Here is a 50,639-nt window from a genome sequence, read left to right on the forward strand (position 1 = left end):
GAACGGACGGGTGGGGGGGGGGGGGGGGGGCCGCGCGGCCCCCCCCCCCCCGCCCCCGCCCGCCCCCCCCCCCCCCCCCCCCCCCCCCCCCCCCCCCCCCCCCCCCCCCCCCCCCCCCCCCCACCCGTCCGTCCGTCCATCCGGAGTGGCACCACCCTCCTTGTCCGCAGAACGCGAGACAGCAGTCCGGGCTGCGCGACGCGCCCGCTGCACCGACACGAGGAGGGAGGCTGGTTCGATGGACGACACGACGAACGAGGGACTCCGCTCCCTGGTGTCGGTGTCCGGCAGTGACACCGACGGCGCGATCGCCGACCTCGCCGGGATGTACGCCGGCAAGGCCTGGCACTCGGCGCACGTCGACGACGACTACTGGTACCGCTACGTCGCCGTCGGCGACGAGCGCATGAGCATCCGCCGGTCGCAGATGCACGGCTCACTGCGCGGCGACGTCGCCGTCGAGGGCGAGGTCGTCGTCCAGTGGCTCGACTCCGGCACCGCGACCGTCGACACCGGCCGGAACGCCGTCCGCATGCAGCCGGGCGTCCCCGTGCTCTTCCCGATCGAGCAGCGCTTCGAGATGGAGTACCGCGACTGGGACCAGCGACTGGTGCACCTCGACCGCGACCTCGTGCTCGACGTGGCCTCGGAGCGCCACCTCGTCGACGGCACGCTCGCCTTCGACCGGTTCACGCCACCCACGACGGCGGCCGTCGAGCGGTGGCGTGCGTCGGTCGCATCGGCGGTGCGGGCGCTGCGCGACGGAGGCGCGGGATCGCTCGCGTGGCACGAGTCCCAGCGCGAGGTCGTCCGCTCCCTGCTCGACCTCTACCGGTTCCACGGGGAGCCCGCTCCCGTCGGCTGGGGTGAGCACCGCAACGCCCGCGTCCGCTCCGCCGTCGAGACCGTCCACGCACGGGCCCACGAGCCGCTGACGGTGTCCGACATCGCCATCGCTGCCGGTCTGAGCGTGCGCGGACTGCAGGAGTCCTTCCAGCGGACCCTCGACCGCACGCCGATGCAGTACCTCCGCGAGGTGCGGCTGCGCCGGGCGCACGACGACCTGCTCCGTGCCGAGCCCGGCTCCGTCGCCGTCGCCGCGATCGCGGCCCGCTGGGGCTTCACCCACATGGGACGGTTCTCGGGCGAGTACCTGCGGCGGTTCGGGGAGTACCCGAAGCAGACGCTGCGGCGCTGACCCCGGGCCGCTGCTCGTCGCTCGTCGCCGGTCAGCCGACCTCGTCGCCGGACGGCAGCGCGCCGCACCAGTCGACCGAGGACGCCTGCACGCTCGCCTCGAGGGCACCGGAGGAGGCGTCGACGACGCTCACCAGGTCCCCCGACGCGGACCGCGTGGTGACCGCGAGGAACTGACTGTTCGGGGACGGGCAGACCGCGGTGACGCTCGCGTCCTCCGGCACCGTCACGGGCAGCCGGGAGGCACGGCTGCCGTCCACGCGCACGATCCGCTGGGCGAGGGTGCCGTCGGCCCGCACCTCGCCCACCACGCGCACGTACGTGTCGTCCGTGAGCGGGGCGATCCGACCGAGGTACGGCGCATCGGTGCTGCCCTGCGGTGCCGGCAGGTCCTGGCGCTGCCCGTCGGTCAGGTCGAGCCGCACGATCCCCGTGCCGGTCTCGACGACCGCCGTGGTGCCGCTGCCGACGTAGCCGTGCAGGTACGTCGCGCTGCCGAGCCGGACCGGGTCGTTCCGCCCGCTCATGTCGACGAGCACCAGGTCGTCGGAGCCGGTCCGCACCAGGGCGCTCTCGGTGCGGGGCACGTACGCCCACTGCCCGACGGTCATCGGTTCGGCACCGGCGGTCGGCTTCCCGTCGGCCGCGATCGCCGTCGGCAGGTGCGTGCCGGTCATGTCGACCACGTACAGCCCGACGTCCCGCGACTGGCCGGTCGACGTGTCGGCGTACTCGAACCCGAAGGACGCCCCGTCGTCGGCGACGTGCAGCGCGGTCACCCGGCCCGCCGCGGTCGGGAGCGTCAGCCGCTCCACGGGGGTGCTGTCGTCCTGCACGCCGCCGGCCAGGGGCACGATCTCGACCGACGAGCGACCGTCGGCACCGCGGACGACCACGAGCGAGCGGCCGAGGCGCGCGTACTCGGTGATGCCCGCGGCCTCGAAGACCGTGGTGGCGCCGCCGGCGTCGAGGGAGCGCCGGACGATCCGGTCCTTCCCGCCGGACGGAGCGGGCACGAGGGCGAGCACGTCGGTGCTGCCCGTCGTGATCGTCGTGCGGAGCTCGGACGCGGCGGGCTGCCCCGGGGCGCGGACGTCACGCACGGCGATCTCGTACGTGCGGTCGTAGGCGAGCGGCCCGGCGAACTCGACCGCGATCGTGTTGCCGCTCGAGGTGACGGTGTGCGGGGCCGACGGGGTCACGGTGACGGCGTCGGCCGGCACCTGCTGCAGGGCCTGGTTCGCGGTGAGGATGACGCGCTGCGCCGGCCGGGACACGAGACCGGTGGCGTCGTAGGTGACGTCACGGAGCCGGGGGCCCTGCTGCGAGCCGACGACCGCGGCGACGGCGCCGACGAGCACGAAGACCGTGATCGACGCCACCAGTCGGCGACGGAACCGGTCGCGCGGGCGGCGGCGGAGCGGTGCGGTGTCGTCGGTGTCGGTGCTCGTGCGCATCAGTACTCGTAGGGGTCCGTCGGCTGGTCGATGGCGCGGACCTCGGCGGCACGGATGACGATCCGTGCGTCGGCGGACTGGTCCGGGTTCGCCGCGAGCTTGCCCGTGACGCGCACCCACTGGTCGGCGTCGGGCACGGGGCCGTCGACGACCACACCGAGGCCGACCGGTTGGGCGTCGACGGCGCAGCAGCTGATCACGAAGCGCGTCAGCGTGAAGGACCCGTCCGCGCCCGGGACGACGAAGCCGGAGAGCTCGACCGGCTTGCCGACCAGCGCGCTCGTGTCCGTGGTCTGACGGATGAGCGCCGCCCAGTCCTTCACGCCGTACTCCGAGGTGTCGACGCCCTCGCTGCCCAGCAGGGCGACGTCCTGCGTGCCGGTGGCGTTCGACAGGGTCGTGGTGTCGACGCTCCGCTGCTGGGCGGTGCGGGCGGACAGGGTGGTCGGCGGGAGCACGAGCATGGCGACCGTGACCCCGACGGTGGCAGCGGCCGCGATGCCGCCGAGGACACCGCGGGTGACCCGTGCGGCTCCGGGGGCGCGGCGGCGGACCGCCCGGGCGGCGTCGGAGCCGTGCTCGTAGGCGGTCCCGTCGTCGGGAGTGCGCGCGTGGCCGCCACCGTGCGCGTGGCCGCCCCCGTCGGCGTGGGCGGCGTGGGCGGCGTGCGCGTGGTCGTGCTCGTCGGCGTGGGCGTGCCCGTGCCCGCGCGCCACGGCGACGAGCCCCGCCACCGAGGCCGGTACGGCGACCGCGGCGAGGATGATCGTGAACAGGTCGTACCGCGGGTTGATGTACAGGTCGAGGTGTCCGACCAGGGCGAGCCACAGCGTGCACAGCGCCACCGCGAGCACCGACCCGAGCCCGAGGTACGCGGGAGCCTTCTCAGACGAGGACATTCATCACCAACCCGACCGCCGCGGTGAACAGGACGCAGACGACGGCGAGCAGCACCAGGAAGCGCGCGCGGAACGTCGTCCGGAGCAGGGCGATCATCTTGACGTCGATGATCGGCCCGATGAGCAGGAACGCCGTGATCGACCCCGGCAGGAACGTCGAGGCGAACGACAGCGCGAAGAACGCGTCGACGTTCGAGCAGAGCGAGATCGTCATCGCCAGGAGCATCATCGCGGCGACCGACAGCACCGGGTTCGCGCCCACCGCGACGAGCGTCGACCGGGGTACCGCGACCTGGATCGCGGCCGCGAGCCCGGCACCGACGAAGAGCGCGGGCATCATCGTCGCGGTCTCGCCGCCGAACTGCGACGCGCTCTCGCGCCAGCGGTTGCGGGAGCGCGGCGCCCCGACGGCGGCACGGCACCGGGCCTCGAACGCGGGCAGGAGCAGCTCGGCCGGGCGACGGTGCGCGGCGACGATCCACCCGACCAGGTTCGCCAGCACGAACCCCCCGACGATGCGGACGACGAGGATCCACCCGGACCACCCGAACGCCTGCGCCGTGCTGATGATCACGAGCGGGTTGAGGATCGGAGCGGCGACCAGGAACGTGACGGCCTCGGCGGGGGTGAACCCGCGCATCATGAGCCCCCGGGCGAGCGGCACGTTCCCGCACTCGCACACCGGGAAGAGCATCCCGATGAGCGAGATGACCGCCCGTCGGGGCAGCGGCCGCTCGGGCAGGATCCGCTCGAGCACGCCCGCCGGCACCCAGACCTCGACGACGATCGAGAGCACGATGCCGAGCACGACGAACGGCAGCGACTCGACGACGACGCTGATGGCGAGTGTCAGGAAGTCCTGCACGACGTCGGGCAGCCCGGCCGTGCCCACGCTCGGCGATACCACGCGCACGCCGAGCAGCACCACGACGGCGCCGAGCACCAGGCCGGGGCCGGTGAGCGTGCGGGTGGGGGCGGGGCGAGTGGGAGCGCTCGTCACCGGGACAGGATAGGCGAGGAGCGCGCCGGCTCCCTCCGAGCCGCGCGGGGACGGGTGTCAGTCGGAGGGCAGGCCGGCCAGGTGTCGGTCGAGCAGGTCGACCGCCCACTCGGCGGACTCCCCCGGGGCGAGGCGTGTGACGTGCACCGCGAGACCGTCGACGAGCGCGTGGAGTCGGCACGCCTCGTCGGCCCGCTGGTCCTCCGGCACCCCGACGAGTGCGACGATCCGGTCGCACCACGTGCGCATCTCGGCGACCACCCGGTCCAGGGCCGGTCGGAGCGCAGCGTCGGTGAGCGCGGCGTTGCCGAGCGCCAGGTACACGTCGAGCTCGACCACCCGCTCGTCGTCCAGCGGCAGCAGCTCGAGCAGGATCCGGCGTGCGGTCTCGCGGTCGGGCAGCCCCTCGGGGATCGCGTCGATCCGTTCACGGGTCCGGTCGAACACGAGCGTGATGGTGTGCTCGCGCATCGCCGCCTGCGTCGGGAACACGTAGCGCACGGTGCTCGGCGGCAGCCCGGCCTCGGCGGCGACGCCGCGGACGCTCAGGGCGCCCAGTCCGTCACGGGCGAGGACGCGGCACGCGGCGTCGGACACGTCGAGACGGCGCTGTTCGAGGTCCTCGCGGGTGGTCACCAGCACATCGTCGCACGCTCGTACGACTCGTGCTAGCGTCGGTCCGGCGTGAGTCGCACAGTCGTGCGACTCGCGACGAGGAAGGGAGACCGCCATGGCATGGGTCGTGCTCGTCCTGTCCGGTGTGCTCGAAGCGGTGTGGGCCACCGCGCTGAGCGCGTCGAACGGGTTCAAGAAGGTGGTGCCGACGGTCGTGTTCGTGGCCGGCATGGTGCTCAGCATGGTGGGCCTCGCGTTCGCCATGAAGGCGATCCCGGTCGGCACGGCCTACGCCGTGTGGGTCGGCATCGGGGCGTCGCTGACGGTCGTGGTCGCGATCCTCCGCCGCCAGGAGGCCGCTTCCGTCGCCCGTGTCGCCCTCGTCCTCGGCCTGGTCGCCTGCGTGGTCGGCCTCAAGGTGGTGAGCTGACGTGGCATGGCTCGTCCTGTTCGTCAGCGCGGCGCTCGAGACCGTCTGGGCCACGGCCCTCGGCGCCAGCGACGGCTTCACCGTCCCCGGCCCGACCGCCCTCTTCGCGGTCACGATCGTCGTGAGCCTGGTCGCGTTCGGGTACGTGCTGCAGCACATCCCGATCAGCACCGCCTACGCGGTGTGGACGGGCACCGGCGCGGCCCTCACCGTCCTGTGGGGCATGGCGACCGGCGCCGAGCCCGTCACGTTCCTGCGCCTGCTCTTCATCGCCGGCATCGTCGGGTGCGTCGTCGGCCTCAAGCTGGTGCCGGCCCGCCCGGTGGCGCCGGCCCCGGAGCCCGGGGCCAGCACCGCTCCGCAGCAGTCGCCCCGCGCGTAGGAGAGAGTGCGATGGGTCGGAACGCGCGTGGCGACGGACGGGAGGCGCGGTGCCAGCCGGCACCGCGCCGCCCGTCCGTCAGGGGGTCACGTGATCAGACGGACGCACCCGTCCACTCGTCCTCGGCCGCGACGTGGTCGCTCGCCGCGGTCCCCGCGGCGAGCGCGGCGGCCACACGGTCGGCGTGCGAGGGCGGGTCGGACGGCACGTGCGCCGGACGGTCCGCCTCGTTGATCCTCCGGAGCTCGGGGACGATGTCCTCGGCCAGGATGTCGATCTGCTCGAGCACCGTCTTGAGCGGCAGCCCGGCGTGGTCGATGAGGAACATCTGGCGCTGGTAGTGCCCGACGTGGTCCTTCATCGTGGCGTAGCGGTCGATGACCTGCTGCGGCGAGCCGACGGTGAGCGGGGTCTGGGCGGTGAAGTCCTCCATCGACGGGCCGTGGCCGTACACCGGGGCGTTGTCGAAGTAGGGGCGGAACTCGTCCCAGGCGTCCTGCGAGTTCTTCCGGGCGAAGAACTGCCCGCCGAGGCCGACGATCGCCTGGTCGGCCGTGCCGTGCCCGTAGTGCTCGAAGCGCTGGCGGTACAGACCGACCATCTGCTCGGTGTGCTGGATCGGCCAGAAGATGTTGTTGTGCAGGAAGCCGTCGCCGTAGTACGCGGCCTGCTCGGCGATCTCCGGCGTGCGGATCGAGCCGTGCCACACGAAGGGCGCGACCCCGTCGAGCGGACGCGGGGTCGAGGTGAAGCCCTGCAGCGGGGTGCGGAACTTCCCCTGCCAGTTCACGACGTCGTTCTCCCACAGCTGGCGGATGAGCGCGTAGTTCTCGATGGCCAGGTTCACGCCCTGACGGATGTCCTGCCCGAACCACGGGTAGACCGGACCGGTGTTGCCGCGGCCCATCATGAGGTCCATGCGGCCGTCGCTGATGACCTGGAGCATCGCGTACTCCTCGGCGATGCGGACCGGGTCGTTCGTGGTGACGAGGGTCGTGCTCGTGGACAGGGTGATGTGTTCCGTCCGACCGGCCAGGTAGCCGAGCATCGTCGTCGGGCTCGACGCCACGAACGGCGGGTTGTGGTGCTCGCCGGTGGCGAAGACGTCGAGGCCGGCCTGGTCCGCGTGCTCGGCGATCGTCAGGATGTCCCGGACGCGCTGGGTGTCGTCCGGCGTGGTGCCGGTCGTGGGGTCCGTCGTGACGTCGCTGACGGTGAAGATCCCGAACTGCATGGTGCCCGCCTCCTGGTGCTGGCTGCTGGTGCTGCTGGTTCGATGCGTTTGCATCGACTTGCCGGTTACAACGTACCGCAGCGTCGGGCATTCCCGCCAGCGCCGGGTGCGTCCGGAGGCGCACAGCGCAAGGTGTACCCGGAGGCGTTCAGCGCCGGGTGTGCCCGGAGGCGTTCAGCGCCGGGTGTGCCCGGAGGTGTTCAGCGGCGACGCCTCCCGGTCGTCGAGGCGTCCGCTCGTTCGGGGGGGGGGCAGTCCGCCTGGACTGCAGCTCAGCGGCGGGGCGGCAGGGCGCGTTCGTCCGTCTGCGCGGCGTGGTGGAGCCCGTCAGCGAGCCACACGACCGTGACGACCGCCAGCACGCTCACGCTCGACGCCATGCGGCCCGCGACCAGGACCGCATCGTGCAGGTCGGCGATCCCGGCCAGGCCCGCGACCACGGCGACCACCCCGACGAGCAGACCGACGCCCGTCGCGACCAGGAGCAACGCGGTCACCAGGCGACGGGGTCCCCGACGCCCGTCCCGGTCACCGCGCTCCCCGCGGTCGACCCGCGGTCCGACGGCACGGACGAGCCCGAGCCAGAACAGGGCGATCGCGCAGGCCCCGACGATGTCACTCACCCGGTGCCAGCCGTACACGACCGTCTGGTTCGCCACGAACACGGCGTAGGCAGCCCCCACGATCGTCACCACCGGTCGCCAGCGCCGGGGCGTCACGAGGAGCACGGCGAACAGTGCCGCGAGCGCGATCGTCGCGTGTCCGGAAGGGTACGAGTTGGGCGTCTCCGACTGGGCGATCTCCGGGCGCTCGGCGATACGCTTCACGAGAGTCGAGGTGGCTGCCGACGCGAGCACCACGACGCCCGCTCCGAGTCCGACCGCGAGCCGGCGCCGGGCGAACGCGACGGCGGCGATCACGACCACCAGCAACAGGATGACCGGCACCGAGATGACGTTCAGTGCAGTGTCCGACCCGAACAGGTCGGACTCCCGGACCCCGCCGAGCGCGGCGTCCTCGACCCGCTGCCCGACCGGCGTCAGCACGGCGACGGCGTAGACGAGAGGCACGATCACGAACCCCAGAGCCGCCAGCAGCCCCCACCGCAAGCGCCGCGAGACCAACGGTCCGCGCGACTCGGGCGCGGTGCGTTCGGGCGTGCGGGTCACCGGCGTGGTCCTCCTCGGTGTGGCGATCATCGGTCTCCTCGTCCGGCTGGTGCCGCGCGTGCGATTCGGACGGTCGGGGTCCGACACGATACCGTTGGTCCGCCGGTCCGCGCCTGTGAACCAGGGGTCAGCCACCTCAGGATCCGACGGCCGCACCACCCGTGCACCGCGGGCAGGTGCTCCGGCTCCCGCCGCCGGTCCGTCCGGTGCGACCACCCTGTACCAGGAGGAGACCGAAGTGGCCATCAAGGAACCCAGCATCACGGCGTCGCCGAACCGGGGCCTCGCCCTGACGGTGGGATCGCTCCTGGCGCTCTGGGGCTTCCTCGGCTTCTTCTTCGCCGCCGACGGCGACCCGGGCTTCTTCAGCCGCGAGGGCGGGATGCTCTGGAACGCGTTCGGCGTCAACCCGGCGATGTGCCTGCTCTGGATCCTGCTCGCCGTCGTGCTGCTCATCACGAGCCTCGGCACCACCATCGGTGCGCGGAACGGCAACCGTCTGGTCGGCGTCGTGCTCGTCGTCATGGCGGTGTACGGCTTCGCGCTCGGTGGCACCTCGGCGAACGTCTTCGCGCTGACCTTCGCGGACAACCTGTTCCACGCGATCATCGGCGTCGTCCTGCTCCTCACCGCCTTCGGTGCGGACCGCGAGAACGTCCGTGCGATCCGGGCGGCCCAGCGCGCCTGACGCGCCCGTCGTACGTCCTCGACGCCCCGTCCACCGGCTGGTGGGCGGGGCGTCGTCGTCGTCGGGGCTCGGCCGGGCTCGCCGAGCGGGCAGGACCCACCACGGGTACTCCACCGAGCGGGCTCGGTCCACCACGGGTGCTCCACCGAGCGGGCAGGACACGCCAGGGTCGTCCGCCGAGCGGGCAGGACTCGTCGACGACTCTCGCCGACAGTGACGGATCCGGCCCGATCGGCGGGTGACGACCGTGACGGATCTGGCCCGATCGGCGGGCGTCCGACACCGGGGGGGCGGAGGGGCCGGTGCGTCAGTCGCCGTCGGGGTCGGGCGCTGCCTCGAGCTCGGTCGCCACGACCCGCGGCGCCTCCGACATGAAGCGTCGGACGTCGAGGTCCACGATGATGTCCTGCGGCCGCAGCGGACGGGTCAGGTAGAGCCCCTCGAGCGACGTCAGCCGCGACAGCGCCACGTACGTCTGCCCGGCGCTGAAGACCCGGTTGCCGAGGTCGACGACTGCGCGGTCGTACGTCGAGCCCTGGGACTTGTGGATCGTCACGGCCCAGGCCAGGCGCAGGGGGAACTGCTGGAACTCCCCCACGGTGTCCTTCTTCAGTTCCTTCTTGTCCGGGTCGTAGGAGTACTTGAACTTCTCCCACACGGACGGCTGGACCTCGAAGGACTCCCCGTCGACGTCGACCCACACGGTGTCCCGGATGGTGGTCACGACGCCGAGCGTGCCGTTCACCCAGCGCTGGTCGGGGTCGTTGCGGAGGAACATGACGTGCGCGCCGGGCTTCAGCTCGAGCGCCTCGTCCGCCGGGAAGTTCCGCCCGCCGAAGTCGCCGTTGACGTCGGCCCTGGCGGTCTTCACCGTGCCCGGCAGCCGGTCGAGGGCCGCCTTGTTGATCCGCGCGACCGTGTCGTTCCGGGTCGCCAGGGTGATGGCGTCGTCGGGCGCCGGCCGGGCTCCGGCCGTGTTGAGCTGTCCGGCGATGTCGGCCGTGACCCGACCGTGCCGCACCGCGGTGAGCATCGCCGCGAAGGCGTCGTCACGCTGCCGGTGCACGGTCGCGAGCTCGACGATGTGCAGCTCGGCCTCGAGCCAGACCTTCGCGTCGAAGAACCACATCGACCGGTAGTGGTCCGTGAAGTACGCCCGCTCGTCGCCGTCGCCCGGGACCGGCGGCAGCTGGTACGGGTCGCCGAACATGACGACCTGCACGCCGCCGAACGCCTCGAACTGCCGTCCGCGGGCCTTGCGGAGCGACCGGTCCATCGCGTCGAGCAGGTCGGCGTTCACCATCGAGACCTCGTCGATGACGAGGGTGTCGATCGTGTTGAGGAGCTTCCGGGTCTCCGGCCCCTGACGGAGCTCGGCGTCGGCGATGAGCCCGATCGGCAGCCGGAACAGCGAGTGGATCGTCTGCCCGCCGACGTTGAGCGCGGCGACGCCGGTCGGAGCACAGATGACGACCTGCTTCTCGGTGTTCCACGACAGGTGGTTGAGGAGCGTCGACTTGCCCGTGCCCGCGCGTCCGGTGATGAAGACGTGGTCGCGGGTGTGCTCGATGTACTCGAACACCGCCCGCTGTTCGGCGCTGAGCTCGACGCTCACCGCTCGGCCGTCCCGGACGCCGGTGCCGGGTCCGGTGCCGCGCTCGCCGACCCGGTGGCGGGCGCACGGTCGGGCGCGGGTCGGTCGCCGCGCAGTCGGAGCACCGTGACGACGGCGACCGTCACGAGCAGCGCGATCCCCGCGACGACGAGCACGACTCCGGCCCGGGCCTGGTCGTCGATCGGGGTCGGGCCCCACTCGCGGCCCATCGCGCCGAACCACGACGCCTGGAGCAGGCCGAGCGGCCCCTGCATCGCGATGCCGAGCGAGACGGTGCCTGCCGCCACGACGACCGCGCCCGCGATCCGCACGAGCGCCGCGCCGGTGCTCGCCGCCCGGGCACCAACGGCCACCGGGGTGAGGAGCGTGGGCACGGCGAACAGCCCGACGAGCAGCAGCCCGACGTCGACCAGGGTGCGGCCGGACGGGTCGCTCACCGACCAGCGCAGGACCTGGGTGGCGTAGAGCCCCCACCAGACCGCGGCGAGGAGCACGAAGGACGGGAACGGCTGCGCCAGGTACCGCACCACGCCGTTGTCGACGAGCAGGCCCGTCCACTCGCGGACGCCCGTCGAGCCGTCGTCGCGCGGGTGCACGGCGGACCGGATGAGCTGCACGGGCGCGGCCGCCCAGAGGAGTGCGGGGACGACCAGGCCGAGCAGCACGTGCGCGCCGACGTTGGCGGACACCAGGAAGCGGTCGTAGGTGTGCAGCGATCCCGACGTCGCCAGGACCAGCGTGACGACCGCGATCGCGGCGGCGACGGAGCGGCGCACCGGCCAGGAGACACCACGACGCCGCAGTCGGACCACGCCGGCGGTGTACGCGGCAGCGGCGAGCACGGCGGCCAGCAGCCAGAACAGGTCGATGTTCCAGGCGGTGAGCCAACCCCACGACCCCGGCGCCGCGGGGAGCGGGTCGTCGGTCAGCAGCTCGGCCGGGGTCGGGTTCGTCGTCTTGCTGAGGGCGACCTCGCCGGCCGGCGTCGCGGTCCGTCCGAGCGCTGCGGCGAACCCGCTCGCGATGCCCATCACGGCGAGTTCGACGAGCACGAGGGTCCAGAACGCACCGCGGCGCTCCGGGGCGTCGGTGAGCGACCGGATCGCACGACGACGTTGCACCGCGCCGAGCACGCCGATGCCGACGAGCGCGGCGGTCTTCACGAGCACGAGCACGCCGTACGGGCTGGCCAGGTTCGCCGGGGCGCCGATGCGGATGATCGCCGACGCCGTGCCGGACACGGCGACGAGCACGAAGCAGCCGAGCGCGATGCTCGAGTACCGCGCGACGACGAGCGGCAACCGATCACCGGGCAGCACGTTCCGCAGGAGCACGACGAGCAGCAGGCCACCGACCCACAGGGCTGCGCCGACCAGGTGCAGCCCGAGCGCGGTCACCGCCGAGTCGTGGCTCGCGGTGCCCGCGGCGTGCCCCTGCTGCGCGAGCGGCACGAGCCCGACCATCGCGACGCCGGCGGTGAGCGCGACCATGCCCCGCCCGCGGACGGCGAAGCAGAGCACCGTCACGGCGGCGGCGATGAGCACGGAGACCAGCCACGCGGTGCCGAGGTCGGTGCCGGTGAGGAAGACCCCCATCGACTGGCCGAACTGCTCGTCGAGGCTGAGGGCCGACCCGGCGACGGACAGGAACGTGAAGAAGGTCGTGGCGGCGGCGGCGACGGTCCAGACCCCGGCGGCACCGGCGGCGACGTCGATCGCGCGGTTCCACTCGGGGCGGGTGCGGGAGAGTCCGACGACGGTGAGCGCGAGCCCGCCGATGGTCGCTGCCGCGGACAGGTCGACGACGAGCCGAGCGATCGGCAGCCCGAAGCGCACGACCGCGCCCGGGTCGGCGATGAGTGCGCGATCCGCCCCGCCGCCGATCACGAGGGCGACGAGGAGGGAGACGAACCCGACGAGCAGCAGCACGGCGGGGCCGGCGATGCGTGCGATCCGGTCCACCCGACAAGCCTAGGCGGTGCCCGACCGACCACGGCACGCCGGGTGGGTCGACCTGTGGGCGGTGCGCCGCGCCTCCAGGCCGTGCAGGACAGGCCGGGGCACCGCGGACACGGGAGCCGCCCGGGAACGACGGAAGGGACGGCCGGAGCCGTCCCTTCCCGGTGGTGCTGAGCGGTCCTACTTGACGGCAGCCTTGAGCTTCGAGCCGGCGCTGACCTTGACCGAGTCGCTCGCGGCGATCTCGATGGCGTCACCCGTCTGCGGGTTGCGGCCGGTGCGCGCGGCGCGGTGGGTCTTCTCGAAGGCGATCCAGCCCGGGATCGTGACCTTGGTGCCGTCGGCGACCGACGACGAGACGACGCTGAACAGCGCGTCGACGACGCCGTTGACGGTGGCCTGGCTCTGGCCGGACTCCTGCGCGACGGCAGCGACGAGCTCGGTGCGGTTCAGTGACTTGTCAGCCATGGATGTCCTCCTCGGACTTCTTGCAGTGTCGGTGGGACGTCCGGGACGCCCGCCCGCCCGGAGCGGGGTGCCCTGGACGTGGTGGCCCCGCGGACGAGCACGCCCGGCGGAACCGTCAGCGAACCTACCAGCCGAGCGGGGTCCGGACGACCGACTCGCCCGGATTTCCGGGGTTGTGGAGGGTCTGGAGGGGTCCGAGTGACGGATGTGGCGACCGTGTACCCCGCTCGGGCCGGGAACGACGAACGCCCCGTCCCTCTGCAGGGACGGGGCGTTCGGTGGTGCTGGTGCTTACCAGGAGCTCTTCGTGATGCCCGGCAGCTCGCCACGGTGGGCCATGTCGCGGAAGCGGACACGGCTGATGCCGTACTCACCGAGGTGGCCACGGGGGCGACCGTCGATGGCGTCGCGGTTGCGGTAGCGGACCGGCGACGCGTCGCGCGGGAGCTTCTGCAGGCCGACGCGGGCGGCCTCACGCGACTCGTCGGTGCCGTTCGGGTCCACGAGGGCCTTCTTCAGCTCGAGACGACGCTCGGCGTAGCGCGCGATGACCTCGGCGCGCTGGTTGTTCTTCGCGATCTTGCTCTTCTTCGCCATGCTTAGCGCTCCTCACGGAAGTCGACGTGCTTGCGGATCACCGGGTCGTACTTCTTGAGCACGAGGCGGTCCGGGTTGTTGCGACGGTTCTTCTTGGTCACGTAGGTGAACCCGGTCCCCGCGGTGGAGCGGAGCTTGATGATCGGACGGACGTCCTGACCCTTCTTGGCCATCAGATCTTCTCCCCACGGGCGAGGAGATCCTTGACGACGGACTCGATGCCGCGTGCGTCGATCACCTTGATGCCCTTAGCGCTGAGCGTGAGCGTGACGTTACGACGAAGCGAGGGCACGTAGTACGTCTTCTTCTGCACGTTCGGGTCGAAGCGACGCTTCGTCCGGCGGTGCGAGTGCGAGATGTTGTGTCCGAAGCCGGGGGTGGCTCCGGTCACCTGGCACACTGCTGCCATGGTTTCCTCCTGAGGTACCGAGCGACCGGACGGCCGCTCCCAAGGTCACTTGCCTGGCACGCACGCGCTCGTCACCGTGAGGTGACCGCAGCGAGGGGGTTGTGCGCGCCGCCCAGGCCCGCTGACCCTGTCGAAGGACCCGCAGACACCGCGCGACCGCGGCGTACGCGACGGTCGGAGGGCTTGGAACAACTGGGTCTGCCACGCGGACGCGGCGGACCAGGGGTCAACGTTACGGGACGGCCGCGCGTGTCGCAAGCCGGGCCTCCCGTCCGGGTCGCACCGGTACCGGCCTGGAGGCGCGGCTCGGCCCCGTCACGCCGGTTCCGGTCCGGCCTGTCTCGGCACTCCCGGTTGCAGGACGTGCCGTCGGGCGGCTCGGCAGACGGCATGTCGTGCGACCAGGACGGATGCGCACGGCAAGTCGTGCGACGAGGACGGCCAGGAGGCTCGCACGCGCCCGGACGCGCCCGGACGCCCAGCCGACCAGCTGACCAGCCGCGCCGGCGCCTACGGCCCCGCGGTCGGCCGCGGCGCCAGCGCCTGCACCAGCAGCGCTCCGAGCTCCCGCGGAGCCGTGACCATCGGCCAGTGCCCGGTCTCGAGGCCCACGATCGTCAGGTCCTCGACGGCGACGAGCTCCGTCGTCCACGCGTGGTGCTCCGCCACCATCGCCGCGAGGTCCGTCGCCGGGACCTCGCACGACACCACCGTCGCCGGGATCGCGTGCCGCGCGGGGTCGGTGTAGTGGAAGGGGTCGGACGCCACGGCCGCGGGCTCCGGGACCGCCCGGCGCTCGAGGTCCTCCCGCACCGCGGGCGTCACGTCGCGCACGGTCGCGGGCTCCCAGACGTCCCACGACGGCAGCGGTACGACCCCGTCGACCACGGGCAGTTCGTCGTTGACGACGGCGCCGTCCGGCCCGGGGAACGTGTCGACGTAGAGCAGGTGCGCCACGAGCGACGGTCGTCGGTCGGCGGCCATGAGCACCATCGGACCCGCACCCGAGTGCCCGGCGAGCGCGACGGGCTCGTCCGGCGTGGCCACGGCGTCGAGGACCGCCACGATCCCGGCGACCTGCTCGTCGAGCGTGTCGCCCGTCCGCGTGATCGCCTGGACGGAGTGTCCGGCCTCCTGCAGCACGGGCGCCACCTCGTCCCACGCGCTCGCGTCGAGCCAGAACCCGGGCACCAGGATGACGTGCATGCGCGGCAGGCTACTCGCCGGTGCGCGCCGCGGTGCAGACCGCGCACTCGCCGAAGATGTCGACGACGTGGCTGGCGTTCGTGAAGCCGTTCGCCGCCGCGACCTCCTGCGCCCACCGTTCGACCGGGTCCGCCTCGATCTCGACCGTGCGGCCGCAGTTCCGGCAGATCAGGTGGTGGTGGTGCGCGTCGGTCGTGCACGCGCGGTACAGCGACTCACCGTCCTGCTGCAGCGAGTCGGCGTCGCCCTCGGTCGCCAGGTCGGCGAGCGCCCGGTACACGGTCGCCAGTCCGATCGTGGAACCACCGTCCCGGAGGTGCTGGTGGAGTGCCTGCGCACTGACGAACCCCTCGGTGCCGGAGAGCGCGCTGCGCACGGCCTCCCGCTGCCAGGTGTTCCGCTTCGGCTTCTGCACGGCGTTCACGCGGTGACTCCTTCCCTGCGGGTCGCGTCGGTCGACGCGTCGGTCCCGGTCGGGAGGCGCGGCACGCCTCCGTCGGTCTGCTCACGGTCCGCGATGCGGTCGCGTCCGCGTCTGTCCCTGCGGCTGCCGACGATCCGGCAGACCACCCAGATCACGAACGAGATCGTCGTCACGTAGGGGCTGATCGGCAGTCCGCCGCCGAGTGCGAGCAGGATGCCACCGACGACCGACACGACCGCGAACACCGTCGAGAGCACCGGGACGACCACGGGGTGCGAGGTCAGGCGGAGCGCGGCGGCAGCGGGGGTGACGAGCAGCGAGAGCACCAGCAGCGCGCCGACGATCTGCACCGACACCGCGGTCGCGAGCCCGAGCGCGAGCATGAACACGATCGCGAGGGTCCGCACGGGCACCCCGGCAGCGGCCGCGACGTCGGGATCGACCGACGAGAACATCAGCGGGCGCCAGATCACCAGGAGCGTCACGACGACGATCGCGGAGACGACGACCAGCGAGGTCAGCTGCGGGTTGTCGACCGAGACGATCTGCCCGGTCAGCAGCCCGAACTTGTTCGCCGCCCGGCCCTTGTACAGCGCGAGGCAGAGGATGCCGAGCCCGAGACCGAACGGCATGAGCACGGCGATGATCGAGTTGCGGTCGCGGGCCCGCGAGCCGAGCAGCCCGATGAGCAGCGCCGCGACGACGGAGCCGACGAGCGACCCGGTGACGACGTTGACGCCGAACAGCAGGGCGGCGCTGGCCCCGGCGAAGGACAGTTCCGAGATGCCGTGCACCGCGAAGGGCATGTTCCGCGCGACGACGAACGGGCCGATGAGCCCGCCGACGATGCCGAGCACGGCGCCGGCCCAGATCGAGTTCTGGACGAGGACCAGGAGCTCGCCGTAGTCCTGGAACGAGAAGACGGTCGACAGCACGTCCATCAGATGCGTCCTTCGTCCGGGGTGGTGGCGTGCGGGTCGGCATCGCAGTGGTGGTGCGCCCCGGTCTGGTCGTGGGCCTCGTTCGCGCCGACGATGACGATCCGTCCCATCGTGCGGACGACGTCGACCGGGGTGCCGTAGAGGTCGCTCAGCACGTCGGCACGCAGGACCTCGTCGGGGGCGCCGATGCGGAAGCGCCCGCCGGCGATGTAGAGGACCCGGTCGACGACGTCGAGGATCGGGTTGACGTCGTGGGTGACGAAGAGCACGGCGGCGTCCTGCTGCCGACGCTGCCGGTCGATGAGCTCGGTGACGCCCCGCTGGTGCCGGAGGTCGAGCGAGATGAGCGGCTCGTCGCAGAGGAGCAGTGCGGGGTCCGCGGCGATGGCCTGTCCGACGCGGGTGCGCTGCTGCTCACCGCCGGACAGCTCGGCCACCGGGGCGTCGGCGAACGCGGTCGCACCGACCTCGTCGAGGATGCGGTCGACCCGAGCGCGCTCGGCCCGGCTGGCGGGCAGGACACCCCACCGGGAGCCGGTCACCCCCTGGGCGATCATGTCCCGTGCGCGCAGGGGCGTGCCGGACTCCATGAGGCGCTGCTGCGGGATGTACCCGATCCTCCGGTGCCCGCGACGGACGGGCTGCCCGAGGAACGACATCGTCCCGCCCGTCAGGCGCTGCTGGCCGAGCACGGTGCGCAGGAGCGAGGTCTTGCCGGCGCCGTTCGGCCCGAGCACGGCGACGAACTCGCCCGGCGCCAGGTCGAGGTCGAGGTGCGACCAGAGGGTCCGCGACCCGTACGAGAGCGCCGCGTCACGGAGGGCGAGCACGGCGGAACCGCCACGGCCGGGGGCCGCAGCGGTTCGCGAGGGGGTCTGGACCGCGGTCACTTCGCGAGCGCCCCCGTGATCTCGTCGATGTTCGCCTGCTGCCACGAGACGTAATCCTCCCCCTTCGGGAGCGTCTCCGTGACACCGACGACCGGGATGTCCGCCTGCTCGGCGGCCTTCTGGACCTGCGCGGTCTCGGGGCTGGAGGTCTGCTCGTTCACGGCGAGGAGCCGCACCTGCTTCTCGGTGAACAGCTTGAGGGTGTCGTTGAGCGCCGCCGGCGGGACGTCATCGCCCTCCTCGATCGCCTCGGCGAAGGCCTCGGGCGTGACGTTGTCCAGGCCCATCGCGTCGAACAGGTACCCGGGCACCGGCTCGGTGTACGACACCTTCTCGCCGTCGACCTTCTCCTTGGCCGCGGCGGTCTGCGACTCGAGGTCGTCGAGCTTCGTGGTGAGGGTCTTCGCGTTCCGCTCGAAGGTGTCGGCGTGCGCGGAGTCGAGCTTCGTCAGGCGCTGTTCGAGGTCGGCCACGAGCTTCACCATCGTCGGGTAGTCGTAGAACACGTGCTCGTTGAACTCCGCGTCGCCGCCTTGGTCGAGCCCGGAGAGCTCCACGACGTTGATCGTGTCGGCCGTCGTGTTCGAGGCCTTCGCCAGGGTGGTCATGAAGTCGTCGTACCCGCCGCCGTTCTCGATGAGCAGGTCGGCCTTCGACACGGCGAGCTGCGTCTTCGCGCTCGACTCGAACGAGTGCGGGTCCTGCGACGGGTCGTCGAGGATGCTCGTGACCTCGACGTCGTCGCCGCCGATCTCCTGCGCGATCGAGCCGTAGACGTTCGTCGAGGCGACGATCCGGACGGTGCCGTCACCCGAGGCGTCACCGGAGGCGGAGGACGTGGCGCAGCCGCTCAGCGCGAGGGCTGCGGCGCCGGCGACGAGCGGCAGGGCGAGGAGGCGACGGTTCTGCATGGTGCGAGCGTACGGCTTGCTGATAACGGTTGTCAAAATCAGCCGCCCGACGGACGGAAGGCGCGGTGCCAGCCGGTACCGCGCCTCCCGTCCGGAGCAGGATCAGCGAGCGATCAGGGCTTGGTGGCCGCGTCGATCGTGTTCTCGGCGATCGTGTCGTCCTCGCGGCCCGGTGTCCGCAGGTTCCACTTCTTGATCACGAACGAGAACAGGAAGTAGTAGACGACCGCGTACGCCAGACCGATCGGGATGAGCCAGATCGCCCCGTCGGCCTTGCCGAAGTTCAGCACGTAGTCGATCGCTCCGGCCGAGAACGAGAACCCGTCCCGGATCCCGAGCGCGTTGACCAGCGCCAGGGAGGTCCCGGTGAGGACCGCGTGGATGACGTAGAGCGGGAACGCCACGAACATGAACGAGTACTCGAGCGGCTCGGTGATGCCCGTCACGAACGACGTGAGCGCGGCCGAGATCATGATGCCGCCGACGACCTTGCGGTTCTGCGGCTTGGCGTTCCGCCAGATCGCGAGCGCACCGGCGGGCAGCGCGAACATCATGATCGGGAAGAAGCCGGTCTGGAAGATGCCGGCGGTCGGGTCGCCGTGCAGGAAGCGCGCGATGTCGCCGTGCCAGATCGTGGTGCCGTCGTTGAAGCTGCCGAGCTGGAACCACGGGAAGAAGTTGAGCAGCTGGTGCAGGCCGATCGGGATGAGCATCCGGTTGACGAACCCGAAGACGCCACCACCGATGACCGCGTTGTCCGCGACGGCCTGGCCCGCTGCGGTCAGCGCGATGTCGAAGTAGCGGAAGACGAACGACATGAGCACCGCGATGACGAGGCCGGCGGCGGCGGTGATGATCGGCACGAGCCGTCGACCCGAGAAGAAGCCGAGGAAGTCCGGCATCTTCGTGCGGTGGAACTTCTGCCACAGCACGGCGGCGACCAGACCCATCACGATGCCGCCGAGGACGCCGTAGTCGATCATCTTCTGTCCGCCGTTGGCGTCCTTCACCCCGGCGAGGACGATCGGCGACATGACCTTCCAGACCTCGTACACGACCATGTAGCCGACGACCGCGGCGAGCGCCGTCGTCCCGTCGGACTTCTTCGCCCAGCCGATCGCGATGCCCACCGCGAAGAGCAGGGGCAGCCACGTGAAGATCGCACTGCCGGCCGCGCCGATGACCGACGCACCCTGCTCGAAGCCGGGGATCGCGCCGAGCATGTCGCTCTGGCCGAGGCGGTTGAGGATGCCCGCGGCCGGCATGACCGCGATCGGCAGGAGCAGGCTCCGACCGAGGCGCTGGGCGTTCGCGAACAGCCTGGACTGCTTCTTCGGGGTCTTCTTGTCCGGCACGTCCGTTGCAGCAGCGGTGCTCATCGGCGTTCCTCTCGTCATCGGGTGGAGCTGGGCGCAGGGGTGAGTTGAGTCATGCGAGGACCCCGGGTAGCCTCGGCGGTACCGCCGGGTCCGGTCCTGTCCGGTCATGACCAGTTCCGTAGTCTGAACCGGTGACCAGATGCGTGTCAACCCGGCACGGAATCCGCAACGAGGAGGAAACGATGGCCGACATCAAGGCAGCCGACATCATCGCCGCACTGGGTGGCGCGGACAACATCGACGAGGTCGAGGGCTGCATCACGCGCCTCCGCGTCGAGGTCGAGGACGGCGACCTCGTGGACAAGGCCGCCCTGCAGGCAGCGGGCGCGCAGGCCGTCGTCGGCGGCGGCACCGGGTGGCAGGTCATCGTCGGTCCGATCGCGGACAACCTCGCGCAGGACATCCAGGACGAACTGTGACCGCGGTCCGGACCCCGTTCGCGGGCCCGGTCGTCGCACTCGCCGACGTGCCCGACCCGGTGTTCGCCGGGCAACTGGTCGGTGCGGGGGTCGCCGTCGACCCGACGGGTGTCGCGGGTCCGGTGACCGCGGTCGCCCCGGTGGACGGCACGATCGTCAAGCTCCACCCGCACGCGTTCGCCCTGCAGGGCGCCGCCGGGACGGACGTCCTGGTGCACGTCGGCATCGACACCGTGAAGCTGCGGGGCGAGGGCTTCGAACTGCTCGCGGCCGAGGGTGACACCGTGCACGCCGGGGACCCGGTCGTGCGGTTCACCCCGAGCGTGATCGAGGCCGCCGGCTACTCCCCGGTCTGCCCGGTCGTGGTGCTCGGCAGTGCGCCGGACTCGGTCGAGCAGCGCTCGGTCGGCACCACGGTGCCCGAGGGTGCCACGCTCTACACCGTCTGACCGCGGGGAACCCCGCCGAGTCTCGGCCCCGCGGACGTCTTCGCGGGCGCACGAACGCGAACCTGTCCGCGGAGCCGAGGCTCGGCTCCGGCCGCGGGGGCGGGCGCGCGGCAGCGCGCGCTACGCCCCCGGCCGTCGGGCGGTGACCTCCATCTGCACCCGGTAGCGGTCGGACCGGTACCAGGACCGGGCGTGCTCGACGGGCCGGTCCCCCGAGTACGACACCCGGTCGAACTCGAGCAGGGGCGCCCCGGTCCTGGTCCCGAGCAGCGTCGCGACGTCGTCGGCCGCGGGCTTCGCCGCCACCGTCTGCTGCGCCCGGTCGATCGGCACGCCGTACGTGTCCGCCGCGAGCGAGTACACCGACCCGGACAGGTCCTGGTCGAGCAGGCCCGGGTACGCCGTCGCCGAGAGCCAGGCGTCGTCGACGGACACCGGTGCGCCGTCCGCCATCCGCAGGCGCTTCAGGTGGTGGGCCGTGTCGCCCTCGTCGAGGCGCAGCGCCGCCGCGGTGTCGGCCGGCGGGACCCGCTCCTCGCGCACCAGCACGACGGTCGTCGGGACGTGGCCGAGCGCACGCATCTCCTCGGTGAAGGACGCCAGGTGCAGTGTCGACTGCACGGGACGGTGCGCCACGAAGGTGCCCTTGCCGCGCACGCGCTCCAGGTAGCCCTCGTTGACGAGCTGTCCGAGGGCCTCGCGCACCGTGATCCGGGACACCCCGTACTCGGCGATGAGCTGCCGCTCCGAGGGGATCGCCGCGCCGGGCGCGAGTCGGGCGGTCGCGAGGTCGAGCAGGATCCGCCGCAGCTGCTGGTGCTTCGGCTCGGCCCCCTCGGTGATGCGGCTCGTCATGCGGTCCTCGTGCTCCGGTGCTCGTCGACTCCGGGCGGTCCTCGCCCAGCTGGTCCTGTGCGGACATGACCAGTTGTCCTCACAGTAGCGATCAGGATGCGAGAAGCCAACGCCGTGACAAGATGACGCCCGTGACCTCGGTGGTGATCGTGGACGACGAGACGCTCGTCCGGTACGGCTTCGAACTCATCCTCGGCGCAGCGGCGGACATCGACGTCGTCGCCACGAGCGGTGACGTCGACGCCGTCGAGACCGTGCGCCGGCACGCCCCCGACGTGGTCCTGCTCGACGTGCGCATGCCCCGGGTGAACGGGCTCGAGGTGCTCGCCGCGCTCCGGCAGCTGCCCGAGCCGCCCGCCGTGGCGATGCTCACCACGTTCGACACCGACACGCAGGTGGTCACCCGGGCGATGGAGTCCGGGGCCGCCGGGTTCCTGCTCAAGGACACCGACCCGGAGTCGCTCGCCGAGTACGTCCGGGCGCTCGCCCGCGGCGGCATCGTCCTGGCACCGGGCGTGGACCGCACCCGCCTGTTCGCGCACCGGCCGTCGACGCCGGCGCCGGAGCTCTCCGACCGCGAGCACGCCGTGGTGCGGCTCGTCGCCGAGGGTGCCAGCAACCCCGAGATCGGCCAGCGCATCGGCGTCAGCACCGGCACCGTGAAGGAGGACGTCCGCGCCCTCCTCGCCGCGTTCGGCGTCACCACGCGTGTCCAGCTCGCGCTGCGCGCGGCGGAGGCCGGGCTGCTCGATGGCTGAGCCCGCTCCGTCCGGTCGCGTCCGACGGCTGCTGGCGCGGACGGACGGGAGGCTCGACGCACTCGTCGACGTCGGCCTCCGTCGTGCGCGTGCCCACCCGGCCCCGTGGTGGCTGGTCGACGCGCTCTTCCTCGCGGCCGCCGTCGTCGACGCCGTGCTCGACATCGCGGGCGCCACGACGACCGAGATCACCCTGTCGCTCGTCGCGGCGGGTGCACTCGTCCTCCGTCGGCGGCTCCCCGTCCTGGCCTTCGCGCTCACGATGCCCGGGCTCTTCATCGGCTCCGGTGTCGTCGCGGCGAGCATCGCCCTCTTCACGCTCGGTGAGCGGACGGACCGCCGGTGGCTCATGCTGCTCGCCGCCGTCGTGCAGTTCGTCGGGTTCAGCGGCTTCGTCGTCGGCCCGCCGCAGCAGCTCGACGAGATCGTGGTGTCGATCGTGTACGCGCTCATCTTCGCGCTCGGCCCGCTCTCGATCGGCCTGCTCGTGCGGACCCGCGCGGACCTGGTCGACCGCATCGCCGAGCTCGGGGCCTCCCGTGCCGAGGAACGGCGTCGCGCCGCCGAGGTCGCCCTCTCCCGCGAACGCGCCCTGCTCGCGCGTGAGATGCACGACGTCGTCTCGCACCAGGTGACCCTCATCGCGGTGCAGGCCGGCGGCGTGCAGATGGCCGGGCGCGACGAGCAGGAGCGGGCGTTCGCGCGGACGATCCGGCAGCTGTGCGTCGTGACCCTGCAGGAGCTGCGCGAGATGGTCCAGGTGCTCCGGGCGTCCGGCGGCACCGACCGGGAGATCGCCCCGCAGCCCGTGCTCGCCGACCTGCCCCGGCTCGTCGCCGCGAGCGGGCTCGAGACCGACGCGGCCGTCGACCTGCCCGAGACCCTGCCCCTGCCCGTGCAGCGCGCGGTCTACCGCTTCGTGCAGGAGGGCCTGACGAACGTCCGGAAGCACGCCCCCGGCGCCGTGGTCCGGATCAGCGGTCGGCTGCACGGCGACCAGGTGCTCGTCGACCTCGTGAACGGGCCCGCACGTGCCGACCGGCTCGAACTGCCCGGGTCCGGCCTGGGGCTCATCGGGCTCGGCGAACGCGCGTCGCTCCTCGGCGGCCGCCTCGACTCGGGACCGCAGCCCGGCGACGGGTTCGCGTTGCACCTGCGCCTGCCCGTCGAGCACCGACCGAGCGTCCCCACCCCCTGACGGCCGGGCGAGCGAGCGGCGGACGACGGGTGACCAGCCCTCCGAGGGACGGTCGGTGGCCGATCGGCCACCCGTGTTCACGCCACCGCCCGATGCACCGACCCGGCAGGGTCGGCTGTGATGGCAGCGTGGTCCAGTCAGCGCTCGTCGCCAGCATCCGTCGACACCCCGTCTCCGTGGGCGTCGGCGTCGCCTCCGTCCTGCTCGCCGTCACGGCACGCGTCGCGCACGCCGAGCCGGACTTCCCGCACCACCCGCCGGTCGCCTGGGCAGCCCTCGCGGTCGTCGTGGCCGTCACGGTGCTCGCGGAACGCACGCTCGGGTCGCTGCGCACCGTCCTGGTCGGCGTGGGCGCCCCGCTCGCGGCCGTCGGCGTCACCTTCCTGGCGGTGACGGTCGGGTCGGCGATGGGCGAGGCGCACGCGGAGGCCGCCGCGGGTGAGCCGCTGTTCGCCCCGTCCGCCGTCGCGACCGCCCTGCTCGCCGCGGCCTCCGCCAGGATGCCGCCGGCCCGCCGTCGTCGTGTCCGCGCCGTCCTGTGGACGGTCGTGCTCACCCTGGTGCTGTTCGCCGGCCACGGCTCCGACACCGCGCGTGCCCTGGCGACCCTGTTCGGGACCGCCGCCGGAGCGCTCGTGGTGCGCCGCGCCTCCCGGCCGGCACCGACCGCGCCGCGCACCGACCGGACCGTCGTCACCCACCCGCGCTCGGTCGTCGTCGCGACGCTCGTCGCCCTCGGCGCGGGCACCCTGGTGACGCTCGTCGTGCCGGAGCCGGACGGCGTCCTGTCGCCGTTCGCCGATGCCATGAGCGACCGGGCGACCGTGCTCGTCGGGGTGCTCCTGGTCGGGGCCGCCTGGCTCGTCCAGCGCGGCCGTCGCACCGGGCTCGTCCTGGCGGCGGGCCTGCTGGTGACGCTGTCCGCCGTGCTCGCCGACGTGTTCCTCATCGAACCGCTGCAGGACGGCTTCGTGCAGTGGCAGGGTCTGACGACCGACGAGGTCGAGTGGCAGGTCACGCTGCTCGGGGCCTGGGCCGTCCCCGCCGCCGTGCTCCTGGCGATCGTGGCGCTCCGCGGCCAGCTGGTGCGCGCTCGCTTCCGTGCGACGCCGACCTGCGGCGAGGACTACCTCGGCATGCTCCGCGAGGGGGACGCGGGCACGCTCGGGCACATGGGCACCTGGCGGGGCAACGCGACCTGGACGCACCCGGACGGACTCGGTGCCGTCGCCTACCGCGTGCACGGCGACGTCGCCCTGACCGTGTCGGACCCGGCGTGCGCCGCCGCGGACCGGGCCGAGGTGGTCGCCGCGTTCGCCCTCGCCTGCGAGCGGAACGGCTGGACCCCCGCGTTCACGAGCGTGCACGAGCCGGTGCGGGCGATCCTCGCGGCCGAGGGGTGGGCGTCCTTCCCCGTGGGCGTGGAGTCCGTGCTCGACGTGACGACGTTCGACCTGCGCGGCAAGAAGCGCCAGGACCTGCGCACCGCGTCCAACCGTGCCGACCGCGAAGGGCTCCGCGACGAGTGGACCACGCTCGCCGCCCTCGACGCCGACCAGCGCGCGCAGGTCGAGACGATCTGCACCCGCTGGGCAGCCGACCGTCGGCTGCCGGAGATGGGCTTCACGCTCGGTGGGTTCCGCGAGCTCGAGGACCCGGACGTCCGACTGCTGCTCGCCGTGACCGCCGAGGGTCGGGTGACCGCGGTGACGAGTTGGCTGCCCGTGTACGAGCACGGTGCCCTGACCGGGTACACGCTCGACGTCATGCGACGCGGCGAGGACGGGATGCCCGGGGTGATGGAGTTCCTGATCGCCCGGACCGCCCTGCGCGCCCGCGAGGCCGGCCTCACCACGATCAGCCTCTCCGGCACGCCGCTCGCACCGCACACCGACGCCGGGTCGTGGGTGGCCCGCGGGTCGGCGCTCCTCGCCCGGGCGCTCGAGCCCGTCTACGGCTTCCGGTCGCTGCAGCGCTTCAAGGAGAAGTTCGGCGCGCGCCACGAGCCGCTCTGGCTCGTCGTCCCGAGCGCGCTGCAGGCGCCCCGGGTGGCGCGAGCGCTCACCAGCGCGTACGTGCCCGGGCTCCGTCCCAAGCACCTGTGGGCGCTCCGCCAGGCGCACGTCGCCCCGGCGGCTGAGCAGCAGGCCGCCCGCTCGTGAGCCCCGTCGAGTGGCTGCTCGCGACGCAGCTGCAGGCACCGAACAAGCTCGTGCCGGCCGACCTGGCGTTCGCCGTGCTCGCGACCGCCGTCCTGCTGCCCGCCGTGCGGCAGTGGCGGTCGCGGCAGGCCTGGCGCCGAGCGGCCCTCCGCGCCGGCATCGCTGCCGCTGCCGCGCTCGTCGTGCTCGCCGCCTGCTGGTTCACCACGCAGGTCGTCGACCTGTTCGGCGTCGCGCTGAGCCCGATCACGCAGATGTGGAGCGCCTTCGCCGGCGCGGCACTCGCCCTCGCGGTCACCGGTCTGGTGCAGGGCGGCGGATGGCGTCGCGCGCTCGCGATCGTCCTGGTGCCGGCGGCGCTCGTCGTGCCTGCGCTCGGCATCAACGTCGAGTTCGCCAAGTACCCGACGCTCGGCACCGTCGTGCAGAGCGACCCGTGGCCCGCCTACGACCGTGACGCCGCTCCCCTCGACACGATGCCCACCGCCGGGATCGTCCGGACCGCGACCATCCCCGGCACACGCTCGCACTTCGACGCGCGGCAGGCCGTCGTCTGGCTGCCGCCCGCGGCCCTGGTGCGGGACCCGCGACCACTGCCCGTCGTCATCGCCTTCTCGGGGCAGCCGGGTGCGCCCGGGGACCTGTTCACCGCCGGTCGTCTGGCGGAACCCCTGGACGCCTACGCCCGCGCGCACGACGGTCGGGCGCCCATCGTCGTGAGTGTCGACCAGCTCTCCGCGCCGGGGAGGAACACGATGTGCGTCGACTCCCGGCTCGGGAACGTCGCGACCTACGTGACGCAGGACGTGCCGACCTGGATCCACGCGAACCTGCCGGCGACGACCGACCGGAAGGCGTGGGGGCTGACCGGGTTCTCGCAGGGTGGCACCTGCACGATGCAGTTCCTCACCGGGCACCCGTCCGCCTTCGGTGCGGCGCTGGCGGTGTCGAGCGAGCTCCAGCCGATCGACCAGGGCCCGCAGCACAGCGCCGACCAGGCGTTCGGCGGATCCGTGGCGGCCTGGCGGGCGGCGGCACCGATCGCGCAGATGCGGGAGCACGGGCTGGACGGCCACGCCCTCTGGCTGACCGCCGGGTCGTCCGACCGGAAGTTCAGCGAGAACGCACGGGAGCTCGGTGCGGCCGCGCGGGAGGCCGGGGCCCGGGTCGAGGTCGGATCAGCGCCGGGCAGCGGTCACGACTGGAACACCGTGCAGTGGTCGTTCCGGACGTACGTCGGGCCGTTCGCGGACGCGTTGTCCGTGGCGGAACTTCGATCACAAAACTGAATATCGTATATCAGATGTTTGACGTCAGTACCACCCCCGCGCAACGCTGTGGGGACACGTCAGACGAACGGAAGGACGACGACATGGAACACGGGACGACACGGGACACGGGGAAGCAGGTCCTGCTCGGGCTCGCCGTGACGATCGGTCTGGTCCTCGGCGGGACGGCGACAGCGGCGGTCGCCAGCCCGACCGAGGTCCTGGGGCACGGTCCCGAGGCGGGTGGGGTCGTCCTCCCGGACTCCGGCATCGGGACGACGGGCGAGCACCGGACCTCGGGCCAGCAGCGGAGTGACGGCGGGGGCGGGAGCTTCTGGCAGTGGGGCGTCAGCGGCGGGGACGTGTGGTCGAACTACTTCCGTGAGAAGCGGTGCCACGGCGCCACGGCGGTCGGCAAGAAGACGAAGCGCGTCACCGGTGTCGCAGGTGGTCGGTACGCCTACGCGGCGACGCCGAAGAAGCCCAGCGGGAACCAGGCGTACTACCACAACTGCTGATCCGGTCAGGCTCGAGAGGACGGCATGCGATCCCGCGTGCTGCGGCTCGCCTACGCGATCCCGCCGGTGCTCGCCTTCGTGCTCGCCTTCGTCGGACTGGCCGTGACGGACGAGTCCGGCGTGGTCGGCTCGACGTCGTCGGTCACCGTCTCCCTGGACGGCGCGGCGCAGTCGAACCGGGTCATCGCCGGAGCGATCGCCCGCGTCGCCCGAGAACACCACGCGACCGTCGTCCGGATGGTCGCCGACCGCGCTGACCCGATCGGACGCAGGACAGCACTCGTGACCGATGCTCCGGGGACGATCGGCGAGCAGTGGCTCCGTGACGGCTACCCGGACTTCTCCCGCACGATGTCGTCCCGGGTCCGGCCGATGTCCGACCTCGATCGCGTGGACCCGGCAGGGACGTACGAACTGTTCGGGGACGAGGCCGCCCGGCGCGACCTGGTCCGCGCCTTCGCCTCGGCCGGGTACGGAGCCCGGACCGAGTCGACCCCGCTCCTGGGCCGGCTCGGGATCGGCGCGACGGTCGACGGCGTCCCGGGCCTGGTCGGCGTCCTGGTGCTCGGAGCGACGACCGCGTGCCTGGTCGCGACGGTCGGCTCCCCACGGCGCTGCGCGGTCCGGCGACTGCACGGACACAGCACGGCGCGGATCCTGCGGCAGGAGCTCGGTGCACTGCGGACGAGCGCGACGGTCGCGCTCGTCGGCGCGCCACTCGCCGGCGTCGGCATCTGGATCATGAACGGCGCAGCGCAGTGGCCGGCACTCGTCGCTGCGACCGCGGTGCTCGGCGCCGCGCTGCTCACGCCGGTGGTGCTCGCGCACGCGACGGGCGTCCTCCTCGCCTGCCGACGGCCCCTGGTCGACGCGCTGCGTGGGGCACGGCCGCCGGGCGGTGTCGTCGGCCTCGCCCACGCCGCCCGTCTCGTGGCGACCCTGCTGCTCGTCTCCGCAGTGAGCGGTCTCGTCGGCGCCGAGGTCGTGGCGAGGACGTCCGGCACCGAACGGGACCTCCGAGCGGCGGGGACGGCCGTGCAGCTGTGGATCACGCCGGACCCCCGACCGATCGAGTCGCAGGCGTACTGGGACCGGCTCGGCCGGTTCGCCGGTGGGGCGCTGCAGGACCACGACGCTCTGCTCAGCGCGGTCAAGGAGGTCTCGACCGGTTCGGGCAACGCCGGGGTGCCCGCGCTCTTCGTCGACGCCGAGTACCTCCGGCTCCAGGACGTCCGCGCGGCAGACGGCACCCGCATCCGCGCCGGGTCGAGACCGACCGTCTGGATCCCCGAGCACAGCTGGCTCGATCCGGACGCACTGGTCCGGTCGCTCACCGACTGGGACCTCCGCGATGCGCCCGATGCGGCCCGCAGGGACATCACCGTCGGGCGCCTCGGTACGCCGGAGCTCTGGACCTACCCGGACGGCGGCTCGGTGCGGGGCTGGCTCGACGACGCCGTCCTGGTGGTCGTCCCGACGCCGGCCACGATGTTCTCGGCGGACCAGCTCGGCTCGTGGCTGTCGACCGGCGACGTCGCGTTCCGCGACCGTGCGCGCGCGGAGCGGGCGATCCACGCTGCCGGGGTCGGCTCGGAGATCAGTGCCGTGGTGGACGTCGGACAGGCGGCAGCGGAGACCGCACGCGGTGCCCGACGGACGGTCGTCGCCCAGGCTGCTGCGGTCGTCAGCGCTGCCGTCGTGGCGGTCGTACTCGCCGCGCTCGCCACGTCGGCCCATCGTCGACGGCACGGCCGTGCCCGGTTCGCCAAGACCGTCGCGGGCGTCCACCCCGTCCGTGCCGACGGCGACCTGCTGACCGTCGAGGTCGTGTCGGTCGTCCTCGCAGCACTGGCAGCCGGAGTGGCGTGGTCCCGGCTCCGGCTGGGCGATGCGGGGCAGATCTCGGTGCTGGACCCACTGACGCAGGCCGCGAGCCCGTCGGCCCTGCTCGCGGTCACGGCCGCGGTGGTCGTGTCGATCCTGAGCACGTCCATCGTCCTCGGCACGGCGCGCGAGACCGACCGATCACGAGGAGACGAGGCGCGATGATCGAGGCACGAGGGGTCAGCAAGCAGCGGGGCGGTCACACGCTCTGGGAGGACCTCACCTTCTCGGTCGCCGCCGGCGAGGTCGTGGCGCTCACGGGCCCCAGCGGCTGCGGCAAGTCGACGCTGCTCGACTGCGTCGGCCACATCGACCGGGTCGACTCCGGGACGATCAGCATCGGCGGTGTGGACGCGGGACGGAGTGCACGCCGCGCGCGCCTGCTCCGACGGGACCACATCGGCTACCTGTTCCAGGACTTCGGGCTGGTCCACGATGCAACCGTGGGGGCGAACGTCGACCTCGCCCGACCGACCGGACGCGGCCGTCGTCGGGGCCTCTCGACCGCCGCGGCGCTCGAACAGGTCGGACTCGGCGGCCGCTCGACGGCGCGCGCCCATGAGTTGAGCGGCGGCGAGCAACAGCGCGTCGCGCTCGCGAGGCTCCTCGTCAAGCAGCCGTCCGTCATCCTCGCCGACGAGCCGACCAGCGCGCTGGATGCCGACAACGCTGCGCTGGTGCTCGACCGGCTCGAGTCGTTCGCGGCCGCAGGCGCCGCGGTCCTCATCGCGACGCACGCTCCGTCGGTCACACGGCGCGCGGCACGCGTGATCGCCCTCCGGGATGCACGGGACCATCGAGGCGGCCCCTGAGCAGGCCCGCTCCTCGGCGTCGTCCGCCCCTCAGGCGTTGCGGACGAGCCAGGCGAACTGGTCGTCGGTGAGTTCGCGGTCGGTCCACACCTGACCGAGCACGCCGTCCGGAGCAGCGACCGACGCCGGCCCCTGCCAGACGAGCGACAGCCCCACCTTCCGCAGCACAGCGGCCGACGCCGGGTTGTTGGTCAGCACCCGGCCCGTCACCGGCGCGCAGGGAGCTGCGCGGTGCGCTTCGGCCACGGCTGCGCGCGCGAGCTCGCCGGCGTACCCGTTCCCCCAGGCTGCGGGAGCCAACCGGTAGCCGAGGTTCCAGACCCCCGCCGTCGTCATGTCGACGCCGCCGACCCCGACGAACGCTCCGTCCGTCGTGCGGACCGTCCACGAGCCGAGGCCGTACCGGGCCCGACCGCCGATCTTGCGCTGCACCATGTCGATCGTCGTCGCACGGTCGGCGTGCCGCCCGGAGGGCAGGTGCTCCCAGGTCCGCGCGTCGGAGAACACCGTGTGCACGTCGTCGATGTCGGCGGGCGTGAGCGGTGTCAGCACCAGGCGATCCGTCCGGATCTCCTGCTGTGGGGTCAGGAGCTGGTGGGCCATGGTCCGATCATCACCCCGACCCCCGACAACTGGGTGGACACCACGCGACGTCCGCGCGATCCGGCCCCGGACTGCGGCTTCGCGCAGCCCGGGGCCGCCCAACGAGTACACAATCACCGATTTTTCAGCATGAAGGACGTTTTCACTGTACAGTGAAAACGTGCCGAACACTGAAGAGTTCGCGATCACCGCACTGGCGGAAGCGCTCCCGAACGGCTCGGTCGTCCTCTCACCGAGACGCGACGGGAGCTGGACGGCAACACTGCCCGACGGATCCCGTCGCCGCCTCGTCGTCTCCTGGGCCGGCTACGGCTACCCGAGGGACGTGCAACGAGCACTGATCGACCCGGAAGTGCGCGCAGCACGAGAGCACGGCGACCTCATCGTGATCGCTGCCCACACCGTGTCACCAGGAGCACGACAGCTGCTCCGCTCCGAGGGCGCGTCGTGGGTCGGGCGCGACGGATCCGCGGAGCTCCGTCTCGGTACCGTGTGGGTCGACCGGGACGGCGCTTCGCCGTCCCGCCCTGCTGATCGTCCGCTGACATGGAGCCCTGCCCGGGCTGACGTCACGGAAGCGCTGCTCGCCGTCCTGACGAAGCAGGACCCCGCCACGGCGGGAGCGAGCGACGTACCGGATGTCGAGACGGTTGCCCGTATGAGCGGTCGATCCCTCGGGACCGTCGCCGGCACCTACGCGCTCCTCGATGCGCAGCAGTGGACGGCACCGGGCCTTCGACCCCGGAGCCGGGTCGTCGCGAACGGGCCGGCGATGTTCGACTCCTGGTCACGGTGGACGGGTGAGCAACGCCGACGCTTCGACGGCTTTCACTCGGTCCACCGGGACCCCGCTCGCATCGTGGAGCAACTCGTCGAGGCGTTCGGCGACGAGCTCGTCCTGACCGGAGCCGCAGCGAGCGAGCTGTCCCGCCCCACGCTGACCGGCGGATGGGTCGTGACCGCCTACGTCGCGAGTCCGGACGCCTGGCGCGGGATCGACGAAGCGACCCGACGCGCCCGACTGATCCCCGCTTCCGTGCCGCGGATCAGACTCGCACCGACCACGCCCGTCATCGAGAGGACCGCCAGCATCGTCGATGGTCGCCGAGTCGCCGCGCCCGCTCGTGTCTACGCTGACCTCGCCGCGGGCACGGACCGCGAGCGTGAGGCAGCAGAGTCCTTCCGCGCCACGATGCTCCAGGTGGTCTCGTGAGCTCGGACCCATCGACGCGGAGCCGGGGTGCCCGAGCGCTCGCCGAGACGGCGTACGCGTCGTTGCTGCGCGCGGTGGGCGACCGCCGACGCGATCTGCTGCTCATCGGGGGCCTCGTGCCGGAGCACCTCGTGGAGTCGGACGAGCCCCACCAAGGCACGAACGACGTCGACGTCCTGATCGACATCGGCCTCGTGTACGACCGGGACGACCTCGACTTCGCGTGGCTGGAGCACGCACTCCTGGCCGCCGGGTTCGTCACGGCCACCCCGAACACCGGTTGGCGGTGGCTGCTCGACGTCGGGGGCTTCCCCGTCCTGGTCGAGTTCCTGGTGGACGTCCCGGACAACATCGACCAGGAGATCGCGCTGCCGGGCTGCTCGGTGCTCGGCGCCAAGAACCTCCGGGGACCGGGGCCGGCGCTCCACGACGTCCACGCGACGCAGATCAACGGGGAACAGGCGCCCATCACCGGACTCGGCGGGTACGTCGCCGCGAAGGGCGCGAGCGCCTACTGGCGTCGCGCGGACAAGGATCTCTACGACTTCGCCTGGGTCCTCGTGGCCGATCTCCGCTCCGGGAGACCCCGTGCCGCCGACGCCGTGCTCACCGTCCTCGAGCCGGTCTCCGAGCGCGACCGGGCCGACGCGGTCGTCGCCGTCTGTGACCTCTTCACGAGCGCGGATGCGACCGGCGCGCGTGCGTACTCGGAACTCTCCACGGCCGCGGGCAGCGCGGAGCCTCCGGAGAGCCACGCACTCGACGCCGTCGTCGCGGTCTCCGCCTTCCGCGCTGCGGTCGCAGGGCGCATCGACGAGCTGCGCTCGCGCGCCTGAGTGACGCCGGCCCGGCGCTGCGGAACCCCACAGCACCGCCGGGACCCAGGCGTCAGTCGAGCAGCAGCGCCGGCTCCTCGAGCACCGAGGCGATGTCGTGCACGAAGCGCGAGGCCACATCGCCGTCGACGACCCGGTGGTCGAACGAGGCACCGATCGTGGTCACCATGCGCGAGCGGACCTCGCCGTCGACGACCCACGGCTTCGGCTTGATCGTGCCCATCGCGACGATGGCGACCTCGCCCGGGTTGAGGATCGGGGTGCCGGTGTCCATGCCGAAGACACCGATGTTCGTGATCGTCACGGTGCCGTCGGCCATCTGCTGCGGCGTGGTCTTGCCGTCGCGGGCGGTGAGCGTCAGGTCCTCGAGCGCCTTCGCGAGCTCGAACAGGGACATGTCCTGCGCGTCCTTGATGTTCGGCACGATGAGCCCACGCGGGGTCGCCGCGGCGATGCCGAGGTTCACGAAGTGGTGGACGATGATCTCCTGGTCGGTCCAGGTCGAGTTCACCGACCGGTTCCGACGGACGGCCCAGATGACCGCCTTGGCGAAGACGAGCAGCGGCGAGACCTTGACGCCGGCGAACGTCGGCGAGGACTTCAGGCGCTTGACGAACTCCATGGTGCGGGTCGCGTCGACGTCGACGAACAGGGACACGTGCGGCGCCGTGAACTTCGACGTGGTCATCGCCTTCGCGATGGCCTTCCGCACGCCCTTGACCGGGATGGTCTCGCGGCGGACGTCGCCCCACTCGGGCGTCTCGATGTTGCGGAAGACGCCGGCCTGCTTCGCGTGCCGGATGACGTCGTCGCGCGTGACCTCGCCGGCGAGACCCGTCGGCACGACCTCGGTCAGGTCGACGTCCAGGTCCTTCGCGAGCTTCCGGATCGGCGGCTTCGCCAGGACGATGCCCGACACGACGGCCTTGCGCGGTCGGGAGCCCTGCTCGCCGACGGCCTGCGAGATGCTGTCCTCGCCCGGGTCCGAGGCGGCCTCGGCCGCGGCGACGGCGTCCGCACTGGAGGCACGGCTCGCCTCGGCGGCGAGCGCTGCGGCCCGGCGGGCGCCCGGCTTCCGGCGGGACGGGGACGTGGTCGCGGAGCCGTACCCGACCAGGACGGCGCCGGACGACTCGTCGGAGCCGACGACGGTCGCGTGGTCAGCGACCGGCTGCGACGGAGCCGCGTGCCGCGGTTGCTGCGGAGCAGCAGCTGCCGGTGCGGCCGCTGCGGGTGCGGCCGGGGCGGCGGCCGGTGCCGGCGGGGTCTGCTGCGCGGAGGTCTGCTGCACGGGCGCCGGCGGCGTCGGCGCGACGGGAGCCGGAGCGGCCGCTGCGGCAGGCGGGGTGACGGCGACGTCCGGCGAGGCCGGGGCGCTGTCGGCGACGGTGGACGGGCCTCCCGGCTGGGCGGACGTCGACGCGACCTGCACGTCCGAGTCGACCCGGATGATCGGCTTGCCGACCTCGACGGTGTCACCCTCGGAGACGAGCAGCCCGGTGACGGTCCCGGCGAACGGCGACGGCAGCTCGACGAGCGACTTCGCGGTCTCGATCTCGACCAGGACCTGGTCGACGGCGACCTCGTCCCCGATCGCGACGCGCCACTGCACGATCTCGGCCTCGGTCAGGCCTTCGCCCACGTCGGGCAGGGGGAATTCGGCGGCGGGCACTGCGGCTCCTTCGAACGTTCTGGTCGGCTCGGTCAGTATGCGAGGGCGCGGTCGACGGCCTCGAGGACACGGTCCGCGTCCGGCAGGTGGAGGTGTTCGAGCTTCGACACCGGGAAGGGGACGTCGAACCCGGAGACCCGGATCGGCGGCGCCTGCATCGTGTAGAAGCACTGCTCCGCGACGGTCGCGGCGATCTCGCTGCCGACGCTGACGAAGCCGGACGCCTCCTGCGCGATGACCACCCGGCCGGTCTTGCGGACCGAGGTCAGCAGCGGCTCCCAGTCGATCGGCGAGATGGAGCGGAGGTCGATGACCTCGCAGCTGGTGCCCTCGGCCTCGGCGATGTCCGCAGCCTGCATGAGGGTCGCCACCATCGCGCCGTGGCCGACGAGGGTGACCTCGGTGCCGGTCCGGGCGACGCGCGTGGTGTGCATCGGGACGTGGCCGTCGACGAGGTCGACCTCGCCCTTCGGCCAGTAGCGGGACTTCGGCTCGAGGAACACGACCGGGTCCTTGGAGGCGATCGCCTCCTGGATCATCCAGTACGCGTCGTTCGGCGTGCTCGGGCTGACCACGCGCAGGCCCGGGGTGTGCGCGAAGTACGCCTCGGGGGACTCCTGGTGGTGCTCCACGGCGCCGATGTGCCCGCCGTAGGGGATGCGGATGACGACCGGCAGCGACATGTGCTGCGGCAGGCGGTTCTGCATCTTGGCGAGCTGCGAGGTGATCTGGTCGAAGCCCGGCCAGACGAAGCCGTCGAACTGGATCTCGACCACCGGACGGTAGCCGCGCAGGGCCAGGCCGATCGCGGTGCCGATGATGCCGGCCTCGGCGAGCGGGGTGTCACGGACGCGCTCGGCGCCGAACCGCTCCTGCAGGCCCTCGGTGATGCGGAAGACGCCGCCCAGCTGGCCGATGTCCTCGCCCATGAGCAGGACCTTGTCGTCCGCGGCCATCGCGGCGGCGAGGCCGGCGTTGAGCGCCTTGGCCATCGGCAGGGTCTGCACGGGCTCGCTGGGGACCTCGCCCGCACCGGGGTGGGCGCGGAGCGTGTAGTCGAAGAGCTGCTCGGTCGTGCTCATCAGTGGGAGCCCCCTTCGTACCCGGCCTCGTACTGCTCGAGCCAGGCCTTCTGCGCGGTGGTGACCGGGTGCGGCTCGCGGTACACGTTGTCGAACATGACGTCCACCGACGGCGGGGTCAGGGCCACGGTCGCCCGTCGGACGTCGGCGGCGATGTCCTCGCCCTCCTCGTCGAATCGCGCGAGCTGCTCGTCGGTGACCCCGCGGCTGCGCAGGTACGCGGCCGAACGGGCGATCGGGTCGCGCTCCACCCACGAGGTGAGCTCGTCGTCGAGGCGGTAGCGGGTCGGGTCGTCGGAGCTCGTGTGCGCACCGATGCGGTAGGTCTCGGCCTCGACGAACGCCGGCCCCTGCCCGGAGCGGGCGTGGTCGGTCGCGACGAGGGACGCCGTGTACGACGCCAGGACGTCGTTGCCGTCGACGCGGACGCTCGGGATCCCGAAGCCGCGCGGGCGGTCGACGAGCGGGGTCGGCGACTGCACCGACACCGGCACCGAGATCGCCCAGTGGTTGTTCTGCAGGAAGAAGACGACGGGGGCCTTCGTCGACGCGGCGAAGACGTACGCCTCGTTCACGTCGCCCTGGCTGGTCGCGCCGTCGCCGAAGTAGACGATGGTGCAGGCGTCGCGGTCGGGGTCACCGGTGCCCACGTCGCCGTCGAGCTGCTGACCGAGCGCGTAGCCCGTCGCGTGCAGCGTCTGCGACCCGATCACCAGCGTCGAGATGTGCGTGTTGCCGCGCTCGTCCGGGTCCCAGCCGCCGTGCGTCTGGCCGCGGTACATCGCGATGATCTCCATCGGCTCGACACCGCGGTGCATCGTGACGGCGTGCTCGCGGTACGACGGGAAGACGTGGTCCTGTGCGCGGAGGGCGAAGACGGAGCCGACCTGCGCGGCCTCCTGTCCGTGGCTCGGGACCCAGAGGCCGAGCTGACCGGTGCGCTGGAGGTTGTGGCCCGCGTGGTCGAACCGACGCGTGAGCACCATGCGGCGGTGCATCGCCAGCAGGGTCTCGTCCGGGATCGTCCGCGCGACGGCGGCGTACTCGGCGTTCTCGTCGGTCTCCACGAACCGGCCCTCGGGGTCGAGGATCCGGACGGTGGCCGTCGCGGGGGCCGCGGCGTGGAATGACATGTCGGTCAGCGTAACGCCAGGGCCTACCGGGCCGCCTGGAGGTCCCCCACAAGCGACCCCGCCGTTTCGAGGAGCGTTTCCACAGCCTCGTGCTCCCCGATCGACACCCGGATGCCCTCGTTCCCGAAGGCCCGCACGATGATGCCGGCGGCCTCGAAGCGCTCGGCCGCGTGGGCCGTCAGCTCCCCGGTCGGCAGCCAGACGAAGTTGCCCTGGGCGTCCGGGACGTCCCAGCCCTGGCCGCGCAGCGCGGCGACGATGCGGTCACGGCTCGCCGCGAGCTCGGCGACGCGGTCGAGCAGCTCGGTCTCGCGCTCCAGGCTCGCGAGCGCCGCCGCCTGGCCCTGTGCCGTCACCGACAACGGGATCGCGCAGGCACGGACGGCGTCGAGCACGTACGCCGGACCGAACGCGTACCCGACGCGCAGGCCCGCGAGTCCGTACGCCTTGGAGAACGTGCGGAGGACGACGAGGTTCGGGTACCGCTCGAGCAGCGGCGTGCCACGGACCGCCGTGGGCTCGGTGACGAACTCGGCGTAGGCCTCGTCGAGCACGACGAGCACGGTCGACGGCACGCGCGCCATGAACGTCTCGAACTCAGCGCCCGTGACGACGGGACCGGTCGGGTTGTTGGGCGAGCAGACGATGACCATGCGGGTGCGGTCGGTCACGGCGTCGGCCATGGCGTCGAGGTCGTGGCCGCCGTCCGGGCGGTTCGGCACCTGCACGCTCGTGGCACCGGCGACCGTCACGACACCAGGGTAGGCCTCGAAGGAGCGCCACGCGTAGACGACCTCGTCGCCGGGGCCGCTCGTCGCCCGGGCCAGCTCGTGCAGGATCGCGACGCTGCCGGGCGCGACGTGGACCTCGTCGACGGTGAGTCCGGCGCGGTTCGCGAGCACGGCGCGGACGGCCAGGGCGGTGGCGTCCGGGTAGCGGTTGTAGGCCGTCTGCGCCTGCACGGCCTCGACGACGCCCGGCAGCGGCGGGAACGGGTTCTCGTTGCTCGACAGCTTGAAGGCGTCGGGCGCTGCCTGACGCCCCTGCTTGTACGCGGGGAGGACGGCCACCTCGGGCCGGATGTGCACGCGCTCGTCAGTCACGCGCTCAGGCTACCGGGGACCGTCCGGGGCGCGACGGGCATCATGAGGGCATGCGATTCCTCGTCCGCCTCGTCGTCAACGCCGTCGCGCTCTGGCTCACCACGCTCATCGTGAGCGGCGTCACCGTCACCCCGTTCGGCGACGGGGACACCACCGCCGTGGTGCTCACGTTCCTGCTCGTGGCGTTCGTGTTCGGGCTCGTGAACGCGGTCATCGGCACGATCATCCGGATCGTCGCGTTCCCGCTCTACGTCCTGACGCTCGGCCTGATCTCACTGATCGTGAACGCCGTGCTGCTGCTCATCGTCGCCGGGATCTCGGACGCGATCGGCTTCGGGCTCGAGGTCGAGTCCTTCGGCTGGGGCATCGTCGGTGCCTTCGTGCTCGCGGTGTTCTCGTGGCTGATCGGGCTGTTCGTGCGGCCGGTGCTGAACCGCCCGCGTCCGTGACCGCGGGCCGCACCGAGCCGGCCGCCCGCGCGACGCGTGCCGACGGCGAGGGCCGCGCCGTGCCTCCCGGTCGGACCGCCGTCGCGCACGTCACGTCCGTGCGCCATGATGTGCACATGAGCCCGGACGCCGACGCCCCGTTCCGCGTCTCGTTCGTCTGCAGCGGCAACATCTGCCGCTCCCCCATGGCCGGCATCGTCTTCGCACAGGTCGCCGCCGACGCCGGCATGGCCGACCGCTTCGTCGTCGAGTCGGCGGGCACCGGTGACTGGCACGTCGGCGAGCCCGCGGACGAGCGCACGATCGCGGCACTCGCAGCGCGCGGATACGATGGCAGCAGGCATCGCGCCCGCCAGTTCGACCCGGACCGGTTCCCGGACCTCGACCTGGTGGTCGCACTCGACCGCTCCCACGAACGCGTCCTGCGCTCGTGGGCACCGACCATGGACGACGCCGCCAAGGTGACGCTCCTGCTGCGGTACGACGACGCCTGGCCCCAGCAGGCCGACGTGCCGGACCCGTACTACGCGGACCGGCACGAGTTCGACCGAGTGCTCTCGACCGTCGAGCGTGCCTGCCGGGCGCTCTTCCGCCAACTCGAACCGGCAGTCCGTCAGGGAGCCCCATGACCCCCCTTCCCCCGCAGCCGATCAGCCCGCTCGACGGGCGGTACTACCCGGTCGTGCACACGGTGGGCGAGCACCTCTCCGAGGCCGGCCTCAACCGCGCACGCATCGTGGTCGAGGTCGAGTGGCTCATCTTCCTGACCGACCACGCGATGTTCACCACCTCGCCGCTGAGCATCGACGACAAGGCAGCGCTGCGCCGGGTCGTCGAGACCTTCGGCCACGACCAGATCGCGGAGCTCGCCGAGATCGAGGCCACGACGCGGCACGACGTCAAGGCCGTCGAGTACTTCGTCCGTCGCCGCCTGTCCGAGCTCGGGCTCGACGCCATCGCCGAGCTGACGCACTTCGCCTGCACCAGCGAGGACGTCAACAACCTGTCGTACGCACTGACGGTGCGGGACACCGTCGACCAGGTGTGGCTGCCCGCCTACCGCTCGGTCCTGGCGACGCTCCGCACCACGGCGGAGCAGCTCCGCGCCGTGCCGATGCTCTCACACACGCACGGGCAGCCCGCGACGCCGACGACGCTGGGCAAGGAGCTCGCGGTGGTCGTCTACCGCCTCGAGCGCGTCCTGACGCAGATCGAGCACGGCGAGTACCTCGGCAAGTTCTCCGGCGCCACCGGGACCTTCTCGGCGCACCTCGCCGCCGACCCCGAGGCCGACTGGCCCGCGCTGTCGAAGGAGTTCGTCGAGGGCCTCGGCCTGACGTGGAACCCCCTGACGACGCAGATCGAGTCGCACGACTGGCAGGCCGAGCTGTACGACCGGGTGCGCCACGCGAACCGGATCCTGCACAACCTGGCGACCGACGTGTGGACCTACATCTCGATGGGGTACTTCACGCAGATCCCGGTGGCGGGTGCCACGGGCTCGTCGACGATGCCGCACAAGATCAACCCGATCCGGTTCGAGAACGCCGAGGCGAACCTCGAGATCTCGTCGGCGCTGTTCTCGACGCTGTCCGAGACCCTCGTGACGAGCCGCCTGCAGCGCGACCTGACCGACTCGACCACGCAGCGGAACATCGGCGTCGCGTTCGGGCACTCGCTGCTCGCGCTCGACAACCTGCGTCGCGGGCTCGGTGAGATCGCGGTGAACGAGACCCGGCTGGCCGAGGACCTCGACCACAACTGGGAGGTGCTCGGCGAGGCGATCCAGACGGTCATCCGCGCCGAGGTCACCGCCGGGCAGTCGAACATCGAGGACCCCTACGCGATGCTCAAGGAGCTCACGCGGGGCAAGCGCATCGGCCAGGACGAGCTCGTCGCGTTCGTGAACGGCCTCGACATCTCGTCGGGCGCCAAGGCACGACTGACGAACCTCACGCCCGGCACCTACACGGGCCTGGCCGACGAGCTCGTCGACCGCCTGGACGTCTAGTCCGACCCCTTCCGCAACACGCAACGACGGCGGTTCCTCGCAGCGGCACACCCCTGCGAGCAGCCGCCGTCGTTGCGTTCTGCGAGACCGCGAGCATGCGCACCGGACGGGAGGCGCGGGGCGGCCCCGCCGCGCACGTCACCACCTCAGGTGGTGACGGCCCGTGCCTCGGCGACCAACGCCTCCAGGACGGTGCGGACCGCGGGACGGACCGCGCGGTCCGGACGGGTGAGCGCCTCGATCCTCCGGCCCGCCCGCACGTCGGCGAGCGTCGCCAACCGGAACCGTCCCGCCGCACGCGTGCCCGACGTGTACCGGGGCACGAGCGCGATGCCGTGCCCCGCGGCCACCAGGTTCTCGATGACGGGCAGGTGGATCGTGCGGAACGCCACCGACGGCGGGGTGTCGGACGCCGCGGCCATCGCGATCAGCACGCGGTCGATCGGGTAGTCCTCGGGCACGCCGATCCAGGTCTCGTCGACGACGTCCTCGATGCCGACGCGCTCCCGGTCGGCGAGCGGGTGGTCGAGCGGCAGGGCGACGTCGAGCGGTTCCCGGAGCAGCGCGACCGTCTCGACGGCGCCGTCGGGGCGGCGGGCACCGTCCGGGCGGTGCCCGATGACGACGTCGTGGTCGGCGGTGAGCGGCGCGAACTCCCCCTCGCTGACGTCGACGTCGGAGAGCTCGAGGACGATGCCCGGGTGCTCGCGCATGCGGGTGAGGAGCCCCGGCAGCAGCAGCTCGGCCGCCGAGGGGAACACCGCGAGGTCGACCGTCCCGCTCACCCCCGCGAGGTGCTCCGACCACGCCGACTCCACCGTGGCGAGCGCGGTCGCGACACCGGTGGCCATGTCGGCGAGCGCCCGGCCGTCCGCGGTGAGGCGCACGCCGCGCCCGACGCGCTCGACCAGGGGTACGCCGGCCTGGCGCTGCAGCGTGCGGAGCTGTTGCGACACCGCGCTCGGGGTGCGGTGCGTGGCTGCTGCGACCGCGGTGACGCTCCCCCGTTCCGCGAGCTCGCGGAGGACCGGCAGCAGGGCGATGTCGAAGCCGACCATGCAGGGACCCTACAACGATGCTGTCGCACCGTGCGCTGGTGCTACCGCTTCTCGTGCGGGACGATCGATCCGTGCTCTTCCGCGACCGCATCCTGGCCCTCGTCGTCGCCGTGGCGTGGGGTCTGAACTTCCCGGCGACCGCGATCGCCCTCGACCACTGGCCCCCGTTCCTGCTCGCCGCCGTCCGGTTCAGCCTGCTGGCCGTCCCGACGATCCTGTTCGTCCCGCGGCCGAGGGTCCCGTTCCGGTGGATCGTGCTCGTCGGTGCGACGCTCGGCGTCCTGCAGTTCGCGTTCCTGTACCTCGGCATGGCGGCCGGGATGCCGACCGGGCTCGCGTCGCTGGTGATCCAGGCATCCGCGCCGTTCACGGTCGTGCTCGCCGGGGTCCTGCTGCGTGAGAAGCTCACCGCCCGTCAGGTCGTCGGGGTGTCCGTCGCGGTCGCGGCCCTCGGCGTCATCGCGGTGCACCGGGCGCAGACCGCGGCGCTGCTGCCGGTCGTGCTGGTGCTGTGCGGGGCGCTGGGCTGGGCGCTCGGCAACGTCGCGACGCGGCGGACCGGTCCGGTGAACCCGCTGCACCTGACCCTGTGGTGGGCCGTCGTCCCGCCGGTGCCGATGTTCGCGCTGTCGCTGCTCGTCGAGGGGCCGGAGCGGGTCGGTCGGGCGTTCGGCACGGCGTTCACCGCGTCGGCGTTGCCGGCCGACCTCGGCCTGCTCTACATCGTCGTCGCGGGGAGCCTGGTCGGGTACGGGATCTGGTCGCGCCTGATGGGGAAGTACCCGTCGAGCACCGTCGCACCGTTCTCGATGCTCGTCCCCGTGATCGGGGTGCTCGCCTCGTGGGCGGCGTTCGGCGAGGTGCCGGACGTGGTCGAGGTCGTGGCCGGTGCCGTGGTGGTGGTCGCCGTGCTGTGGTCGTCGCGCACCGCGAGGGTGGTGCCGGCCGCGGCGGTGCCGGCGGTGGCGGTGCCGGTCAGCCCCGGTGCTGCCGGCGCTCGGCGATGATGCCGGCGAGCGCGCCGCGCAGGTGCGGGTACCGGAACTCGTAGCCCGCCTCGAGCAGTCGCGTCGGCACGACCCACCGACTCTTCAGCACGAGCTCGGTCTCCGTGCGGATCGCGAACGATCCGATCTCGAGCATCCACCGCCAGGTCGGCAGCCCGAAGCGCCGTCCGACCGCGTCGCGGATGGTGGCCATCACGGTCCGGTTGTCCGACGGCTCCGGGCTCGAGACGTTGACCGGGCCGTCGATGTCCTCGTGGTCGCGCACGAACCGGATCACCCCGAGGACGTCGTCGATGTGCACCCAGCTGAACCGCTGCCGCCCGTGCGTGTGCCGGTCGTGGTGGTACGTGCCCGCTCGGAGCCGGGCACGCGTCGGGAACCACGCCCCGTCGAACTGCGGCCCGCCGAGACCGGCCTGGGCCAGTCGGAGCAGCGGGACGAGGGCGCTCCCGTCGCCGAACACGATCGCCATCCGGAGCGCGACCCGGCGGGTGTGCGGCAGGTCCGCGCTGAACAGGGCGTCCTCCCACGCCTTCGCGACCGAGACCGAGAAGCCCTCGCCGAGCTCACCCGTGGCCTCGTCCTGGGGTCGGTCGTCCGCGTGCCGGTAGATCGTCGCGGTGGAGGCGTTCACCCACAGCGGCGGCGGGTGCTCGGCGGTCCGGATCGCCTCGGCCAGCTCGAGCGTCGTGTCCACGCGGGAGCGCATGATCTCCGCTCGGTTCCGACGGCCGTAGCGGCAGTTCACGCTCTTGCCCGCCATGTTCACCACGATCGCGGCACCGTCGACGAGCTCACGGATCCGGAGCGTGTTGCCCCACACCGCGTCGCCCGTGCGACCGACCGTGACGACCTCGTACCCCTCGTCGCGGAAGGCACGCTGCAGGTACCGTCCGACGAAGCCGCCCGCTCCCGCGATCACGGCGCGGCCCCTCGGCGCGCGGGTGGTGTCGTCGCTCATGGTGTCCCCTGTCCGGTGTCGGGCTCGATCCGGTAGCGGAAGGCGCCCTCGTACCGGTACAGCGTGCCGATCAGCGGCGCCGAGAGCCGCAGGGACACGCGCTGCACGTCGGCATCGTCATCGAATCGTTCCACGAGCGTGACACGCGGAGCGGCGACGGCCGGGAGGCTCCGGGCACGTCCCAGCACACGGACCGTCACCCGGGTGGAGACCAGGCGCAGGGCGCCCGCGTCCGGCCCGTCCGCGTCGACCTCCGCCCGGAGCAGGGCGCTGACGCGCCCACCGCGACCGAGGTGGTCGACGAGCCCGTGCGGCTCGGCGGTGATCGCGTCCACCATCGTGCGGGGTCCGGTCCGGAAGCGGAAGGTGCGGTGCGCGCGGACGGCGACCCGTGCCTCCCGACCGTCCACGGCGCCGCGGCCGACGTGAGCCGGACGGTTCTCGACCGTGAAGGGGACGTCCCGCTCCCACACGGGGAACACCACGGCGTCCCGGGCCAGGACGGCCAGGAGCGGCCAGATCCAGCGCCGCGGCGTCCCGACGACCGCGAACACGCCCTCGCCGCGGCCGACGTGACCCACCGGGACCGCACCGAAGTACGTGCGCAGTCGTGGGTGCAACCGTGCGAGCACGGCCGACGGTGTCGTCAGCTCGTAGGGCGACCGGGTCACGACGCCGATCCTGGCACGGTGTCGGCCTCGTTCCCTACGATCGAGGCATGGGACACGACCACGCGCACGGGCACGCCGGCGCCTCGGAGCGCGCGCTGCTCGTCGCGTTCTGCATCTCGGCGGGCATCCTGCTCGCCGAGGTCGTCGGGGCGGTCGTCACCGGCTCCCTCGCACTGCTCGTCGACGCCGGGCACATGGTCGTCGACACCGGTGGCCTCGGCATCGGCCTGGTCGCCACCCGGCTCGCGCGCCGCTCGCCGACGGCCCAGCGGACGTGGGGCTACCAGCGTGCTGAGGTGCTGGGCGCCACGGCGCAGGCGGCGATCCTGCTCGCCGTGGGGGTCTTCGTCGTCGTCTCGGCGGTCCAACGACTGTTCGTGCCCGCCGAGATCCACGCCGGCCCGCTGCTCGTGTTCGGCGTGGTCGGGCTCGTCGGCAACCTCGTCGCCTACGCGGTGCTCGCGCGGGCCTCGGGCGGCGGCTTCACCTCACGGGCGGCCCGACTCGAGGTGCTGAACGACACCCTCGGGTCCGTCGCGGTGATCGCCGCCGCCGTCGTCCTCGCGCTCACCGGGTGGGAGCGGGCCGACTCGATCGCCGCGATCCTGATCGGGCTGCTCATCCTGCCGCGGGCCGTCCGGCTGCTCCGCGAGACCGCGAACGTGCTGCTCGAGTCCACACCGCCCGGGCTCGACCTCGACGACGTGCGCGCGCACATCCTCGAGCTCGACCACGTGATCGAGGTGCACGACCTGCACGCGACGCTCGTCGCCACCGGCGTGCCGAACCTGACGGCGCACGTCGTCGTCGACGACCACTGCTTCTCGACCGCGCACGCGCCCCGGATCCTCGACGCGCTGCAGCAGTGCGTCGCGGAGCACTTCGACGTCCCCGTCGAGCACTCGACCTTCCAGCTCGAACCGGTCTCGCACCGGCGGCACGAGCACGAGGTGCACGCGTAGGCACGAGGTGCACGCGTCGGGGCGGGCTGGTCGGCCGGGCCTGCGCACCGGTCCGGTGCGGTCAGCAGCCGCCGTCGTCGGTGGGGAACGCCGTGATCACCCGGTCGGTCGTCTCCGACACGATCACCCGCACGTTCGGCTCCGCCGACGGACGCGAGCCGTCGTCGAAGCGGACCGGCGCGGCGTAGCAGACCTTGCCGTCCCCGGCGTCCTGCGGGTAGCCGGCGGGCGGCGCCTCGAGCACGGACCGGACGGCGGTGAGCATCGCGTCGTCCCAGTCCCGTGAGCCGTGGCCCCGGACGACGTCCTGCCAGTCGGCGGTGTGCCGGACGCGGATGTGCTCGTAGCCCTGGCCGGACGTGCCGCACTGCAGCTCGACCCGTCCGAGCGCGGCGGTCTCGTACCGGGCGACCACGGCCCGGCGGTCGGCGTCGCAGCGGTCGAGCACGTCGCCGCCGGGCAGGTCGGGGCCCGACCGCTCGATGGTGACGGTGCCGTCGCGCGTCGCTCCGTCGGCGGCGGTCGCGCTGGGCGTGACGGTGGACGCTCCGCCGCCGATCACCGGGTCCTCGCCGCTGCGCTGCGCCGTCAGGGCGAAACCGCCGGCGACCAGGCCGGCCGCGATGACCGCGGCGACGACGGTGACGGCCGGACGTCGGCGCTGCTGGGGCATGCGCTCCAGTATGCCGGGAGACGACCTGCCGAACGGCTGGCCGGGTGGTCGGCTGGTCGCGGCGGACTACGCCGCGCGGGCGGCCAGGCGCAGGCCGGCGACCAGTGCGAGTGCGACGACGAAGGCCACGTACGCGAGCAGCACCGGGAGCGTCGGCACGACGAGGAGCGCGGCGCCGACCGCCACGACGGGCACGGTCAGTCCCGCGTACGCGACGAGGAACGTCGCCGCGAGCACCCCGCCGCGCTGCTCCGGCCCGACGAGCGACCCCGCGCGGGCGATCGCGGCCCGGAAGAGCAGCCCGACACCGGCACCCGCCACGACCCCGCCGCCGATGAAGCCCGCGACCTGCAGGAGCACGGCGGCGATCGCGAGCACGACGAGACCACCGACGAGCAGCACCAGGCCGAGCCGGATCTGCCGACGCTGGGACAGCCTTGCGAAGACGATCTGCGACACCGCACTCGCGGCGAAGACCCCGAACGTCGTGGCGCCCGCGGCGAGACGGTCGGTGACGTGGAACGTGGTGCCGAGGAAGGTCGGGGCCACCGAGGTGAAGAGTCCCTGCACGGCCAGGGCGGCGAAGGCCGCGGCACCGGCGGCCCAGAACACGCCGGCCTGCCCCTCGGGAGCGGCCATCCGCTGCGGTCGGTACGGCACCGGCTGCTCGGGACGGTCGACGGTCTCCGGCGCGGCGAGGACGACGACGAACGCGACCGCCAGGGCGACGACGAAGACGACGTACGGCACGACGAGCGGCTGCCCGACGAACTCCGCGAGCGCGCCCCCGACCAGGGCGCCGAGCGACAGACCGCCGAGGTTCACGGCGCCGGCCGCGACGCTCGCACCCTGGGCGGACGCGGACGAGCCGGTCGCCCGGACCCGCAGTTCACCGAGGTGCGCGGTCGCCGTCGCGGTGAGGAGCCCGACGCCGAGCCCGGTGACGAACCGCGCCACGACGAGACCGGCGACGTCGGACCACAGCAGGAACAGCACGGCCGCGACGAGCTCGAGGGCGATCGACACCAGGATCAACGGGCGTCGTCCGTGCACGTCGCTGAGGTGTCCCGCCAGGAAGAGCGAGGCGACGACCCCGACACCGTAGGCGGCGAAGACGACCGTGGTCGTGAACGTCGGGAAGCCGTCGCGCGCCTGGTAGATCACGTAGAGGGGTGCCGGGACGGTCGCGAACGCCATCACCGCCAGGAACGCGAAGGCCACGGCCCAGAAGCCGAAGCCGTGCCGGCGACGGGAGTGCGTGCGCCGCCCTCGCGGAGCGGGGACGGGACGGGAGCCGGTCGTCGGGGCCGGAGCCGCGTCGGTGGTCGAGGTCATGCTCCGATGGTGCCCTGGCGCCGTCATCGAGTCCAACGGGTGTTCTTGATGAGTGTCATCGATCTGGTCGATACTCGGACGATGGAGACCCGCCTGCTCGAACAGTTCGTGGCCGTCGCCGCCGAGGGGACCGTGACACGCGCCGCGGAACGCCTGTGGGCCGCCCAGTCGACCGTCTCCGCCGGGATCGCCTCCCTCGAACGCTCGCTCGGCGTGCGGTTGTTCGACCGCACCGGTCGGCGACTCGTGCTGACCGCGGCCGGCGAGGACCTCCTCCCGCACGCCCGCGCGGTGCTCGGTTCCCTGGAGCGCATGCGGGACCTGGCGACCGTCGACGACGCCGACCTCCGCGGCCGGGTGCGGCTGGGCATCTTCACGAGCATGGACGTCGTCGACCTGACGGGGGTGGTTCGGCGGTTCCGGCGGCGGCACCCGCTCGTGGCCGTCGAGCTGATGACCTCGCCCTCGGGCACCACCGGCCTGGTGCAGGACCTGGTCGCCGGGCGGCTCGACCTGGCGTACACGGGCCTGCCGTCCGTCCCGCCCGGGGTCGTCGTCGAACCGCTGCGCGAGCTGCCCTTCCGCGTGTACACCGCCGCGGACCACCCGCTCGCTGCTCGCCCGTCGGTGTCCCTGGCCGAACTCGCCGGGGAGCCCTTCGTCGACACCGCGCACGGCTTCGGCAACCGCCTGATCCTCGACGCCGCGTTCGAGCGCCTCGGCCTCCGACGCCGGGTCGTGGCGGAGATGAACGACATGCCGGCGGTGATCCGGTTCGCCTCGGCCGGGCTCGGCGTCGGTGTCGTCCCGGACCCGGGCGTCCGGTACGACGGCGCCGTGCTCGAGCTCGAGGACGAGGTCGAGCCGCTCCGCATCGGGCTCGCGATGCGGTCGGACACCGAACCGAACCGCGCCACGCGCACGCTCGCTCGCGACGTCGTGGCCGCACGGGTGGGGTGAGGTCCGGGGGCCGTGTGGGACGTGTCCCACCGGCGGACGGGAGGCGCGGGACGGTCCCGCACCGCGCCTCCCGGCCGTCAGTCCCCCCAGATCTCCCCGACGACGGCGTCCAGCAGGCCGTCGGTCGGGAAGTCGGCCTGGTCGATCTCGACCCAGGTGTCACCGCGCGAGTACCAGGTCCGTGCCTGAGCGGCACCGGTCTCGACGTCCGTCGACGATGCTCGGCAGACGCGGGCGGGGCCCTCGACCGAGCAGACGGTGTCCTGGTCGCCGAAGAAGCTCGACTCCCGGGAAGCGAGCTGCTCGCCGTTCGCGGTCCCGACGGTGAGTGCCAGGCCCGGGCCGGGTCCGTCGCTGCCACCCCAGAGGCAGTACAGCTCGGTGACGACCCCGGATTCGGACACCGACGGAACCACTCCCCCCGGCGACGGGAAGACCTGGATGGCCTCACGCCCGCCGAACAGGCGGTCGTACGCACCCGCCGGAACAGCGCCCCGGCACGACGTGGGGATCGACGCGACAGCCGTCGGGTCCGCTCGGTCGGGCGGCGCGGCACCCGTCGTCGGGACCGGCGTCGGCGTCGCCGTGATCGGCGCGGAGGTCGGGGTGGTGACGGACGGCGCCGGCGCCGGCTCCTGCGTCTGCACCGGGGCCGCCACGGGACGGTCCTGCTGCGACAGCGTGAGCGCCACCGCCCCCGACGCGGTGCCCAGCGCGAGCAGGGCGACCACACCGACGACGATGCCGGTGTGCCCGCGACGCCGCTTCGGACGCGGGGTGGCGCGCTCGAGCACGCCCTGCTTCATCGTGACGAGCATGCGCTGCAGCTCGTCGCCCACGGGAGGTTCAGTGTCCATCGTGCATCACCACCTTCTTGAGTCGTCGACGGTTGCGGGAGACCCGTTGGGTCACGGCGCCCACCGTCAGCCCGAGCGCCTCGGCTGCCTCGGTGTAGGAGCGCCCCTCGAGCAGGCAGAGCTCGCAGATGCGCCGGTCGAGTTCGGGCAGGGCCGCGATCTCGGCACGGACCCAGCGCAGCGTCTCGGCGGCCTCGGTGTGGTCGACCGGTGCCGTGAGCGTCTCCGGCAGCTCGTCGGCACGGTGCCGCGTGCGCTTCCGCCCGGCGTTGCGCGCCAGGTTCCGGCACACGACGAGCAGCCAGGGCAGCAGGCTCTCCGCCGGCAGCTCCAGCGTCTCCGCCCGCTGCCACAGCACCAGGAACGCGTCCTGGACGACCTCCTCGACGTCGTGTCGATCGTCGACGATCGCCCACACGTACCGGGTCATCGTCGCGGCGTAGCGGTCGAAGACCTGCGCCAACGCGGCCTGGTCACCGGCCGCCAGTGCGCGGACGATCGTCTCGTCCGTCGTCGTGGTCGCGTCCATCGCTCACCCCCTTCACCCAGCGGTGTCGGACGGGGTGCCGATCCTGACGACGCGGCCGCGGACCGCTCCGCCCGGGCGTGTCGCCGGGCACGACGGTCGCCGGAGCGGGGTCAGTGGAAGTCGTCGCCCTCGGACCGCTCGCCCGGCGTCCTGTGGCCGCCGAGCATGTCGTTGTCGTCCTGGTCGCTCGACGCCGCGAGCTGGAGCATCGCGAGGACCACCACGACGACGATGAACGCGACACCGAGGAACACCAGGGCGAGTTCGAACTCACGCGTCGAGAAGAGCACGACCGCTCCGGTGAACACCGCGACGACCGCCGAGATCACGAGGAGCTCGGCGGGGCGCAGACGGTCGCGACGGCTGGGGGTGCTCATGCGTGTGGTGCTCCGTCCGGGGCTGCGGCAGGCGCCGTGGTGCCCCACTTGTGCGAGAGTCCGGCGATCACGTGGAAGACCGCCGCGATGGCGAGGTAGGCGCCGAGCAGTCCGACCAGGACGACGGCGGCGTCCAGGGTGCCGGTGACCTGCTCCACGCCCCCGAGTTGCTGGGAGTAGTCCGGTGGTGTCAGCAGGAACGCGACGGCGAGCAGCAGGGTGAGCCCACCGATCGTGGTCCAGTCACGGGCGAACGGCGACCGGCCGCGCGCTCGGAGTCCCTGTGCGAGTTCGAGGGCTCCCGTCAGCACGGCCCACCCGACGACCACCGTGATGAACGCGCCGAGCCCGACGCCGTTGGTCGCCAGGGCGGCGACACCGGCGACGAGGGAGACGACCGCCTGCACGAACGTGGTCGGACGCGAGCGCTCGTCGGAGGGCATGCGGCGCAGGGCGGCCCACCCGAGCACGAGGGCGTCGACGATCACGAACCAGCCGAAGAGCAGCAGGCCGTAGCCGGCGGCGTGGTTGGACGAGAAGGTGATGACGAGGGCCACGACCGCGGCTGGGACGGCCCGGAGGACGGGGATCGGCCAGTACCGCGCGCGCTGGCCGGCGTCGTCCACGGAGTCGGACACGGGACCTCTTTCGGGCATGCGGATCGTGGTCCGAGTCTACCGCCGGCGCCCCGGGCGTCGGACCGGAGCCCGTGCCGACGGGAGCCACCACCGCCGACCGGGGTCCGAGCGCCCCGACCGGCGGTGGCGCGCTCCCCGTCAGTCGGGGTCGTCGGCCGCGCGCCGGCGTCGTGCGACCCACCAGCCGCCGGCCCCGAGCCCGACGGCGGCAGCAGCCAGGGCGGCGAGGAGCCCGAGCCCCTCGGCGCCGGTGTACGCGAGGGCCCCGGCGCCGGCCCCTCCGCCGCCCGTCCGCCCGCCGCGCGCAGCCGTCGGGG

The 50,639-nt window shown here is 72.6% G+C and carries 54 protein-coding genes; 21 read left to right on the forward strand and 33 right to left on the reverse strand.

What is annotated here, in order from left to right; translation table 11 throughout:
• Positions 1-238 precede the first annotated feature (238 nt).
• Complete coding sequence (locus tag PIJ49_RS12535; protein ID WP_066651828.1) at positions 239-1,198, forward strand: helix-turn-helix transcriptional regulator; 960 nt, start codon at positions 239-241, stop codon at positions 1,196-1,198.
• A gap of 31 nt (positions 1,199-1,229) precedes the next feature.
• Here PIJ49_RS12535 and PIJ49_RS12540 read toward each other — a convergent pair whose 3' ends face one another.
• Genes PIJ49_RS12540 through PIJ49_RS12555 form a run of 4 tightly spaced genes read right to left on the reverse strand, consistent with a single transcriptional unit; the run spans position 1,230 to position 5,189 of the window.
• Entirely contained in the window at positions 1,230-2,654 is a 1,425-nt protein-coding gene (locus PIJ49_RS12540) for a hypothetical protein (protein WP_066651827.1), read from the reverse strand.
• Complete coding sequence (locus tag PIJ49_RS12545; protein WP_271826742.1) at positions 2,654-3,553, reverse strand: TIGR03943 family putative permease subunit; 900 nt, start codon at positions 3,551-3,553, stop codon at positions 2,654-2,656. The genes PIJ49_RS12540 and PIJ49_RS12545 overlap by 1 nt, the downstream gene beginning before the upstream one ends.
• On the reverse strand, positions 3,540-4,553 hold the full coding sequence (locus PIJ49_RS12550) for a permease (RefSeq protein ID WP_066651825.1): 1,014 nt from the start codon (positions 4,551-4,553) through the stop codon (positions 3,540-3,542). The genes PIJ49_RS12545 and PIJ49_RS12550 overlap by 14 nt, the downstream gene beginning before the upstream one ends.
• Before the next feature lie 57 nt (positions 4,554-4,610).
• Positions 4,611-5,189, reverse strand: a complete 579-nt coding sequence (locus PIJ49_RS12555) for a TetR/AcrR family transcriptional regulator (protein WP_251159929.1) — start codon at positions 5,187-5,189, stop codon at positions 4,611-4,613.
• A 94-nt stretch (positions 5,190-5,283) separates the two neighbouring features.
• On the opposite strand from PIJ49_RS12555, the gene PIJ49_RS12560 reads away from it, so the two are divergent.
• Positions 5,284-5,598, forward strand: coding sequence for a DMT family transporter (locus PIJ49_RS12560; RefSeq protein ID WP_066651821.1), 315 nt, complete (start codon positions 5,284-5,286; stop codon positions 5,596-5,598).
• A 1-nt stretch (position 5,599) separates the two neighbouring features.
• A complete protein-coding gene (locus tag PIJ49_RS12565; protein WP_066651819.1) occupies positions 5,600-5,980 on the forward strand; it encodes a DMT family transporter in 381 nt (126 codons plus the stop codon).
• Between the two features lie 94 nt (positions 5,981-6,074).
• On the opposite strand, the gene PIJ49_RS12570 is transcribed toward PIJ49_RS12565, so the two are convergent.
• Together PIJ49_RS12570 and PIJ49_RS12575 are read right to left on the reverse strand one after the other, a co-directional pair.
• Complete coding sequence (locus PIJ49_RS12570; protein WP_066651817.1) at positions 6,075-7,214, reverse strand: CE1758 family FMN-dependent luciferase-like monooxygenase; 1,140 nt, start codon at positions 7,212-7,214, stop codon at positions 6,075-6,077.
• Between the two features lie 272 nt (positions 7,215-7,486).
• The gene (locus PIJ49_RS12575; protein WP_066651815.1) at positions 7,487-8,383 is read right to left on the reverse strand and encodes a phosphatase PAP2 family protein; all 897 of its coding nucleotides are present in this window, start codon (positions 8,381-8,383) and stop codon (positions 7,487-7,489) included.
• Between the two features lie 238 nt (positions 8,384-8,621).
• Here PIJ49_RS12575 and PIJ49_RS12580 point away from each other — a divergent pair, with 238 nt between their 5' ends.
• Positions 8,622-9,071, forward strand: a complete 450-nt coding sequence (locus tag PIJ49_RS12580) for a DUF4383 domain-containing protein (protein ID WP_158407721.1) — start codon at positions 8,622-8,624, stop codon at positions 9,069-9,071.
• 307 nt (positions 9,072-9,378) lie between these two features.
• Here PIJ49_RS12580 and PIJ49_RS12585 read toward each other — a convergent pair whose 3' ends face one another.
• From PIJ49_RS12585 to PIJ49_RS12640, 12 genes are all read right to left on the reverse strand, one after another.
• Entirely contained in the window at positions 9,379-10,686 is a 1,308-nt protein-coding gene (locus PIJ49_RS12585; RefSeq protein WP_209684228.1) for an ATP-dependent DNA helicase, read from the reverse strand.
• The gene (locus PIJ49_RS12590; RefSeq protein ID WP_271826744.1) at positions 10,683-12,647 is read right to left on the reverse strand and encodes a bifunctional copper resistance protein CopD/cytochrome c oxidase assembly protein; all 1,965 of its coding nucleotides are present in this window, start codon (positions 12,645-12,647) and stop codon (positions 10,683-10,685) included. Before PIJ49_RS12590 ends, PIJ49_RS12585 begins: the two co-directional genes overlap by 4 nt.
• A 177-nt stretch (positions 12,648-12,824) precedes the next feature.
• On the reverse strand, positions 12,825-13,112 hold the full coding sequence (locus PIJ49_RS12595) for an HU family DNA-binding protein (protein WP_058727660.1): 288 nt from the start codon (positions 13,110-13,112) through the stop codon (positions 12,825-12,827).
• Between the two features lie 291 nt (positions 13,113-13,403).
• Complete coding sequence (rpsN, locus tag PIJ49_RS12600; protein WP_022903745.1) at positions 13,404-13,709, reverse strand: 30S ribosomal protein S14; 306 nt, start codon at positions 13,707-13,709, stop codon at positions 13,404-13,406.
• A 2-nt stretch (positions 13,710-13,711) separates the two neighbouring features.
• Complete coding sequence (gene rpmG / locus PIJ49_RS12605; RefSeq protein WP_022908193.1) at positions 13,712-13,882, reverse strand: 50S ribosomal protein L33; 171 nt, start codon at positions 13,880-13,882, stop codon at positions 13,712-13,714.
• Complete coding sequence (rpmB, locus tag PIJ49_RS12610) at positions 13,882-14,118, reverse strand: 50S ribosomal protein L28 (RefSeq protein ID WP_022903747.1); 237 nt, start codon at positions 14,116-14,118, stop codon at positions 13,882-13,884. Before rpmB ends, rpmG begins: the two co-directional genes overlap by 1 nt.
• 510 nt (positions 14,119-14,628) lie before the next feature.
• Complete coding sequence (locus PIJ49_RS12615) at positions 14,629-15,324, reverse strand: alpha/beta fold hydrolase (RefSeq protein WP_066651807.1); 696 nt, start codon at positions 15,322-15,324, stop codon at positions 14,629-14,631.
• Between the two features lie 10 nt (positions 15,325-15,334).
• Entirely contained in the window at positions 15,335-15,748 is a 414-nt protein-coding gene (locus PIJ49_RS12620) for a Fur family transcriptional regulator (RefSeq protein ID WP_081984565.1), read from the reverse strand.
• The gene (locus PIJ49_RS12625) at positions 15,745-16,689 is read right to left on the reverse strand and encodes a metal ABC transporter permease (RefSeq protein WP_066651805.1); all 945 of its coding nucleotides are present in this window, start codon (positions 16,687-16,689) and stop codon (positions 15,745-15,747) included. Before PIJ49_RS12625 ends, PIJ49_RS12620 begins: the two co-directional genes overlap by 4 nt.
• Positions 16,689-17,519 (reverse strand): metal ABC transporter ATP-binding protein, encoded by an 831-nt coding sequence (locus PIJ49_RS12630; RefSeq protein WP_271826745.1) that lies wholly within the window; start codon positions 17,517-17,519, stop codon positions 16,689-16,691. Before PIJ49_RS12630 ends, PIJ49_RS12625 begins: the two co-directional genes overlap by 1 nt.
• 56 nt (positions 17,520-17,575) lie before the next feature.
• Entirely contained in the window at positions 17,576-18,490 is a 915-nt protein-coding gene (locus tag PIJ49_RS12635) for a metal ABC transporter solute-binding protein, Zn/Mn family (protein ID WP_271826746.1), read from the reverse strand.
• A 113-nt stretch (positions 18,491-18,603) separates the two neighbouring features.
• Positions 18,604-19,869, reverse strand: coding sequence for a PTS transporter subunit EIIC (locus tag PIJ49_RS12640; RefSeq protein WP_251159936.1), 1,266 nt, complete (start codon positions 19,867-19,869; stop codon positions 18,604-18,606).
• Positions 19,870-20,030: 161 nt separating this feature from the next.
• Between PIJ49_RS12640 and PIJ49_RS12645 the strand changes: the two genes are divergently transcribed.
• Both PIJ49_RS12645 and PIJ49_RS12650 read left to right on the forward strand, forming a co-directional pair.
• Entirely contained in the window at positions 20,031-20,288 is a 258-nt protein-coding gene (locus PIJ49_RS12645; protein WP_268746776.1) for a PTS sugar transporter subunit IIB, read from the forward strand.
• On the forward strand, positions 20,285-20,737 hold the full coding sequence (locus PIJ49_RS12650; RefSeq protein WP_271826747.1) for a PTS sugar transporter subunit IIA: 453 nt from the start codon (positions 20,285-20,287) through the stop codon (positions 20,735-20,737). The genes PIJ49_RS12645 and PIJ49_RS12650 overlap by 4 nt, the downstream gene beginning before the upstream one ends.
• Before the next feature lie 120 nt (positions 20,738-20,857).
• Here the strand turns inward: PIJ49_RS12650 and PIJ49_RS12655 are convergent, their stop codons facing one another.
• A complete protein-coding gene (locus PIJ49_RS12655) occupies positions 20,858-21,592 on the reverse strand; it encodes a GntR family transcriptional regulator (protein ID WP_066651794.1) in 735 nt (244 codons plus the stop codon).
• A gap of 131 nt (positions 21,593-21,723) precedes the next feature.
• Here PIJ49_RS12655 and PIJ49_RS12660 point away from each other — a divergent pair, with 131 nt between their 5' ends.
• The 7 genes from PIJ49_RS12660 (at position 21,724) to PIJ49_RS12690 (ending at position 30,192) form a co-directional block, all read left to right on the forward strand.
• On the forward strand, positions 21,724-22,350 hold the full coding sequence (locus PIJ49_RS12660) for a response regulator (protein ID WP_200884149.1): 627 nt from the start codon (positions 21,724-21,726) through the stop codon (positions 22,348-22,350).
• Entirely contained in the window at positions 22,343-23,548 is a 1,206-nt protein-coding gene (locus PIJ49_RS12665; protein ID WP_066651791.1) for a histidine kinase, read from the forward strand. Before PIJ49_RS12660 ends, PIJ49_RS12665 begins: the two co-directional genes overlap by 8 nt.
• A gap of 128 nt (positions 23,549-23,676) precedes the next feature.
• Complete coding sequence (locus PIJ49_RS12670; RefSeq protein WP_271826748.1) at positions 23,677-25,710, forward strand: MprF family protein; 2,034 nt, start codon at positions 23,677-23,679, stop codon at positions 25,708-25,710.
• On the forward strand, positions 25,707-26,999 hold the full coding sequence (locus PIJ49_RS12675; RefSeq protein ID WP_271826749.1) for an alpha/beta hydrolase: 1,293 nt from the start codon (positions 25,707-25,709) through the stop codon (positions 26,997-26,999). The genes PIJ49_RS12670 and PIJ49_RS12675 overlap by 4 nt, the downstream gene beginning before the upstream one ends.
• Positions 27,000-27,082: 83 nt before the next feature.
• On the forward strand, positions 27,083-27,496 hold the full coding sequence (locus tag PIJ49_RS12680) for a lactococcin 972 family bacteriocin (protein WP_271826750.1): 414 nt from the start codon (positions 27,083-27,085) through the stop codon (positions 27,494-27,496).
• Between the two features lie 24 nt (positions 27,497-27,520).
• A complete protein-coding gene (locus PIJ49_RS12685; RefSeq protein ID WP_271826751.1) occupies positions 27,521-29,545 on the forward strand; it encodes a bacteriocin-associated integral membrane family protein in 2,025 nt (674 codons plus the stop codon).
• Complete coding sequence (locus PIJ49_RS12690) at positions 29,542-30,192, forward strand: ATP-binding cassette domain-containing protein (protein ID WP_251159941.1); 651 nt, start codon at positions 29,542-29,544, stop codon at positions 30,190-30,192. Before PIJ49_RS12685 ends, PIJ49_RS12690 begins: the two co-directional genes overlap by 4 nt.
• Positions 30,193-30,222: 30 nt before the next feature.
• On the opposite strand, the gene PIJ49_RS12695 is transcribed toward PIJ49_RS12690, so the two are convergent.
• On the reverse strand, positions 30,223-30,795 hold the full coding sequence (locus PIJ49_RS12695; protein WP_251154188.1) for a GNAT family N-acetyltransferase: 573 nt from the start codon (positions 30,793-30,795) through the stop codon (positions 30,223-30,225).
• Between the two features lie 160 nt (positions 30,796-30,955).
• On the opposite strand from PIJ49_RS12695, the gene PIJ49_RS12700 reads away from it, so the two are divergent.
• Both PIJ49_RS12700 and PIJ49_RS12705 read left to right on the forward strand, forming a co-directional pair.
• Positions 30,956-32,008: a hypothetical protein gene (locus PIJ49_RS12700; RefSeq protein ID WP_066651776.1), complete on the forward strand. Its 1,053-nt coding sequence runs from the start codon at positions 30,956-30,958 to the stop codon at positions 32,006-32,008.
• Complete coding sequence (locus PIJ49_RS12705; protein ID WP_066651774.1) at positions 32,005-32,844, forward strand: hypothetical protein; 840 nt, start codon at positions 32,005-32,007, stop codon at positions 32,842-32,844. The genes PIJ49_RS12700 and PIJ49_RS12705 overlap by 4 nt, the downstream gene beginning before the upstream one ends.
• 52 nt (positions 32,845-32,896) lie before the next feature.
• Here the strand turns inward: PIJ49_RS12705 and PIJ49_RS12710 are convergent, their stop codons facing one another.
• The 4 genes from PIJ49_RS12710 to PIJ49_RS12725 all read right to left on the reverse strand — a co-directional run bounded on the left by PIJ49_RS12710 (position 32,897) and on the right by PIJ49_RS12725 (position 37,834).
• Positions 32,897-34,516 carry a dihydrolipoamide acetyltransferase family protein gene (locus PIJ49_RS12710; RefSeq protein ID WP_271826752.1) on the reverse strand — a complete coding sequence of 540 codons (1,620 nt, stop codon included), beginning with the start codon at positions 34,514-34,516 and terminating at the stop codon, positions 32,897-32,899.
• Between the two features lie 32 nt (positions 34,517-34,548).
• Positions 34,549-35,508 (reverse strand): alpha-ketoacid dehydrogenase subunit beta, encoded by a 960-nt coding sequence (locus PIJ49_RS12715; RefSeq protein ID WP_066657646.1) that lies wholly within the window; start codon positions 35,506-35,508, stop codon positions 34,549-34,551.
• An 89-nt stretch (positions 35,509-35,597) separates the two neighbouring features.
• A complete protein-coding gene (locus PIJ49_RS12720) occupies positions 35,598-36,731 on the reverse strand; it encodes a thiamine pyrophosphate-dependent enzyme (protein WP_066651770.1) in 1,134 nt (377 codons plus the stop codon).
• Positions 36,732-36,754: 23 nt separating this feature from the next.
• Entirely contained in the window at positions 36,755-37,834 is a 1,080-nt protein-coding gene (locus PIJ49_RS12725) for a histidinol-phosphate transaminase (protein WP_066657644.1), read from the reverse strand.
• A gap of 50 nt (positions 37,835-37,884) precedes the next feature.
• On the opposite strand from PIJ49_RS12725, the gene PIJ49_RS12730 reads away from it, so the two are divergent.
• From PIJ49_RS12730 to purB, 3 genes are all read left to right on the forward strand, one after another.
• Positions 37,885-38,283: a phage holin family protein gene (locus PIJ49_RS12730; protein WP_066651768.1), complete on the forward strand. Its 399-nt coding sequence runs from the start codon at positions 37,885-37,887 to the stop codon at positions 38,281-38,283.
• Between the two features lie 116 nt (positions 38,284-38,399).
• Positions 38,400-38,912 carry a low molecular weight protein-tyrosine-phosphatase gene (locus tag PIJ49_RS12735; protein WP_066657642.1) on the forward strand — a complete coding sequence of 171 codons (513 nt, stop codon included), beginning with the start codon at positions 38,400-38,402 and terminating at the stop codon, positions 38,910-38,912.
• Complete coding sequence (gene purB / locus PIJ49_RS12740) at positions 38,909-40,294, forward strand: adenylosuccinate lyase (protein ID WP_209684247.1); 1,386 nt, start codon at positions 38,909-38,911, stop codon at positions 40,292-40,294. Before PIJ49_RS12735 ends, purB begins: the two co-directional genes overlap by 4 nt.
• Positions 40,295-40,440: 146 nt before the next feature.
• Here the strand turns inward: purB and PIJ49_RS12745 are convergent, their stop codons facing one another.
• A complete protein-coding gene (locus PIJ49_RS12745; RefSeq protein ID WP_251159945.1) occupies positions 40,441-41,352 on the reverse strand; it encodes a LysR family transcriptional regulator in 912 nt (303 codons plus the stop codon).
• A 71-nt stretch (positions 41,353-41,423) separates the two neighbouring features.
• Between PIJ49_RS12745 and PIJ49_RS12750 the strand changes: the two genes are divergently transcribed.
• A complete protein-coding gene (locus tag PIJ49_RS12750; protein ID WP_066657639.1) occupies positions 41,424-42,359 on the forward strand; it encodes an EamA family transporter in 936 nt (311 codons plus the stop codon).
• Here PIJ49_RS12750 and PIJ49_RS12755 read toward each other — a convergent pair.
• Together PIJ49_RS12755 and PIJ49_RS12760 are read right to left on the reverse strand one after the other, a co-directional pair.
• Positions 42,328-43,320, reverse strand: coding sequence for an epimerase (locus PIJ49_RS12755; RefSeq protein WP_209684251.1), 993 nt, complete (start codon positions 43,318-43,320; stop codon positions 42,328-42,330). The genes PIJ49_RS12750 and PIJ49_RS12755 overlap by 32 nt on opposite strands.
• Positions 43,317-43,991, reverse strand: coding sequence for a DUF4166 domain-containing protein (locus PIJ49_RS12760; RefSeq protein ID WP_271826753.1), 675 nt, complete (start codon positions 43,989-43,991; stop codon positions 43,317-43,319). The genes PIJ49_RS12755 and PIJ49_RS12760 overlap by 4 nt, the downstream gene beginning before the upstream one ends.
• A gap of 47 nt (positions 43,992-44,038) precedes the next feature.
• Between PIJ49_RS12760 and PIJ49_RS12765 the strand changes: the two genes are divergently transcribed.
• Complete coding sequence (locus PIJ49_RS12765; protein WP_251154196.1) at positions 44,039-44,953, forward strand: cation diffusion facilitator family transporter; 915 nt, start codon at positions 44,039-44,041, stop codon at positions 44,951-44,953.
• Positions 44,954-45,014: 61 nt separating this feature from the next.
• On the opposite strand, the gene PIJ49_RS12770 is transcribed toward PIJ49_RS12765, so the two are convergent.
• Together PIJ49_RS12770 and PIJ49_RS12775 are read right to left on the reverse strand one after the other, a co-directional pair.
• Positions 45,015-45,626 (reverse strand): hypothetical protein, encoded by a 612-nt coding sequence (locus PIJ49_RS12770; protein ID WP_271826754.1) that lies wholly within the window; start codon positions 45,624-45,626, stop codon positions 45,015-45,017.
• Positions 45,627-45,692: 66 nt separating this feature from the next.
• Positions 45,693-46,961 (reverse strand): MFS transporter, encoded by a 1,269-nt coding sequence (locus PIJ49_RS12775; protein ID WP_251154197.1) that lies wholly within the window; start codon positions 46,959-46,961, stop codon positions 45,693-45,695.
• Positions 46,962-47,009: 48 nt separating this feature from the next.
• On the opposite strand from PIJ49_RS12775, the gene PIJ49_RS12780 reads away from it, so the two are divergent.
• Positions 47,010-47,921 (forward strand): LysR family transcriptional regulator, encoded by a 912-nt coding sequence (locus PIJ49_RS12780; RefSeq protein WP_271826755.1) that lies wholly within the window; start codon positions 47,010-47,012, stop codon positions 47,919-47,921.
• 77 nt (positions 47,922-47,998) lie between these two features.
• Here the strand turns inward: PIJ49_RS12780 and PIJ49_RS12785 are convergent, their stop codons facing one another.
• The 4 genes from PIJ49_RS12785 to PIJ49_RS12800 form a co-directional block, all read right to left on the reverse strand.
• Positions 47,999-48,778: a hypothetical protein gene (locus PIJ49_RS12785; RefSeq protein ID WP_271826756.1), complete on the reverse strand. Its 780-nt coding sequence runs from the start codon at positions 48,776-48,778 to the stop codon at positions 47,999-48,001.
• On the reverse strand, positions 48,768-49,307 hold the full coding sequence (locus PIJ49_RS12790) for an RNA polymerase sigma factor (RefSeq protein ID WP_066651737.1): 540 nt from the start codon (positions 49,305-49,307) through the stop codon (positions 48,768-48,770). The genes PIJ49_RS12785 and PIJ49_RS12790 overlap by 11 nt, the downstream gene beginning before the upstream one ends.
• A 110-nt stretch (positions 49,308-49,417) precedes the next feature.
• Entirely contained in the window at positions 49,418-49,684 is a 267-nt protein-coding gene (locus PIJ49_RS12795; protein WP_066651735.1) for a hypothetical protein, read from the reverse strand.
• Positions 49,681-50,322 carry a DUF308 domain-containing protein gene (locus tag PIJ49_RS12800; protein ID WP_271826757.1) on the reverse strand — a complete coding sequence of 214 codons (642 nt, stop codon included), beginning with the start codon at positions 50,320-50,322 and terminating at the stop codon, positions 49,681-49,683. The genes PIJ49_RS12795 and PIJ49_RS12800 overlap by 4 nt, the downstream gene beginning before the upstream one ends.
• Between the last annotated feature and the right edge of the window lie 317 nt (positions 50,323-50,639).

This window comes from Curtobacterium uvaldense (assembly GCF_028307415.1).
In the GTDB taxonomy this organism is placed as follows: Bacteria; Actinomycetota; Actinomycetes; order Actinomycetales; family Microbacteriaceae; genus Curtobacterium.

Excerpts from the sequence above, each read along its gene's own strand:
- PIJ49_RS12535 (WP_066651828.1), top strand. The coding sequence starts at position 239 with ATGGACGACACGACGAACGAGGGACTCCGCTCCCTGGTGTCGGTGTCC.
- PIJ49_RS12540 (WP_066651827.1), bottom strand. The coding sequence starts at position 2,654 with ATGCGCACGAGCACCGACACCGACGACACCGCACCGCTCCGCCGCCGC.
- PIJ49_RS12545 (WP_271826742.1), bottom strand. The coding sequence starts at position 3,553 with ATGTCCTCGTCTGAGAAGGCTCCCGCGTACCTCGGGCTCGGGTCGGTG.
- PIJ49_RS12560 (WP_066651821.1), top strand. The coding sequence starts at position 5,284 with ATGGCATGGGTCGTGCTCGTCCTGTCCGGTGTGCTCGAAGCGGTGTGG.
- PIJ49_RS12570 (WP_066651817.1), bottom strand. The coding sequence starts at position 7,214 with ATGCAGTTCGGGATCTTCACCGTCAGCGACGTCACGACGGACCCCACG.
- PIJ49_RS12595 (WP_058727660.1), bottom strand. The coding sequence starts at position 13,112 with ATGGCTGACAAGTCACTGAACCGCACCGAGCTCGTCGCTGCCGTCGCG.
- rpsN (WP_022903745.1), bottom strand. The coding sequence starts at position 13,709 with ATGGCGAAGAAGAGCAAGATCGCGAAGAACAACCAGCGCGCCGAGGTC.
- rpmG (WP_022908193.1), bottom strand. The coding sequence starts at position 13,882 with ATGGCCAAGAAGGGTCAGGACGTCCGTCCGATCATCAAGCTCCGCTCC.
- rpmB (WP_022903747.1), bottom strand. The coding sequence starts at position 14,118 with ATGGCAGCAGTGTGCCAGGTGACCGGAGCCACCCCCGGCTTCGGACAC.
- PIJ49_RS12615 (WP_066651807.1), bottom strand. The coding sequence starts at position 15,324 with ATGCACGTCATCCTGGTGCCCGGGTTCTGGCTCGACGCGAGCGCGTGG.
- PIJ49_RS12625 (WP_066651805.1), bottom strand. The coding sequence starts at position 16,689 with ATGGACGTGCTGTCGACCGTCTTCTCGTTCCAGGACTACGGCGAGCTC.
- PIJ49_RS12635 (WP_271826746.1), bottom strand. The coding sequence starts at position 18,490 with ATGCAGAACCGTCGCCTCCTCGCCCTGCCGCTCGTCGCCGGCGCCGCA.
- PIJ49_RS12640 (WP_251159936.1), bottom strand. The coding sequence starts at position 19,869 with ATGAGCACCGCTGCTGCAACGGACGTGCCGGACAAGAAGACCCCGAAG.
- PIJ49_RS12655 (WP_066651794.1), bottom strand. The coding sequence starts at position 21,592 with ATGACGAGCCGCATCACCGAGGGGGCCGAGCCGAAGCACCAGCAGCTG.
- PIJ49_RS12665 (WP_066651791.1), top strand. The coding sequence starts at position 22,343 with ATGGCTGAGCCCGCTCCGTCCGGTCGCGTCCGACGGCTGCTGGCGCGG.
- PIJ49_RS12680 (WP_271826750.1), top strand. The coding sequence starts at position 27,083 with ATGGAACACGGGACGACACGGGACACGGGGAAGCAGGTCCTGCTCGGG.
- PIJ49_RS12685 (WP_271826751.1), top strand. The coding sequence starts at position 27,521 with ATGCGATCCCGCGTGCTGCGGCTCGCCTACGCGATCCCGCCGGTGCTC.
- PIJ49_RS12690 (WP_251159941.1), top strand. The coding sequence starts at position 29,542 with ATGATCGAGGCACGAGGGGTCAGCAAGCAGCGGGGCGGTCACACGCTC.
- PIJ49_RS12695 (WP_251154188.1), bottom strand. The coding sequence starts at position 30,795 with ATGGCCCACCAGCTCCTGACCCCACAGCAGGAGATCCGGACGGATCGC.
- PIJ49_RS12715 (WP_066657646.1), bottom strand. The coding sequence starts at position 35,508 with ATGGCCAAGGCGCTCAACGCCGGCCTCGCCGCCGCGATGGCCGCGGAC.
- PIJ49_RS12720 (WP_066651770.1), bottom strand. The coding sequence starts at position 36,731 with ATGTCATTCCACGCCGCGGCCCCCGCGACGGCCACCGTCCGGATCCTC.
- PIJ49_RS12730 (WP_066651768.1), top strand. The coding sequence starts at position 37,885 with ATGCGATTCCTCGTCCGCCTCGTCGTCAACGCCGTCGCGCTCTGGCTC.
- PIJ49_RS12735 (WP_066657642.1), top strand. The coding sequence starts at position 38,400 with ATGAGCCCGGACGCCGACGCCCCGTTCCGCGTCTCGTTCGTCTGCAGC.
- purB (WP_209684247.1), top strand. The coding sequence starts at position 38,909 with ATGACCCCCCTTCCCCCGCAGCCGATCAGCCCGCTCGACGGGCGGTAC.
- PIJ49_RS12745 (WP_251159945.1), bottom strand. The coding sequence starts at position 41,352 with ATGGTCGGCTTCGACATCGCCCTGCTGCCGGTCCTCCGCGAGCTCGCG.
- PIJ49_RS12755 (WP_209684251.1), bottom strand. The coding sequence starts at position 43,320 with ATGAGCGACGACACCACCCGCGCGCCGAGGGGCCGCGCCGTGATCGCG.
- PIJ49_RS12765 (WP_251154196.1), top strand. The coding sequence starts at position 44,039 with ATGGGACACGACCACGCGCACGGGCACGCCGGCGCCTCGGAGCGCGCG.
- PIJ49_RS12770 (WP_271826754.1), bottom strand. The coding sequence starts at position 45,626 with ATGCCCCAGCAGCGCCGACGTCCGGCCGTCACCGTCGTCGCCGCGGTC.
- PIJ49_RS12775 (WP_251154197.1), bottom strand. The coding sequence starts at position 46,961 with ATGACCTCGACCACCGACGCGGCTCCGGCCCCGACGACCGGCTCCCGT.
- PIJ49_RS12780 (WP_271826755.1), top strand. The coding sequence starts at position 47,010 with ATGAGTGTCATCGATCTGGTCGATACTCGGACGATGGAGACCCGCCTG.
- PIJ49_RS12785 (WP_271826756.1), bottom strand. The coding sequence starts at position 48,778 with ATGGACACTGAACCTCCCGTGGGCGACGAGCTGCAGCGCATGCTCGTC.
- PIJ49_RS12790 (WP_066651737.1), bottom strand. The coding sequence starts at position 49,307 with ATGGACGCGACCACGACGACGGACGAGACGATCGTCCGCGCACTGGCG.
- PIJ49_RS12795 (WP_066651735.1), bottom strand. The coding sequence starts at position 49,684 with ATGAGCACCCCCAGCCGTCGCGACCGTCTGCGCCCCGCCGAGCTCCTC.